We start from the raw sequence: 57,671 nt of genomic DNA on the forward strand, positions 1-57,671 counted from the left end.
GGGCGAACAGCACCGGGTTGTCGCCGTTGGGTTGCAGCAGGCAGTAGCGGTCCGCTTCCTTGCGGCGGCGCATATTCAGGGCGGGCAGGACCACTGCCCGCGGGCTTTGCCACGGATTTTGGCATTGCCAACCGCGCCCGCGTGGCCTGTATCCCCTGGCTGTGCCCCGGAGTGTTGCTCAATAATCACTATGTCACCGGAGTTGCGCTGGCCGGTAATTTTATGAACCTGACCTGGAGCGCGGACCTGTGGAAGCACAAATAAAACGGCTGCTGGAGCGCGCCTATCCGGAACTGAAAAGCGGCCTGCATCTGCCGCTGCTGGCCCGCATAGTGGCTATCAGTGACCCCACCAAGCAAGCGGAGCTGGCAGAAGAGTTTCGGCCGCGCTACGGCGTGGATGTGCAACTGCTGAACAGCGAAGGCAAGGCGGACCAGCAGATCCCCGTTTTTCGCAGCTTGCCGCTGCCGCTGCACTTTGCCGGCAATGAGCGCGGGGCTTTTGGTTTTCCGCAACCGGGCACCCTGGTGGAGCTGGCCTTTGCCTATGGCCGCCCGGACCAGCCGTTTATCCGCACGGTGCTGTGCCGGGGCCTGGGTGTGCCGGCACTGGATCGCGAGGATTTAGTCTGGCAGCAGAGCGACACCGTGCGGCAAAAGGTGGATGCCCAGGCAACCTGGCACCGGGAAACCCACGGCAAGATCCGCGAGTGTGCGCTGCAGAAAACAACCGAAGCGGCCGCACTGCATACAGACTGCGAGAATGAACACCGCCAGGTACGCCAGCATTCCATGAAAGCGGTGGCAGGGATAAAGTTGATTGAAGCCCTGGGTGCGTTGCGGTTACTGTCTGGTGGCAGTGCCAATCTGTCTGCGCTGGATAATCTCAACCTCACCACTGCCAGTGATATCAATGTCACTGTGGGGCGGGATTTGAAAGAGCGCGTGGGCAATATTACCGAGCGCATCGCCAAACTCAAACAGGTGATCAAGGTGGAGGCGGGTGGCACCCTCTGGCTGGGTAACACTGCCGACAATGTGCTGCAGCTGCTGAGCGACCTGATGGGCGTGGTCAAAACCTTGGCCGATGACCTGGCTACCCATACCCACCTGGGTGTCACGCCCGGAAGTGGCAAGACCCAGGCCCCTGAAAGTGCCGGCACTTATAACTCTGCCAGTGCGGATACCGAGACAATAAAAAACAAGCTTGATGGGATGAAGGCATAAACAATGAAAAAGGTCTTGGTGGATTTCGTATTAGAAGTTGGCACTCTCCTATAGTAAAAAAATATTTACTATTAATCTTAATTAATTTATATTCAAGTGGCTTACACATGAACAATAAATCATTAACGGACTATTTATGTTTAAAAAGCTATCTTTGCCAGTCGCGTTGGCTGCTATATTTGCGAGCTCAAGCTCCGTTGCACATCATTGCCCACCTACTTATATATATGTACCTATCGCTTGGGAAACTGTTTACTCTTATAAAAATGAATGTAGTTATTCCATCAATACATATTTCATATCTGAGGGTGGAGAGCATATCCAGGTTACGGGTGCTGCAAATCAAGATACCTCTTGGAGCACTGATATAAATAATATTGGGTGCCCTTCAAGTGTGATTGGTCAAATAATCTACGTTAACCTATCTTCTCCAGAGAAATTCATTGAGCCTGAATTCGGTTCTATACCTTTAGAATCAGCGGATTTGCAGACTAGAGAAGAAAATGGGAAGCCGACAGAGTGGGAACGGGTTAAAGTCACTCCAAAAGAGCACCCTAGATTCTGTCCGGATCCGATATAGAATGTAGTGGTCAACTATTTCCGGACAGTAAGTTAAGTTTTTCTTCCGCCTTTGCGGGTGGTATACCATCGTTGTGCTGATGGGGACGTTCCCAATTGTAGTAGGTCATCAGATAGTGACTGATGTCCCGGCTTGCCTCTGCGATGGAGGCGTAGCCAAGAAACGGTACCCATTCGCTTTTCAGGCTGCGGAACAGTCTTTCCATCGGAGCATTGTCCCAGCAATTTCCACGACGACTCATACTCTGTCTCATCCGGCAGCGCCATAGCCGCTGCCTGAAAAGACGGCTCCCATACTGGCTACCTTGATCCGAGTGGAACATGACACCATTTGGCTTATCTCGCTGCTCCCAGGCCATTTCCAGAGCTTTCACCGTGAGAGCCGCATCCGGCTGCTCTGAAATCGCCCAACCGACGGTACGGCGGGCGTACAGATCTATCACCGTAGCCAGGTAGCACCAGCGAGAGCCAGCCCAGATGTAGGTGATATCGCCACACCAGACTTGATTTGGCATTTCCACATTGAACTCTCGATCAAGCTCATTCGGTATATCTGGCCGTTCAACCGTTGCCTTTTTGTAATTGTGAGAGCCCGGCTGCTTGCAGATCAGACCAGCTTCGCGCATCAGCCTGCGCACTTTGAAGCGCCCGATTGTGATGCCCTGATTGTTGAATATCCCCACAATTGTTCGGCTACCAGCGGCACTGCGGCTACGCTTGAAGACTTCATTGACCCTGGCACAAAGCTGAACCCTCGATACATCAATGCTATTTTTTCTGCTCTTGTACTCGTAGTAGCATGATCGAGGTACATCAAACGCTTTGCAGACCACTTCGACGGACTCTTGCTCACTTAATCGGTCTATCAGCGCGTACGATTCATCTCGTCGGACATCAAGAGAGCGGTAGCCTTTTTTAGTATCTCTTTCTCCCGTTCCAGGCGATTGATCCGGGCCTCAAGCGCTTGGATCTTTTGTTGATCGGAGGTAAATGCTTTGCTCGCAGGTGTCTTCCCGCTACGTTCAGCTTCAAGCTGTTTCACCCATCGGCGGATGGCGGTGGTACCCACATCCAATGAACGGGCGGCCTCAGGTACTGAATAAGCTTGATCTACGACCAGGCGGGCAGCATCCAGTTTGAACTCCAGGGAGAAGGAACGACGTTGTCTACTCATTGAACACCTCTAACTCAGGTGGCGACTTTACCACCTAAAATGGTGTCCGGGTTTAGTAGACCACTACAGAATCAGAAAAATCAATTAAGCGGGCTGCAGGTTGATGTGAGGTAGCGATTAAACTTTAGTTACCTAATATGCGCCCATAGACCTGGTTGAAATAGTTTACTTCTGCTTCAACCAGGTCTATAGCGCTAGTAGGCGAGATTTGTTCAGCTTGCGCCTCGCCAATTTCAAAATATCAAGCATTAGGATTTATTCTGTTTAGCACTAGCGAAACTTCCGTATCGTCGCACAACCCTCACGCGTCACAAATCTTCAAAAACCGTCTTTTACAGGCCACTAGCCCAGGTAAATTACATACAACAGTGAGATGCACGTGGTTATCGGGTTGTTTAAAGCAGGGTTAACCAACTAAAGCTTATGAAAGAAAAATAATAGATTTTACTTGTCGGTGGAAGATTCCAAGAAGGTACTGTGGTTCATTTAACCTTATGGGGATTTAGTATGGAGGTGCCAACTATGGTATCTCCATATAGCCTTTGCCGGTTGGCTCTACTAATGGGGGTTTTCAGTGTTAGTAGTGGGTTAGATTAGTACTGAACAGCAGACCGTCGAGCTTCTCAGACTCAACCACATCCTTAAAAGCACCTGTGCAATAGATGCTGATATAGGATTCCTTGGTCCTGAATACCGGCACATCTTTGAGCTTTTCTTCATCGAATGCGATGCCTGAGAGTAAGTCATTATCCCTCGTGACAGAGCTGGGCACGATGGCGTCGAGGTCTTCAGCAATTGTTAACGGGTTGAATAGGTAGAACTTGACTCCTTGATACGTGCAAGGCAGGAGTTCACCAAATGGACCCAGCAGGCCTTTCAGCGCTTGATATGCCGACTCGTGGAGTACCAGATAGTTTTGCCATGTAGAAAGTGTGGGAATCACCGGGGAGGAATCACAAGCCTTGAGACTCAACTCCAACGGCACCCAGTCACCAGCATAAGCCTGAGGGTTTGTATTGAAGACAAACTGAATACTCCCGCGCTTTCCGATAACTTCTCCAGGCTCAAAGTAGGGGGTCATATAGTCGCTGTCATTCTCGAATACTTGGTAGATTTTCATATTGTTTCTAGGGGTTAAAGCTTATCGGCTGGCAACATAACATAGTTCGGGAAAGTGGAGAATTTGAGGTCATATTCTATGCCTCTAAGTAGTTTTTCAACCTCCTGCTCTGTAAGGTTGCTGAAATCTAGAGTATCGAATTTAGCTTTTAGCCATTTGTAATAGCCATTCCTGTGAATACGTGAATGAGGGACGGCATCAGGCATTTTGGGGTGTGGGGTATCTGCTGTTCTTCTGGGAAGCCAGGTTCCATTTCTTATGTCATCTATCCTGATTTTTACAAAGGCCAAAATACCTCGTTGCTGTACAGCCTTTGGGTGCCCGCCAGAGACTATGGCATGGGCGTCACAGTTTCCGCCAGGGTGGGGCTTCCTGTTTTTATCCATAAACTTCCCGAGCCGGGCTGAGTCATGTTCCTCACTTACCAAGTCCATCTGTGACATGGTGACAGACTCTTGGCGGTATTTGTCGAGGGTTTCTTCAACCTGCTCAACGACCTGTAGAGCCATATAGTCCGCCTTGGTGATGTCCTGCTTTGAGGCAAACATATCAATGGCCACCTCGCGGCGGTCTTTTAGATAGTAAGGTTTTGGCTGTTCGTAATGTCCCATTGCTGTCCCTGCTCTGCTATCACTGAAAGAAAAGAATACAGGAGCCAGAAAAGGGAATAAATATACACACTATGACAGATTGCTCACTCTTCTCGAATTAATATCAAATAAATTCTATTAATATCGGCCACACAACATCTATCTAAACTGTCGTGCCAAACCACAAAGGTGGGATTTCAATTTTCTTCATCGCCTGACAAGGTCAGTCACGCTGCCCGTTTCTGCCTTAGAAATCGAAAAATTGAACTATTTCAATGGGCTAAAACGTTAGCACATACAAGTCTGCACATTTTTTGAACGGAGAAAAGGACTGTCGATCACTCCTCCCCACGCCTGCCGGTTTTGCGCTTTTCCTTAGCCAGTGAAATTGGAAAACACCGCAAACCCCCGCCAGCCGTGGGCTGTAGCGATTTTCGGGATTTCACAAATTGAAGAAAAATGAAGAGAATTGAAGAGATTTTTCACAGGCCAAATTGGCCGAAAGCTAGTAACCATGGGGTTTTCCGAGAGATGGAGAGGTTTTGTATCAGATTTGTTTGAAGAAGTAAGGCAGGCGAATAGCCAACTAAACTGGCTGGCTGGGCCGAAGCTTTGTTAAGTCCTTGGGCATTATTGATTTTGAGAATTATCAGAGCAGATTAAGGGGGCATTTGTGGACCAAAAAATATGTGTGTGGACACTATGTGGACATTACCGGGATTTATGGCACTGAATCCTACAAAAAGGGAATGGAATAGAGAGCAATAAAAAACCCGCGAAAGCGAGAGCTGGCGCGGGTTTGAGAGCTGGTACCAGAGGCCGGACTCGAACCGGCACGCTTTTAAGGGCGGGGGATTTTGAATCCCCTGTGTCTACCAATTTCACCACTCTGGCACAGGCGCCTTGCAGCTGTCGGCTGCCAGGGCGGGCGTGATTATAGCAACGGGCAAGGTGGGGTCAATCAGTAAATTCAATCACTTAGGCGCTTTTCTGTCGCGCCAGTTAACAGGGCCTAAAATTTCCTATAACCTTCGCGACCACTTCACAGATGCTTTTTTCCAGGATTCCATGCAGCGTCAGGATTTCGATTTTCACCTGCCCGATACGCTGATTGCCCGCGTGCCGACCCAGGCGCGTCGTGGAAGTCGCCTTCTTTGCCTTGATGGCCCTGAGGGGACGATTGCACATCGCCGGTTTCCGGATATCCTCCAGCAGGTCAACGCCGGTGACCTTGTGGTCTTCAACGATACCCGGGTGATCCCGGCGCGCCTGTTTGCACGCAAGGAAACCGGCGGCAAGCTGGAGATCCTGGTTGAGCGGGTGCTCAATCGGGGGCAAGCCCAGGCCCATGTGCGCGCCAGCAAGTCCCCCAGGCCGGGCACCGGTATCCTGCTGGATGACGGTACCCGCATTGAGGTAACGGGGCGCTGCGGAGCCCTGTTTGAGCTGGCGTTTCCCGCAGAAGAGGGGGTGTTAGGGGTTCTGGAGCGCCTCGGGCATATGCCGCTGCCGCCCTATATTGACCGGGAGGACGATGCCCGTGATCGCGAGCGTTACCAGACCGTGTACAGCCGCCATGCCGGCGCGGTTGCCGCACCCACAGCGGGGTTGCACTTTGATGAAGCCCTGATCGGTGCCCTGCGTGACAAGGGGGTGGAGATTGCCTTTGTTACCCTGCATGTCGGGGCGGGTACCTTCCAGCCGGTGCGTGTGGACAATATCCGCGAACACCAGATGCACAGCGAGGTGCTGCATGTGCCGGAGCGTGTGGTGGAGGCCGTGGCCCGCTGCCGCGCGCGCGATGGCAGTGTGATCGCCGTGGGCACCACCAGTGTGCGGGCCCTGGAAAGTGCAGCGCGCTGTGGTGAACTGACCGCGATGGTGGGGGAGACCGATATCTTTATCTATCCCGGTTACGAGTTTCGTGTGGTGGATAAACTGGTCACGAATTTCCACCTGCCGGAATCCACCCTGCTGATGCTGGTGTGCGCCTTTGCCGGTTACCAGCACACCATGGCGGCCTACCGCGCAGCGGTAGCTGAGGGCTACCGTTTCTTTAGCTACGGCGATGCCATGTTGATCTCTCGCAATCCCAATGCCCGTGGCGAAACCGTGGCGCCCGTAACAGGAGATACCCCGTGAGCCGGGAATGTTTCATGCAGTTTGAGCGGGACACCGCCGATGGCAAGGCCCGGCGCGGCCGCCTGCGTTTTCCCCGCGGGGTGGTGGAGACACCGGCGTTTATGCCGGTGGGGACCTACGGTACGGTAAAAGGCATGCTGCCACGGGATATCCAGGCCATCGGTGCGCAGATTATTTTGGGCAATACCTTTCACCTGATGCTGCGTCCGGGTACCGAAGTGGTGAAGAGCCAGGGGGGCCTGCATGAGTTTATCCAGTGGCCGGGCCCCATCCTTACGGATTCCGGCGGTTTCCAGGTCTTCAGTCTGGGCGCGCTGCGAAAAATTTCCGAGGCGGGGGTGTCCTTCCGCTCCCCCGTTGATGGGAGCCCGGTGTTTCTCACCCCCGAGGAGTCCATGCGGGTCCAGCGGGACCTGGGCTCTGATATCGTGATGATCTTCGACGAGTGTACGCCGTATCCCGCCAGCCCCGAGCAGGCGCGCACGTCCATGGAGCTGTCCCTGCGCTGGGCGGAACGCTCCAGGCAGGCCCACGGTGAAAACCCTGCGGCCCTGTTCGGCATTGTGCAGGGGGGGATGTACCCGGAGCTGCGCGACGCTTCCCTGCGGGGGCTGACCGGGATTGGTTTTGATGGCTATGCCATCGGCGGTTTGTCCGTGGGCGAGCCGAAAGCGGAGATGATCAAGGTGCTGGATCACCTGGTGCACAACATGCCGGCAGACAGGCCCCGCTACCTGATGGGTGTGGGCAAGCCGGAGGATATTGTCGAGGCGGTACGCCGCGGTGTCGACATGTTCGATTGTGTGATGCCTACCCGCAACGGGCGCAATGGCCACCTGTTTACCGCAGACGGCGTGGTGAAAATCCGCAATGCCAAACACCGCTATGACAGCGCGCCGGTGGAAGAGGAGTGCGACTGCTACACCTGTGCGCACTTCTCCCGCGCCTATTTACACCACCTGGACCGCTGTGGTGAGATGCTGGGGGCGCAGCTCAACACCATACACAACCTGCGTCATTACCAGCGCCTGATGCAAAAGCTGCGCGAGGCTATCGCCGTCAATACCCTGGGGGCTTTTGTCGCGGAGTTTTACCGCCGCCTGGATCGCGAGGTGCCGCCCCTGCGCGCTTGAGGCGCGGCACTGTTTTGCTGTCTGCGGTACTGCGCGCCGCGCAGCTGTGTCCCTGCGATTTGTCCGGTCACCCGATCCCCGTATAATCGGCCACCACTTGTTCCGGGGGCCGTGTCTCTTGCAATCCGGTCACAGCGCCCGCATATCCAGGCAGATTGCCATGATTTACCGGCCCTAGAGGTCACAGTAAAACAATGAGAACAGTATGAATCGCTACCCGATCTGGAAGTACTTTCTGATTCTCGCGGTTGTGGCCTTTGGCCTGGTCTATGCCGCGCCCAATCTCTACAAGCCGGACCCGGCAGTACAGATCTCCGGGCAGTCCAGCGCCATGACCATTGGTCCAGAGGTGCTGGAACAGGTGGAAAAGGCCCTGGATACGGCGGGCATCGAATATTTCGGTGCTGAAGTGGGCGATAGGGCGGTTCTGGTTCGCCTGGATTCCATGGAGGCACAGCTGCCGGCCAAGCGGGCGATTCAGGAGGCGCTGGGCCATAACGATTACGTGGTGGCCTTGAACCTGGCCTCAACCACCCCCGAGTGGTTGAGTGGAATCGGGGCCAGCCCGATGAAGCTGGGGCTGGACCTGGCCGGTGGTGTGCACTTCCTGATGGAGGTGGACACCAATACCATTGTCAAAACCAATATGGAAAGTTATGTCCAGGAGGTGAAGACCAAACTGCGCGCGGCCAAGGCCCGTTACCGCAGCGTTGATCTGATTGACGATCGCGAGATTGTGGCGCGCTTTCGCAGCGAGGAGTTGCGCAGCCTGGCACTTTCCACGCTGCGCAAGGATTTCCCGCAACTCCAGCTGCGCGAATCCGGCAGCGGTGAGAACCTGGAAATACGCGCTGTGTTGTCTGAGCAGGAAATCAAGCAGTTGGAAGACTACGCGGTTACCCAGAACCTCACCACCCTGCGCAACCGGGTTAACGAACTGGGGGTAGCCGAGCCCATCGTCCAGCGCCAGGGGCGCAACCGCATTGTGGTGGAGTTGCCCGGTGTGCAGGATACCGCAGAGGCCAAGCGCATTATCGGTAAGACGGCCAACCTGGAATACCGAATGGAGGCCCGCCCCGACGAACTGGTGACCAATAAAGAGTACTTTGAGTACCGCAGCGAGCAGCAGCGCCAAATGTATGGGGGCGCCTGGCTTGAGCGCAAGATTATTATCAAAGGTGACAGTGTCACCAATGCCCGCGTGGGTTACGACGAGAGCGGCTTCCCCCAGGTGAATATCACCCTCGATTCCCGCGGCGGCGAGCTGATGCACCGCGCCACCTGGAAGAATGTGGGCCGCCGTATGGGCACCCTGTTTATCGAGACCCGCTTTACCCCACAGACCCGGACTGATGCCCAGGACAACGAAGTCATAGAGCAGATCAAGACCGAAGACAAGAAAATTATTAGCCTGGCCACGGTACAGAGCGCGCTGGGCAAGCAGTTTCGCATCACCGGTCTGGACAGCCCGGCGGAAGCCCAGGAGCTGGCCCTGCTGCTGCGCGCCGGTGCCCTGGCTGCGCCCATGTATTTTGTGGAAGAGCGTGTCATAGGGCCGTCACTGGGGGCCGACAATATCAAGGTTGGCGTACAGTCGGTACAGATCGGTCTGCTGGCGGTGATTATCTGCATGCTGATTTCCTACCGGGTGTTTGGCCTGGCGGCCACTATCGCCCTGTCGGTCAACATGATCCTGCTGGTGGCGGTGATGTCGCTTCTCGGTGCCACCCTGACACTGCCGGGAATCGCCGGTATCGTACTCACCGTGGGTATGGCGGTAGATGCCAACGTGCTGATCTTCTCGCGGATACGGGAGGAGCTCAGAAATGGCATGCCGCCGCAATCGGCGATTACCGCCGGTTTTGACAACGCCTACAGCACCATTGTCGATGCCAATATCACCACGCTGATTGTGGCGTTGATCCTCTACGCAATTGGCTCAGGCCCGGTACAGGGCTTCGCGGTCACCCTGTCTATCGGCATTCTCACCTCTATGTTCAGTGCCATTATGGGGACGCGGGCCATTATCAACTTGTTCTACGGCGGTCGCCGTGTACGGAAACTCTGGATTTAAGGGGCTGGCCATGAGTGAGACCAAAGTGGAAAACGGCAAGATCACCGAGTACATGGGCAAGCGCGTGTACGACTTCATGCGCTGGCGCAGGGTGGCTGCGGCGATCTCCATCGCTCTGCTGCTGGCATCCATTGGCGTGCTGGCGGCCAAGGGCCTGAGGTTTGGCCTGGACTTTACGGGGGGCACCCAGGTTGAGGTGGGCTATGAGGTCACCCCCTTGATCAACGATGTGCGCGCACAGCTGGATGATGCCGGCTTTGAGGGCGCAACAGTGGTCAACTACGGCTCCGAAAACGAGCTGCTGATCAAGCTGCCGCCGGAGGTGACCGAAGAGGAGACCCAGATCAGCGCCACCGAGCAGGAGACGGTAACGCCGATCGGCGACAAGGTGGTGGCGGTGCTGCAGGCCGCCAGCGACGGCAGTGTGACCCTGCGTCGCGTGGAGGTTGTCGGACCGCAGGTGGGTGCGGAACTGCGCGACGACGGTGGCCTGGGTATGCTGGTGGCACTGGCTTTGGTCATGATGTACGTGGCCCTGCGCTTTCAGTACAAGTTCTCTATCGGTGCGGTTGCGGCACTCGGTCACGATGTCATTGTTGTGCTGGGTTTCTTTGCGTTGTTGGGGCTGGACTTCGATTTAACCGTTCTGGCGGCGGTGCTGGCAGTGATCGGTTATTCCCTCAACGATACCATCGTGGTGTCTGACCGCATTCGAGAGAACTTCCGCAAGGTGCGCAAGGCGGAGCCCGAGGAGATTATCAATATCTCCATCAGCCAGACCCTGGGCCGTACCTTCATGACCTCCTTCACCACCCTGCTGGTGCTCTGGGCGCTGCAGTTCTTTGGCGGGGAGCTGATTCACAATTTTTCCCTGGCCCTGATTGTCGGGGTGATCGTGGGTACCTACTCCTCGGTGTATGTGGCTGCAAACGTGCTGATGGGACTGAAAATTTCCAAGGAAGACCTGATGCCACCGGTGAAAGAAGGGGCGGAGCTGGAAGAAATGCCCTGATTGGAGACGGATGCAAAAATGCCCGAAAACGCGCCTCCGGGCACGCCTCGCCTGGGGCGGCCGGAGCCGTTTTTTTGTGTCTGGCCCTGGATGGGTGGTCGCGGTTAATTGCGGGGCTTTTTACCCAGCGTGATATGTTTTGGTCCAGCAGTATTGGTCTGGCCGCTCACCCCCTTGGGCACCTGCTGAATCTCACCGCCTTTTTCCAGGAAGGCCTGCACCTGAGCTTCAATACTCTCGCTGGTCTCAAGGGAGGTGGATTGTTTGCGCCTTGAAGAGGGTGATGCTTTTTTGGCCACGATACCTGTCCGGTTGGATGATCAAGCTGAATATCATACAGAAGTTTGCACAAAAAATCACCCAACTGCCTAAGGTGTACGCATAGGGCGGCTATCACGGGTGGCAGCAGCGGCATTCGACCTTGAGAGGGGGAGGGGCGGCGGCGGGGCTGTCACGCCGGCAGCTGGTTTATTCCGCCTCCGGCTCAATCGGTTCCACAGCAGCCACAGGCCAGCCGCCCAGTGCCCGCCATTTGTTCACAATCGTGCAGAATAGGGCGGCGGTTTTCTCTGCATCGTACTCGGCGGAATGTGCGCAGGTGTTGTCGAATGCAATACCGGCGACCTGGCAGGCCTTGGCCAGTACGGTCTGGCCATAGGCAAGCCCGGCGAGACTGGCGGTGTCGAAGCAGGAGAAGGGGTGGAAGGGGTTGCGCTTGATTGCACAGCGCTCCACTGCCGCATTGACGAAACCGAGGTCAAAGTGGGCATTGTGGGCAACCATGATGGCGCGGGTACAGCTGTGCTTTTTAACCGCGCTGCGGACTTTGCGGAACAATTCCGGCAGGGCGATTTCCTCCGGGCAGGCTGCCCGCTCCGGGGATTCGAGGTCAATACCGATAAAATCCAGGGCGGACTGCTCCACATTGGCACCCGCAAAGGGCTCCAGGTGGAAACTGTGGGATTCCAGTGGGAAGAGCCTGCCGTCCTCGTGCATATCCAGGAGGACCGCGGAAATCTCCAGCAGGGCATCGGTGCGGGCATTGAAGCCACCGGTCTCCAGATCTATCACCACCGGCAGGAAACCGCGAAAACGCTGCGCGAGGGGGCTTTTGGGTCCTGTCGATTGTTCCGCTGGGGTCACTGTGAATCCTTGTCAATCTTAATGGGGCCGGGCTGTTGCCACGGGAATTCTCTGCGGGCGAAGGCCACCTGAAGCATTGGCTGGGATCAACATTATACGAGCTGCCATTGCAGGGTTTCACCGGCGGCGAGTGGGATCAGGGGCTCGCCACCCATATCCAGGCTATTCGGCAGGGTCCAGGGGCGCTTTGCCAGAGTAATGGTACCCCTGTTGCGTGGCAGCCCGTAAAAGTCGGGGCCGAATTCACTGGCAAAGCCCTCGAGTTTGTCCAGTTTGCGCGCCCGTTCAAAGGCTTCCGCATACAGCTCGATGGCGGCGTAGGCGGTGTAGCAGCCCGCGCAGCCGCAGCTGGCTTCCTTTTGCCCGCGCGCGTGGGGAGCCGAGTCAGTGCCGAGGAAAAACTTCGGGTTGCCACTGGTGGCCGCTTCGATCAGGGCGGACTGGTGGGTGCTGCGTTTTAAAATCGGCAGGCAGTAGAAGTGCGGGCGGATGCCCCCTGCCAGCAGATGGTTGCGGTTGTACAGCAGGTGGTGTGCGGTGATGGTCGCCGCAACCCCCGCTCGGGCACCCTGCACAAACTCGGCAGCCTCGGCAGTGGTAATGTGCTCAAGCACTATCTTCAGGGTGGGAAAATCCTCTACAAGTCGCGACAGGGTGTTTTGGATAAACGCCCGCTCGCGGTCAAAAATATCGATTCCGCTGGTGGTGACTTCCCCGTGCAGCAGCAGCTTCATGCCGCAGGACTGCATCTCTTCCAGTGCGGGATAGATATTGACGATATCCGTTACGCCGGAGTCGGAGTTGGTGGTGGCGCCGGCCGGGTACAGTTTGGCGGCGATGATACCGGCAGACCGGGCCTGGCGGATCACTTCGGCATCTGTTTTGTCGGTCAGATAAAGCACCATCAGGGGCTCAAAAGCGCAATCGCTGGGAATCTGGGTGCAGATACGCCCGCGGTAGGCCAGAGCGCTCTTGGCATTGGTCACCGGCGGCACCAGGTTCGGCATCACAATAGCACGACTGAATTGCCGGGCGGCATCGCCCACGGTGCGTTTGAGGGCGGTGCCGTCGCGCAGGTGAATATGCCAGTCGTCGGGGGCGCGAAGGGTGATTTGCTCCGCCATGGTACTCCGTGTTGCGTTTCGCTGTAGTGTATTGTTGTGCGGCGCGCATGCTACCCGATGCGATACAAAATTGCGATGCGCAAAATGATCAAAAATTAACCAATTGTGTCGACTGGCGCCATAGCGCTAGTCGATTGCGGGCTGAGGCGCTACAATCGCGCCCCGAGAATCAGTATGGGTATTATTGTGCCCATCTACACCGATCCTGGGCATACCTCCAAAAATAATCCCCCCAGACTGACATCCATTCGCACAGGAGCGGTGGGTGTCGGCGAGCTTTTGCCATGATGGCAGCTTTCGGCCAGCAGAGGATAACAATGAGCAATATCGACAAGGTGGTACTGGCGTATTCCGGCGGGCTGGATACGTCGGTGATTGTGCGCTGGTTGCAGGAAACCTATGGCTGTGAGGTGGTGACTTTCACTGCCGATATCGGTCAGGGCGAGGAAGTGTCCCCCGCGCGTGCCAAGGCTGAGGCATTGGGGGTCAGGGAGATTTATATTGATGACCTGCGCGAGGAATATGTGCGGGACTTTGTTTTCCCGATGTTCCGCGCCAATGCCATTTACGAGGGCGAATATCTGCTGGGCACTGCCATTGCGCGCCCGCTGATTGCCAAGCGCCTGATTGAAATCGCCAACGAGACCGGCGCGGACGCCATCGCCCACGGCGCCACCGGCAAGGGTAACGATCAGGTGCGCTTTGAATTGGGCGCCTATGGGCTCAGACCGGGTATCCAGGTCATCGCCCCCTGGCGCGAATGGGATTTGAATTCCCGGGAAAAACTGATGATGTACTGTGAACAGCACAACATTCCCGTGGACTTCTCTTCCAGTAAGAAACAATCCCCTTACTCCATGGATGCCAACCTGCTGCATATTTCCTATGAGGGCGGCATGCTGGAAGACCCCTGGGCGGAGGCAGAGGAGGACATGTGGCGCTGGAGCGTGAGCCCGGAAGCGGCGCCGGAGCAGGCCACCTATACCACCATCACTTTCGAGCGGGGTGATCCGGTAGCGCTTGACGGTGACACCATGAGCCCCGCGTTACTGTTGGAAACCCTCAACAGGCTCGGCGGCGCCAACGGCATCGGTCGTCTGGACATTGTGGAGAACCGCTACGTCGGCATGAAGTCCCGCGGCTGTTACGAAACCCCCGGCGGTACTATCTTGCTGAAGGCCCACCGGGCGATTGAATCTATTACCCTGGATCGCGAAGTGGCGCATATGAAAGATTCCCTGATGCCGCGCTATGCCGAACTGATCTACAACGGCTACTGGTGGTCACCGGAGCGCCGTATGCTGCAGGCGGCGATCGATGAATCCCAGCAGGTGGTGAACGGGGAGGTGCGTCTCAAGCTGTACAAAGGCAGTGTGAGTGTGGCGGGGCGCCGCTCTGCGGACAGTCTCTTCGACGGGCGCATCGCCACCTTTGAGGACGATGCCGGGGCCTACGATCAGCGAGACGCCGAGGGCTTTATCCAGTTGAATGCCCTGCGCCTGCGTATTGCTGCCGACAAGGGAAGAAAATTGATTTAGATCAGCTGTGGCTGGTGGCGGCTGCGCTTAAATCGTCCTCCAGTCAATCGTGGCGGCATTCGCCAGGGATCACTGGCACAGATCTCCCGTGGGTCCGGCCCAGGTAGTGGAACCGAATTTTAAAAGCAACGGAAGTACAAACATGACGACAACGGTGGCAAAGACCGGCCCGGTGCCGGACTATGACTACAACATCGTGCGCCAGTTCACCATTATGTCCGTGGTCTGGGGCATTGTTGGAATGGGCGTGGGCGTTCTGATCGCAGCCCAACTGGCCTGGCCCCAGCTCAATGATTTATGGCAGCCGTTTTCCCACTTCGGGCGTTTGCGACCTCTGCATACCAACGCGGTGATTTTTGCCTTTGGCGGCAGTGTCCTGTTTGCTACCTCCTATTACGTGGTGCAGCGCACCTGCCAGGTGCGCCTGTGGGGCGGCTGGCTGATCCCCTTCACTTTCTGGGGCTGGCAGGTCGTGATTGTGGCAGCGGCGATCACCCTGCCTATGGGCTTTACCACCACCAAGGAGTACGCAGAGCTGGAATGGCCCATTGATATCCTGGTCACCCTGGTCTGGGTTGCCTATGCGCTGGTGTTCTTCGGAACCATCATGAGGCGCAGGACCTCCCATATCTACGTGGCGAACTGGTTTTTCGGTGCCTACATCGTCACGGTCGCCGTGCTCTATGTGGTGAATAACCTGGAGATTCCGGTTGCGCCCTTCAAGTCCTACTCTATCTACTCGGGTACCAAGGACGCAATGATCCAGTGGTGGTATGGCCACAATGCGGTTGGCTTCTTCCTGACGGCAGCCTTCCTCGGTCTCATGTACTACTTCGTGCCCAAGCAGGCGGGCCGGCCCATTTACTCCTACCAGCTGTCTATCGTGCACTTCTGGGCCCTGATCTCCCTGTATGTATGGGCGGGTGGTCACCACTTGCACTACTCAGCGCTGCCCGATTGGGCCCAGAGTCTGGGCATGGTGATGTCCCTGATCCTGCTGGCACCCTCCTGGGGCGGTATGATCAACGGCATCATGACCCTCTCCGGTGCCTGGCACAAACTGCGCACCGATCCGACCCTGCGCTTTCTGGTGGTCTCTCTGTCCTTCTACGGCATGTCCACCTTTGAGGGCCCGATGATGTCGATCAAGACCGTCAACGCCCTGTCCCACAACACGGACTGGACCATTGGCCATGTGCATTCCGGCGCCCTGGGTTGGGTAGCCATGATCTCCATTGGCGCTCTGTATCACCTGGTGCCAGTGCTGTGGAAGCGCAGGGAAATGTTCAGTGTGAAACTGATCAACGCGCACTTCTGGCTGGCCACGGTGGGCACGGTGCTCTACATCGCGGCGATGTGGGTCAATGGTATTACCCAGGGCCTGATGTGGCGCGCCTTCAATGTCGATGGCACCTTGACCTACAGCTTCGTTGAGAGTGTGGTTGCCAGCCATCCCGGTTATGTCGTGCGCCTGCTGGGCGGTGCCATGTTCCTGCTGGGTATGCTGCTGATGGCCTACAACGTCTACCGCACGATCACGGAGAAGGTGAACGATGCCCACTCCGATAACACCGTTCACGCAGTGCCGGCGGCATAGGAGATCAGCTCGTGAAGAATCATGACATTGTGGAGAAAAACATCGGCTGGATGATCCTGTTCATCATTATCGCCATCAGTTTTGGTGGCCTGGTGGAGATTATTCCGCAGTTTTACACCAAGGCTAACTACACGCCCTTGCCGGGTATGAAGCCACTCAGTGCGGTGGAGCTGGAAGGCCGTGATATCTACATCCGCGAGGGCTGCCACGTGTGCCACACCCAGATGGTGCGCCCGCTGCGCGCCGAGGTGGAGCGCTATGGTCACTACTCCATGGCCCAGGAATCCGTGTACGAGCACCCCTTCCTGTGGGGCTCCAAGCGCACGGGGCCGGATCTGGCCCGGGTGGGCGGCCGCTACTCCGACGAATGGCAGCGCGCGCACCTGTACAACCCGCGCAGTGTGGTGCCTGAGTCCATTATGCCGGCCTATCCCTGGCTGTTCGACAATGTGGTTACCGGCGAGTATGCCGCGCGCAAGATGGAGGCCCTGCGCCTGGTTGGTGTGCCCTATACCGATGAGGATATCGCCAATGCGTCCAAGCCCTTCGCCGGTGGCAAGGTGAAAGAGATCGATGCCCTGGTGGCCTACCTGCAACAGTTGGGCACCCTGGTAACCCAGAAACGTTAATTGCGGGGGACGGAAACTCATGACCATAGAAACTTTGCGCGAGATCGGGCTGGTGCTGGGATCGTTGGCCTTTCTGGCAATCTGCTGGTGGGCCTTCTCACCGAAACGCAAAAAGCGCTTTGAGGAAGACGCCAAGTTGCCATTTGCCGATGAGGCGCAACAGGACGACAAAAGTGCCTCGGCTGCTCAGAAGGATGAACCCAAATCCGGACAGGGTTCCGAGACCGAACGAAAACAGGGGCAGAACAAGCAATGAGTACATTCTGGAGTTTGTGGGTAATTGTACTCACCCTCACCAACCTGGCACTGATTGTCTGGGTATTGTTCGCCAACCGAAAAGTGGCGGTTGACGACCAGGCGCTACCGGAAAACAAGACCACGGGCCATGTATACGACGGCATTGAGGAGTACGATAACCCCCTGCCCAAGTGGTGGTTCATGCTGTTTATCGTCACGCTGGTGTTTTCCGCCGCCTACCTGCTGATCTACCCGGGTATGGGCAACTTCAAGGGTTTGGCTGACTGGACCTCCGTAGGTGCCCTGGAGGCCTCCGAGGCCAAGGCCCAGGTGCAGTTTGACGAGACGTTTGGCAAGTATCGGGATATGCCCATTGAGGAGATTGCCCAGAGCCGTGAGGCCCTCAAGATGGGTTCCCGTATCTTCGCCAACAACTGTGCCGTGTGCCACGGTGCCGATGGCGGTGGTAACTTTGGCTTTCCTGACCTGACCGACAACGCCTGGCTCTATGGAGGCACCCCGGAAAAAATCCTGGAAACCCTGTACAACGGCCGCCAGGGTGTGATGCCGCCGCAGGGACCGGTGATTGGTGAGGAAGGGGTGAAGAACACCACCGAATATGTACTTTCCCTAAATGGTCTCGAGCATGATGCCGCCATGGCCGCCGAGGGCCAGAAGGTATTCAATACTGTCTGTATGGCCTGCCACGGGCTGGATGCGAAGGGCAACCAGACTCTGGGTGCTCCGAATCTCACCGATGATATCTGGCTTTACGGCAGCAGCCGTGAGCAGATCCAGCACACCATTCGCGGTGGTCGCAGCAACATGATGCCCGCGCAGAGAGACAAACTGCGCGATGACAAAATCCGCCTGGTGGCGGCCTATGTCTACAGCCTGTCTCGTCAGGATGAAGAGCAGCAGTAACTATAAGACCGGGGTCCCGGATATGGGGCCCTGTTTTGTAGCACTCCGGGCGCTACAGGGACGGGGACACAACCTCATAGAATGGCGCCTGACTGTGCCCGTGTGAGAGTGAGGTTTTTGTGAGTGACTTGATTCCCACCCGTGAAGAGCAGGAAGGTGATGGCGAAGTCCGCTACCGCATGCTCTATGAATCGGATGACAAAATCTATATTCGCCATATCCGTGGTGTTTATACCCGGATTCGCAAGTACACAGGCCTGCCGCTGTTGCTGGCCTTTTTCTTTCTCCCCTGGATAAATATTGACGGCCGCCAGTCGGTCTTTTTTGATCTCCCCACCCGCCAGTTTCATATTTTCTGGACCACATTTGGTCCCCAGGACGGCTTTCTGCTCGCTTGGCTGCTGATCATCGCCGCTTTCGCCCTGTTTGCCGTGACAACCTGGATGGGGCGGGTCTGGTGCGGCTTCACCTGCCCGCAGACGGTCTGGACCATGATGTTCATGTGGGCCGAACGGATCTGTGAGGGCGACCGCAACAAGCGCATAAGGCTGGACAAGGCGCCCTGGCACCTGGAGAAAATTCTGCGCAAGGGCGCGACTCACGGGATCTGGCTGCTGATTGCCCTGGCTACGGCCCTGGCGTTTGTCGGCTACTTTTACGGCATTCGCGACCTGGTTGTGGATCTCGCCACGTTTAACGCCCACCCCCAGGGTGTCTTCTGGGTCGCTTTCTTCACCTTCGCCACCTATATGAATGCGGGCTTCCTGCGCGAACAGGTGTGCAAGTACATGTGCCCCTATGCGCGCTTCCAGTCGGTCATGTACGACCAGGATACCCTGGCGGTTTACTACGATGCCAAGCGCGGTGAAACCCGCGGACCGCGCAAGAAAACTATGGATTACAGGGCCGAGGGCATGGGGGACTGCATCGACTGCTACTGGTGTGTGCAGGTATGCCCGGTAGACATCGATATTCGCGATGGCATGCAGTATGAGTGCATTAACTGTGGTCTATGTGTTGACGCCTGTAATAGCGTAATGGACAAAATGGGTTACGATCGCGGCCTGATCCGCTTCACCTCCGAGGATGAGCTGGAGAGGGGAAAAACCCGCTTTTTGCGCCCTCGTCTGTTTGGCTACGCGGTCATCCTGTTGGCAATGGTCGGGCTGTTCGCGCAGCAGGTGGCCACCCGCAGCCCCATTGAAGCGGAGGTTATCCGCGATCGCGGTGCGCGTATGTACCGCATATCCCAGGGATTGGTACAGAATGTGTACACCGTTAAGATCAACAACATGGATCAGGCTGCGCATGAGTTCACTATCCGTGTGGAGGGTGCACCCGGGTATGACTACTCAGTGCGCAAACCGCGCAGGGTCGTTCTGGAGGCCGGAGAGATCTTTCCGGTACCGATCCGGGTGAGTGTACCCAGGGCGCAGCTGAAAGACGGAAAACACGATATCGAAATCGTGGTGCAGGCCGTCGATGCCCCGGAGCTGATCGACAGGCATCGAACGGTATTTATTGGTCCCAAGCAGTAGGCGGGACTACAATCCCGCCGGCGTCTCCGGCCCGTTCCGGGGCGCCCGACACAGCTGCACAAAACGGTAATTTCTGGTAACGCGATGAAAGAACCAACGGCAAAACCCTGGTATCGAGAGTTCTGGGCCTGGATGGTGCTGGCCCCGCTGATTGCGGTGCTGGTTGTTTCCTCCATCACGGTTTCCATCGCTGTGCGCCACGCCGACGATACGGTCAGCGACACCTACCACAAAGAAAACCGCATGTACCACTTTTCCGGAGCGCAGGACCAGCGCGCCCTGGCACTGGGGCTTGCGGCCATGGTGCAGTTTCAGCGGGGGGCGCAGGCGGTTATTGTGGAACTGAACGGCAACACAGACTATCCGGGGCAGTTGTTGCTCACTCTCAGCCACCCGGCGGAGGAAGACCTGGACCAGCATATTGTCCTGTCCCAGCTCTCTGTCGGCCGCTATACCGGCACGGTCCCCACCGAACTGAACAGCCGCTGGTACCTGCGCCTGATGCCTGAGCTCGACCCACAGAAGCACCGGGATGCCCAGTGGCGCCTGAAGGGAGAGATCAACTTTGACCTGGGCGAGGCAGCGCCCCTGAACCCGGCGCGTCAATGACGACGTCCCCGCCCTGTTATCACTGCGGACTCCCGGTGCCCGCCGGCAGTCACTACTCAATCGTTATCGAAGGGCAGGCCCGCGATCTGTGTTGCCCAGGCTGCGAGGCGGTGGCGAGCGCGATTGTTGCCGGTGGCCTGGACGGATTCTATCGCTATCGGGAGCGGGTCAACGAGCGCCCGGAACAGGCCCAGTCACTGGCACGATGGGCTGCCTATGATCTTCCCGAGGTGCAGCAGCAGTTTGTGCACGACTGGGACGGTGCGCACCAAATGGCGGCGCTGCTGGTCGGGGGTATAACCTGTGCCGCCTGCGTATGGCTGATCGAAAAGCACCTGGCACACCTGGCCGGGGTTGAGAAGGTTTCGGTCAATGCCAGTACCTCCCGTGCGCAGATCGTATTTGACCCCGCGCAGGTCAAGCCCAGCCAGCTATTTGTTGCACTTGAGCGTATCGGCTATCGCCCGGCTCCCGCCACCGCTGCCAACCGTGACAATGTGATCCAGACCGAACACCGCGCAGCCCTGCGCCGCCTGGGGGTCGCGGGGCTCGGCACCATGCAGGTCATGATGTTCGCCATCGCCCTCTATTTTGGTGCGGGTACGGGTGATGTGGGTGATTTCGAGCGCTTTTTCCGCTGGGTATCCCTGCTGGTGGCGACGCCAGTGGTTTTCTATGCCGCGCAGCCGTTTTTCAGTGCAGCTCTGCGGAGTTTGCGCGCACGCCACTTGGGGATGGATGTGCCCGTTTCCCTGGCCATTGGCCTGGCCTATGGGGCCAGTTTCTATGCCACGGTCTCCGGCACCGGCGAAGTGTATTTTGAGTCCATTTCCATGTTCACCTTCTTTTTACTGCTCGGCCGCACCGTGGAGATGCGGGCGCGCCACAGGGCCGGGCTCGCCAGCGGCGGCCTGGCCCAGTTGCTGCCGATCACGGTCGCCAGGTATGAAGGAGATGAGGTCGTGGCGGTATCTATCGCCGCGCTGGCCGAGGGGGATCGGATTCTGTTGTGCCCCGGCGATACGGTGCCCGCGGATGGCGAAGTCCTGGAAGGGGAGAGCGGCGTGGATGAATCCCTGCTCAGCGGTGAGTCGGCTCTGCAGCGGAAGTCTGCGGGTAGCCCGGTGTATGCCGGCAGTGTGAACGGTGACTCCAGCCTGATTGTGCGGGTAACGGCAGCGGGTAAGTTCACAAGATTGTCGGCCATTGAGCGACTGGTGGAGCGCGCCCAGCTGGAAAAACCCGGCCAGGTGGCCCTGGCCGACCGGGTTGCCGGTGCCTTTGTCGGGATCGTGTTGCTCGCGGCTCTGGGAGCATTTGTCCTCTGGTGGCAATTGGATGCCAGCCGCGCCTTCTGGGTAGCCCTGTCGGTGCTGGTGGTGACCTGTCCCTGCGCGCTGTCGCTGGCGACGCCGGCGGCACTGGCTTCCGCCACCCTGCGCCTGCAGCAATTGGGGCTGCTGGTAGCCGGCGGCAACCTGCTGGAAACCCTGCCCCGTATCAACCGGGTGGTATTCGATAAAACCGGCACCCTGACCCGTGGTGAGCCACGCATCCAGCGGATCGAACTACTGCGTACCGGGTGGGATGAACAGCGGGTGCAGGAAGTGGCTGCGGCACTGGAATCCCAGACTCGACATCCCCTGGCGCGCGCCTTTCGCGCCTGGCGCGGCAACCGGCTTGCCAGCCAGGTCAGGGTGCATACGGGCCGGGGGCTGGAGGGGCTGGTTGAAGGGGTGGCTTACCGCCTGGGCCGCGGGGACTTTGCAGCGGAGGTAGACGCTGCCCCGCCAGCGTCAGTAGGACAGTGGATACTGCTCGCCGACGATAGCGGACCCGTTGCCTGGATTGCCCTGGGGGATGCGCTGCGCGCCTCTGCCCGGGAGGCGGTGCAACAGCTGCACAGTCTCGGATTGTCCGTGGAGTTGCTCAGTGGCGATCAATCCGGCGAAGTACAGCGACTGGCGGCGCAGGCGGGCATCGACAATTTCCGCGCCGGGGCATCGCCGGAAGACAAACTTGCCCATCTGCAGCATCTGCAGCATCGGGGCGAGCGGGTGCTGATGGTGGGGGATGGCCTGAACGATGTGCCGGTACTGTCTGGTGCCGATGCCTCTGTGGCGATGATGTCCGCAGCCGATCTGGCGCAGTCCCGTGCCGATGCGATTTTGCTGCAGGGCAACCTGCAGGTCTTGCCGCAATCTATTGCCCTGGCCTATCAATGCCGCCGGATTGTGCGGCAGAACCTGGTCTGGGCACTGGGTTACAACGCCGTGGCGTTGCCCCTGGCGGTGTGTGGTCTGGTGCCGCCCTGGGCCGCTGCCATAGGGATGTCGGCCAGTTCACTGGTAGTGGTGCTGAACGCTTTGCGTCTGACCCGTTCCGGGGCGACGATCGAAAACACGCTCAGCCCGCTACGCGGGCTTGGGCCGGGTCTCACAGACTGAAAGAGAGGAGTACATTGTGGACAGTCTCTACTTCCTGATCCCCATTGCGGTGCTGTTTGTTGCCCTGGCAGTCAAGCTTTTTTTCTGGGCGGTGAACAATGGCCAGTACGATGATCTGGACACCGAGGGGCGGAGAATTTTGTTTGAGGACGACGTGCAGGACCAATCCGCAGCAGACGGTGACGAGGAGCGGTAACCAGTGCAGGAGTGGGGATTCCTGGCGGCTGCGCTCGCCATTGGCTTTTTCGGCAGTAGCCATTGTATCGGTATGTGCGGGGGCATTTCGGGTGCCCTCGGCATGGCAGTGCCGGGTAGGGATACCGCCTGGGTGCAGCTGGGCTCTTATCAACTGGGCCGCCTCGGCAGTTACACCCTGATGGGGGCACTGGCCGGCGCTCTGGGTGCAGCCGTGATTCCGGCGCTCACGCCACTGCGACTTGTGGCGGGCATTATGCTGATCGCAATGGCACTGTATGTTGCCGGTATCTGGCGCGGTCTGGTGTGGCTGGAGAAAGGGGGCAGCTATGTATGGCGTTATCTGCAGCCACTCTCAGCAAAGCTGTTGCCAGTGCATTCCGCCGGGCAGGCCGTTGCACTGGGTTCTCTGTGGGGCTGGCTACCTTGCGGTCTGGTGTATAGCGCACTGACTTTCGCCCTGGCCCAGGGCAGTGCCGGGCGCTCGGCCATGGCGATGTTCGCTTTTGGCCTGGGCACCCTGCCGGCCATGCTGGCTACCGGGGCCGCCGCGGTACAGGTGCGCAACATTGTGCAGAAGCCGGGTGTTCGCTTGGGGTTCGCCGCGGCCATCCTGCTGTTCGGTCTCTGGACAATCTGGGGTGCTCTGGGTCATGGGGGGCACGGCAGTCACAGTGGTCACGGCACGGTGGATGCAACGGAATCCCCGCAGTCGGAAGAACCGGAGCACCACCACCACTGAGAGTGGTATAAACGCCGCTTGGGTACCGTGCCCGCTGCCGGTAAACAGTAGTATTCAGAGATCGATGCGCAGGGACAGATCAATCGCACGCAGGTGCTTGGTCAGGCTGCCTGATGAGATATAGTCCACTTCGAGTGCCCCCAGCTGTTCTATGCGGTCCCGGTCCACGCTTCCGGAAATTTCTATTTTGGCCCGACCCTTTGCCAGTGACAGGGCGGTGCGGGTTTCTGAATCGTTAAACTCGTCGAGCATAATGACATCAGCTCCACTTTTCAGCGCCTGCTGCAGTTCTTCGATGCTCTCCACCTCAATCTCTACCAGGGCCTCGGGATTGAGAGCTCTGGCCCGGGCTACTGCAGTATCGATACCCCCGGCGGCGGCGATGTGGTTCTCCTTGATCAGGAAGGCATCGTAGAGCCCGATGCGATGGTTGTAGCAGCCTCCACACAGTACTGCATATTTTTGTGCACTGCGCAGGCCGGGAATGGTTTTGCGGGTGTCGAGAATTTTCACTTCGGTCCCGGCGGCCTGCGCGGCAAACTCTGCGGCGGTGGTGGCGGTGCCGGAAAGGGTCTGCAGGAAATTCAGTGCGGTCCGCTCCCCGGTGAGCATTGCCCGCGCATTGCCTTCCAGCTCGAGCACGACGGTGTTGGCGGTTATCCGATCGCCGTCGGCAAAGTACCAGTGTAGTTTCAGCTCGGCATCGAGTTGTTGAAACACTTCCTCCACCCAGGCGCGCCCGCTCAGGATGCAGTCCTCCCGGGTAGTGACGCGGGCGCGCGCGCTGCGGTCGGCGGGGACCAGCTGCGCGGTGATATCGCCGCTGCCAATATCCTCCTCCAGCGCTGTGCGCACAGCCCGTTGCAGATCGGGGATGATCTTTGGAATGGCACTGTCTCGTGGATGCATCGGGGAACCTCGTGTTAAACGCGGTGGCAGTTTACCAAAAGAGACGAAAATTTGATTGTCCAGGGCAGCGTGCCCACACTCCGTGCGGCCACCTGCACAGTTGGCAACTGGGCCGATAAATTGCTGTGACAGGTTTCTCAAATATGTCGCGAAACTGTGTAACAGTGCGTCGTAACACGAGTAGAATCGACTGGGCAAGGAATGCGGATTGCCTGATTGCCCATTGAGTCACCGGGCATAGCCTTTGGGTTTATGGCGTCGAAGCCTCGGATATCTCAAGAGCCTTTGTTGCTTTTTCCCGCAGGATAGTGAGCGTATTTTACTGGGCGGCCCCTGCACAGCCGGATACCAGCAAAAACGAGTCCGGATGTTTGCCCGGGGCTCACAGGACCGACAGGATTTCGATGTCAGCAAATACACAATAGACCGGACGGCATGAGAAGGGCCTCTTGGCAATGAGTGAATCCAGCAAGGTTGTTTCCCTTTCCGAGAAAAGCGCGGGACGACAAGGGGTGACTGCGGACAAGCCCGCTGTCCTGCCTTCGGCGGTTGTGTTGCTAAAGGAAAAGGCCAGTACCCAACTGCGCGAGCGGGTCAAGGCACTGTTTGGCAAGGTGGATGACTCTCTGTTTGCCATGGCCGAACGCGCCCATGGCCAGGAAGAGCAAGACGGCCTGTTCCAGGCTCTGCGCCTGCTGCGGGTGGAGCGCCGCAACATAGTCGATCGCTTTGTCGGCAATGTGGAGCAGGCCTTCCAAATCCGCCGGGAACCACAGCAGGAAACCGGTTTTGCCCCGGACAGCCTGTCGCTGGTGCACAATGATGACCTGGAGCAACTGGTTGCCGCGGATACCATGGTGGCCAATGCTAAACGTGATTTTGCCGAACCCCTCGCCGAGCTTTGTATACGTCTGAATACACTCTATTCGGTCAAGGTCTACGATAAGAATAATCCCCTGGGCCCCGATGTGATCTGCGATGCCTTTGTGGCATCCGCACAGACGCTGGATCTCCATATTCGTGCCCGCCTCACGCTGCTGAAAAAATTTGAGCAGGAAGTGATGCTGCAGCTGCGGGATTTTTACGAATTCTGTAATCAATTGTTGGTGGAGCAGGGAGTACTGCCCTCGCTGCGCGAGCAACAGCGCACCAGTCGGCAGCGCCCGGCCTACCCGGGGTCTTCTTTTCCTGGAAATGCTGCGGCCCCTCTCTCCGGAGGTGCGAATGCCCCTGTAAATACCTCCTCCCCAGGCGCCGCGGCCACTGCGCATTTCGCTCCTGGGCTGGTGCCGGCCGCGGCGGGATTGGCCCCCATGGCAGCCGGCGATCTGCTCTCCCATTTGGGCGCCCTGCAAAGCGGAGCCGATTACCGGGGCTCGGGTGTCGCGCAGTTACTGGATGTGAGTGCGCTGCTGCAGGAGCGACTGCTGGATGTGAACCAGAGTGCCTCCCTGGCGAAAGTGGACAGCGATGTCATCAAGCTGGTGGAAATGCTGTTTTCCTTTATTCTGGAAGACCGCAGCCTCGCCACCCCGATCAAGTCCCAGCTCGGGCGTCTGCAACTGCCGTTGCTCAAGGTGGCGATTGCGGATAAGTCTTTTTTCAGCAAGGGTGGCCATCCCGCGCGCAAGCTGCTCAACGCACTGGCGGACGCCGCGACGGGTTGGCAGTCCGGGGACAATTATGAGTCCGACCCGCTCTACTGTGAGATATCCCAGATTGTTGAGCGCGTCCTGAATGAGTTTGATCGGGATATCACGATTTTTTCCGTATTGCTGGCTTCCCTGGATGAGTTTATTGCGCGGGAGCGCAAGCGCGCGGAAATGCTCGAGCGCCGGGTCGTGGACGAGGCAGATGGCCGAGCCAAGACCCAGGCCGCACGGGCTCGTGTGGCTGCGGTGATGGATGCTTTGGTGGCCGAGCGGGATCTGCCCCCTGTTGTACAGGACTGGTTGTACAAGGTCTGGAGCAACGTGTTGTTTCTCACCTGTGTGAAAGAGGGTACCGGAAGCGAAACCTGGCGTCGGGATATGCGCACCGCGCGGGATCTGGTATGGAGTGTACGGGCGCCGATGCCGGACGCACGCAAGCAGCTGCTCACCTTGTTGCCGGTATTGCAGGAGCGTCTGCGCGAGGGCGTTGAGGCGCTCTCTTACGATACTTTCGAGGCGCGCAGCTTGTTTGCGGGATTAAAGGAAATCTATCGCGAGCGTTTTGCCCTTGCTCAAAAGCTGACCGAAAAGCGCGAGCGCCAGCTCAGGGAGCAGGTGGCGCGGGGTGTGAGAGCCGCAACGGCCGCAGAGCATTCGGAGGTTGCGGAGACCACAGTCGACCGGACTGCCGCCGCCACCCCAGAGCCCCTTCCATCACAGACCAACAGCCCCCAGCCGAAGGATGACCCTGGGTTATCGAAACTCACGCATACAGTGGATGAGCAAATAGCCGGACCAGAGGAAATTGCCATACCGCAAATGGAGGAGCTGGAGCAGGCCGTCGCACAGGCGCAGGTTGCCTCCCCCATATCCAAACAGGAGGAGCTGGCATTGCTGGATGAATCCGATCCTCACTGGCAAATGACATTCCGTCTGGCCCAGGGTAGCTGGTTTGAGCTGAAGCGTTCGGAAGAAGAACAGTTCCGCTGCCGCCTGGCCGCGGTGATCCGCGATATCGAACAGTTTATTTTTGTAAACCGCAATGGCGCCAAGGTGGCGGAGTTCGGACGCCTGGAGCTGGCGTATGCACTGCGCTCCGCGCAACTGCTGCCCCTGGATGACGGCATGCTGTTTGAACGCGCTCTGCAGTCAGTGATTGGCAATGTGCGCAAGAAGCGCAGCGAGCAGAGCTAGGGGTGAGCTCAGTTGCCCCCGTGGGAACCGGATTGCTGACGGGGGAGTGCTGTGAATCGAACCAAGCCGCCTGCAAGGGATTGGCATATCGATCAACGCTTCCATAAAATGGTATCTGCTGAACCCCTGAGACACATGACGGGGTTGGTTCTCTGGAGTGGAGATCGCAGATTGAAATACCAAGTGGATGCCGGTTGGTTGTCCGGGGCGCGCCGGGTTCCCAGTCCCCACTGCAACAGGCGGCCCGAAAACTGCCCTGTGGATCTCCTGGTGGTCCACAGCATCAGCTTGCCACCGGGACAATACGGCGGGCCCTATATCGATGCTTTCTTCCTGGGGCAGTTGGATATTGACGCCCATCCCTATTTTGCTGAGATCGTCGCTTTACAGGTCTCGGCCCATATCCTGATCGACCGCGATGGTATCGTCACACAGTATGTGCCCCTGGACCGGCGCGCCTGGCATGCGGGCAAGTCTGAATTCGAAGGCCGCAGCAATTGTAACGATTTTTCTATTGGCATTGAGTTGGAGGGGCTGGATACCGATATTTATACCGATGCCCAGTACCGTGCACTGGCAGAGGTCAGTGCGGCTGTGATGCGGGCTTATCCCGCTATAGATTTCGATAGAATTGCCAGGCACTCCGATATAGCTCCAGGGCGCAAGTTAGATCCCGGCCCCGGATTTGACTGGGAGCGCTACCTGCGCGAACTTCACCAGACTGAACAGTAACGGCTTCTTTCACCCGCTACTGGTGTATCGGCAATCAGCACCGTTACAATCCCGCTGTTATTGGGGCTGGCGCCTGCCCTGGTTGGGTATAGACAGGGGGCGCAGCACTTTCCTTGGTTCCCTGCCTTCCTCTCTGGAGGCTAAAGCGATATCGCTATGACTCTTTTAATTGTTTTATTCACGTTGGCACTGGTACAAATCTGGGGGTCCGGCGCTTCCATACACCGCGATGATTGGTTTGCCAAGTGGTGTGAACGCCTGGACAATCTGGCAGCTTTGCGGGGCCATGCCGGATTATTGCTTGTTGCCACCCTACTGCCACCAGTACTTGCGGTGGCAGTGCTCATGCTCGTGGCACAGTCCATTGCGGGTGGTCTTGGGCTGCTGGTAGCAGGCGTGCCACTGCTGCTCTACTGCCTGGGTCGGGGTGACTTTCATACTGTTTTGGCCAACTACCTCTGTGAGTGGTACCGAGGTGATCTGACTGCAGCTGCCGAGGCCGCCTCACCGCTGCTGAAAGAGCTGCACGAGCAGCCGGCGGATGGCAGGCAACTGCATGAGCAGGTATTCCGCGGTGCGGCCTATTGCGCTTTCGAGCGCCTGTTTGCGGTTTTATTCTGGTTTATTGTGTTGGGTATTCCGGGGGCGCTGCTGTTTCGCCTGAGTGCTCTGTACGCACAGCGCAGTGGCAATACGGATCGGGATGCTACTGCAAGGCGCTGGCTGTGGCTGCTTGAGTGGTTGCCGGTCAGGGTCATGGGAATCAGTTTCGCAATTGTCGGCAATTTTGCCGGGTGTTACCGTGCCTGGCGCCAGTGCCTGATGTGTCACGAGCGGGATACAGCTCAGGTGCTGGAAGCCTATCTCGAAGGTGCCCTGGGTGGGATTGATGCCAGTGAATGTGGAGCCGCTGGAGATTTGTCACAGGCCCAGCGCCAGTGTGGTGCGCAGATTGAGGGCCTGCAGGCCCTGCTGTCCAGAGCCCTTTTGCTGTGGCTGACCGCCTTGGCGCTGGTAGTGCTATTTGCCTGATACCATGGAGCCGATACAGCATTTTTATTGCCTGGGAGTTTTTCGTTGGCCGTATCACTTCAAGCTACCTTCCCACAGGATGATACCTGACAGCGCGCATCTGCTGAGAGTTTCCGGCAAGGGTTCTGCGGTCAACCCTGCCGGTATACACTCACTGATGGAAATGGCCATCGTAGTCTTATTCCGGTGCGGTTCCGGTAATATCAGCGTAAATCGCGATAGGATATTTACGCTGGCCGGGCGTCGGCTGTTTCAGGCGCGAGTAGCAGTGGAAGGAGTTCCTGCTAGGATGGGTATGGCTTCAATATCTTCAGCCACTTTCAGGCGGTGATGAAACACGGAAATATCCTAAATGCAGACTTACCTAGGCTCCCGGTACTTCTGGAAAGTTAAAATGGCTGCGGATGTTGAGGAGGTAGGTTCCAGCGCGCCTCTTTAACATCAAGCCTCTGCCCACAGATATGTCAGTCTTTCAAGGGTGTTGATCAAAGCCCTTGAATGACTTTCTGGATTGCCGGCTTGTACAACCTGTGCTGCTGGTTTGCGGGGCAATGGCTTGGTACATACGGCACTCAACTAGAAAGATAACAAGTACTATGCCCCCAGACCGAAACGACTTACCTACCAGCGCCGACGTTTTTTCTGGCGCACAAAATATAGCCGGAACAATCCACCGAACCCCACTGATACGCTCCCAGCAACTGGATCGGCTGAGTGGTGCCAATGTGTGGTTTAAATGTGAGCATATGCAGAAAGTGGGGGCCTTCAAGGCACGCGGTGCAGCCAATGCCCTGTCCCGGCTGCCGGAAGGGACGGTGGCGGTGGCCACTCACTCCTCCGGCAATCACGGCGCTGCCCTGGCCTGGGCCGCGGCGGCGCGCGGGTTACCCTGTACGGTGGTGATGCCCGAGACCGCACCCAGGGCGAAGCGCGCGGCGGTCGAGGGGTATGGTGCGGTAATCGTTCCCTGTGGTCCCAGTCTGGCGGAACGGGAATCGACCTTGCAGGCGGTGGTGCGGCAAACTGGGGCTCATGTAGTACCGCCATATGATGACAGTCGCATTATCGCCGGACAGGGCACCGTTGCCCTGGAAATTGTGCAGCAATGCCGTGAACAGGGCTTTACTCCGGACGTGATTCTGGCGCCTGTCGGTGGTGGTGGCTTGCTTGCGGGTATCGGCCTGGCAATGGCGGCATTGGCTCCGGATATGCTGGTTATTGGTGCCGAACCCGCCGGTGCGGATGATGCCCAGCGTTCACTGCGTGGCGGTGTGCACATTACCGGCCAGAAGCCGCAGACCATAGCCGATGGCCTGCGTACAACGCTTGGGCGCAGGAACTATACGGTAATTCGCCGCACTGTACGGGATATTGTGACAGTATCAGAAAATGGTATTGTGCGGGCAATGCGACTGTTATGGACCCGCACCAAACAACTGGTGGAGCCCTCTGCCGCAGTGGGTTTCGCTGCAGTACTGGAACACGGGGCTCGCTTTCGCAATAAACATATCGCAATTGTCTTGACGGGCGGCAACCTGGATCTGGACAGGGTCTCCGGGCTGCTGGCCACTGTGGGAGAGTAACAATGGGAGTTTTGGCTATGCACTTTGGATTTTGCTATTTACATTGCCGCAACCTCGCCAAGGGCCTTGTGGTGTCTGCACTTTTACTGACGGCTGTGATATCCCATGCCGGCCAGTTGGCGCTTTCATCCAGTTCCCTCAACCCCAGGCAAAAAATGCCGCTGGCACATGTCTATGGCGGTTGTGGAGGGGAAAATCTGTCTCCCCAGCTCAGTTGGAAAGGGGCTCCCGAAGGCACTAAAAGTTACGCGGTCATGGTATACGATCCTGATGCACCCACTGGCAGTGGATGGTGGCACTGGGTAGTGTTCAATATTCCCGCGGATACCACCAGCCTGCCAGAGGGTGCCGGCGACCTGAAAAACGGCTTGATCCCGGAGGCGATCCAGGTCAGTAATGACTATGGGAACCTGGGATATGGTGGTGCCTGCCCGCCCAAAGGGCACGGCGATCACCGCTACCGTTTCCGGGTATTTGCCTTAAAGGTGGAGTCATTGCCACTGGATGAAAATGCTTCTCCGGCCAAGGTGGGCTTTCATGTGAACGCGAATAAACTGGCCGAGGCTGAGCTTGAGGTACTGTGGGGGCACTAAGCGGCCCGGTGTCGAGTACGGTTCCTGAAGTTTAACAAGTGAAGAAGCGATAAATTATGACGCACGCAACGGTCAGGGAAGCGGTATTCAATCGGCGTATGCTGATCTGTATCGGCACAGGCTTTGCCTCGGGAATGCCATTTTACGTACTGATACAATTGGTACCGGCCTGGCTGCGCTCCGAGGGGGTGGACCTGGCAACGATCGGCATTTTTGCCCTGCTGGGGTTGCCCTACACCTGGAAATTTCTCTGGTCGCCGCTGATGGAGCGATACGCCTTTCCTATCCTGGGACGGCGGCGCGGCTGGATGCTGGTGATGCAGCTTCTGCTGATTATTTGTATTGGTGCAATGGGGATGTTCAATCCCCAATTCAATATCTGGACCATTGCGGTACTGTGCCTTGGTGTTGCATTTTTCAGTGCCAGCCAGGATATCGTCTTGGATGCCTTTCGCCGGGAAATCCTGCCGGATCGGGAACTGGGGCTGGGCAACTCCTTTTATGCGAATGCCTACCGGATTTCCGGACTGGTTCCCGGCTCCCTGAGCCTGATCCTGTCGGATCACCTGGCCTGGAACCAGGTGTTTTGGATCACCGCCGCATTTATGCTGATTGCTGTTTTTATGACACTGGCGGTTGATGAGCCAAAACATCCGGCCGCGCGACCGGGCACACTTCGCGACGCCATAGTGCTGCCATTTGTGGAATTTTTCAATCGCAATGGCGTCAAGCAAGCACTCCTGGTGCTGGCGTTTATGTTCCTGTACAAGCTCGGCGACAACATGGCTACGGCACTAGCCACCCCCTACTACCTGGATATGGGGTACTCCAAGACAGATATCGGTATTGTGGCTAAAAATGCCGGTCTCTGGCCAGCCGCCATCGGCGGTTTTTTTGGTGGCTTGCTGATTGTGCGGATCGGTATCAACAAATGCCTGTGGATTTTTGGCGTTGTTCAGTTTCTATCGATTTTTGGCTTTATGATCTTGTCAGAGGTCAATGGGGAACTGGTGGGAACACCGGGCTTCAACCCCAGCCTCTGGCTTTTAGCGGTCGTAATTGCCTTTGAGTATTTGGGGGTTGGGCTCGGTACAGCGGTGCTCATTGCCTTTATCGCTCGCACGACCAGTAAATTGCACACGGCCACACAATTTGCTTTGTTCAGTGCCTTGACCTTACTGCCGAGAACGCTTGTGAATGCGACAACAGGCTTTTTGGTGGAGTTTATGGGGTGGACCAATTTCTTTTTGCTGTGTGCTGCCCTGGCGGTTCCGGGAATGTTGCTGCTGTTCGCCGTTGCCCCCTGGCGAGGTAATGGCGAGGCGGCATAGAGACCCCACGGATGCTGATGGGCTTATAAGTGCCCCCTTGGGCGTAGTGCGCCAGACCTGTGGCAATGTATTTAGGGGAGCCAGCGGTACCTGGTCATATCCACCCGGCCCTTCAGGAAGGTGACGCCCTCATCTTCCAGGCGCCTGCGCTGGCGGGAGGCGCCGGGCTCCGGCAATGAGATGCGCCCCTGGGCATTGATGACCCTGTGCCAGGGCAGCCGCGTGTCCTTGGGCAGCTTGCGCAACACCCCGCCAGCCAGCCGGGCCGCCCGCGGGTAGCCGGCCATCTCGGCCAGATCACCATATGTGACCACTCGACCACTGGGAATAGCGTTCAGAACGCGACATATTCTGGAGAGCACGCTGTTTTCAACTGATGGGGTGTTGGAGGGGGTAAATGTTGGCACAAAAACCTCAAGTTTTGGCTTTTTATCGTATAGTAGATGCGGATTTGCCGTAAAGGCAACAGCAAAGTTTCCGGCACGATACCGGGATAAGCTGCTGCACCGGCGCCTGTTGCAAGGCCGCAGGTTGTGATGACGTGTCACATTATTCCGACTGTGGCATTATTGCGCTACTAAAACAGATGTTTCCTGCTGGTTTTCCCAGAGACTTCAAGGTTTCCCTGTGGTTTTATCGATACGCTTTTTCAGGTTCTGCATACACACAATCCTCTGCCTGGCGCCATTACAGGTCCTGGCAGGTGTACTCACGCTCGAAAATGGCGATCGTATCCAGGGCACATTGATACTGGTGGATAAAAACCAGGTGGTTTGGAAATCCGAGACCTTTGGTGAGATCAAGGTGGATAAAACCCAGGTTGTTTCAATGGATATTGATACCGACCTGAAGATTGCCGGGCGCGAGGGGCCCTGTACACTGGCGGGGCACAGTCAGGAGCGCTGGGAGCTTTACTGCACTGCGGGGGAAGGCTGGTTTATTGATTTCCTGGGCGTGGAACGCGCAGAGCCCTATACCTACTTTGTCAACAACCCGGTGGTTTTCCACGGCGGTGTCAGTGCTGGCGGGGTGTTTGAACGGGGCAACCGCGAGCGCGAAGATTTGGATGCAAATATCAATCTGGACGTGCGCGCCGGAGACTTTCACCATTTGATCGGCGCCCATTACCGGAGTCAGGGCAGCGAGGAGGATGATGCCCTGGAAAAATACCAGCTGACCTATGGGCTGCGTTGGATTTTTGCAGAAAAATGGTTTGCTGCGGCAAACAGTGCACTGGAGCGTGAGGAGGCCAGAAATCTGGACCTGGGTACAAAGATGGGCCTCGGTCTCGGTTATCTGTTTTACGATACAGACAAGACGGCATTCTCGCTTGAGGGCGGTGTCAGCAGCCTGAAGGAAGAGTTTATTGATGAAGCATTGAGCGAAGACCAGGATGACCGTTATGTGGCGGGGCGCCTGGCTTTGAATTACCGTTATAAATTTGCTATGGGGCCGGAAGTTTATTTTGACCAGGAGACGTTCCAATCACTGGATCACGGCGATGACTACCAGGCGAATGCCAAAGTGGGAATGCGCACTCCCCTGGTCGAAGGGGTTTTGATGGAAATTGGCTATCACTGGCAGTACGATAATACCCCATCTTTGCAGAGCCAAAAAGAAGACACCCGGGTGACTGTGGGTGTTGGATACCAATGGTAATGCCCTGCAGCATCAGGATGCACTGTGAATAGGTCCCTGTATCCTTGTAAATGGGTATCCATGCCGCATACGATGCTGGAAGAGGGGTATTCTTCCCTTCTGCCTTAATTAGAAACAACCAAACAAATCGTCTGTACAAAGCAGCGTTTAGAGAAACCGCCGCCGGTTTCAGGCTGACGCCTGACCCTGAAAGACAAGTGTTGCTGTACAGGTCAACGGTATTTCAAGGGTGCTCATCGGGCAAAGGTTACAAGACTGATTGGATCGCGGGAAATCCAGAAATTGAAAATAAGGAGTTCAACATGCAAATTGCCGGCAGCATAGTGGCGATTACTGGTGCAGGCCAGGGGTTGGGGCGTGCAATGGCCTTGTACCTGGCGGAGCGCGGCGCCCGTCTGGCGCTGATTGATGTTAATGCAGCGGGATTGGAACAAAGTGTTTCCTCCTGTAAAAAGTTCACTGCAGAAGTGCGCAGTTATGACCTGAATGTCGCCAATGAAGAAGCGGTGGATACCGGCTTCAGCCAAATTGCCCAGGACTTTGGCGGCCTGCAGGTATTGATTAATAACGCCGGGATTATGCGTGATGGCATGTTGATCAAATGCAAGGAGGGTAAAGTCACCGATCGCATGTCCCTCTCCCAATGGCAGTCGGTGATTGATGTCAATCTGACTGGCGTTTTTCTCTGTGGCCGCGCTGCTGCAGGTATTATGGCCGAGAGCGGCAAAGGCGGCGTGATGATTAATATTTCCAGTTTGTCCCGGGCCGGCAATATGGGGCAGACAAATTACTCCGCAAGTAAGGCAGGAGTTGCGGCCATGACAGTGACCTGGGCTCGCGAACTGGCCCGCTACGGTGTGCGTGTCGCGGCCATCGCCCCGGGCTTTATTGGCACAGAGATGGTTGCGCAGATGCGCCCCGAGATTCTGCAGGGCCTGGTCAAACAAGTGCCTTTACGCCGCCTGGGGGAGCAGGAGGAAATTGCCTCCACTGTGGCTTTTATCCTTGAAAATGACTTTGTTACCGGCCGTGTTCTGGATATTGATGGCGGCGCCCGGATCTGATCGCCGGAGTTTGTGATTATTTCACTTTGCAGCGTTCAAGCTACCTGACTGATGTGGCGCAGGGCAGTGTCGATGTTGATCAGGGTTCTTGGCGAAGACTGATTTTTATTAAAGCCAGTTTATGGTCGCGATCAGGATGATCTCGGTCTGCCCAAGTTTTGAGAGCTTCAAGTCGCCTTGAGTGACATTTCTGAAGAAGATTCTAATGGTCTGATCACTGCGCAGGAGTTTGCGCTTGAAACCAATCCTTTAATCCAGATACTGACGGGGATAGTGCCTCTTATGCCAGAGATGAACGGCTTACACGGCCCAAAAAATCGAAAGCCAGCGGGCAGAGTTGTCAGGGTATGGGCCCAGAGTTGCGATAAACTGGACCTTGCATTGGTCTTTCAGCAGGCAAGTCTGTTGTGTATTGATACCTGAATCGTTAAGGTTTTATAAGCGAGCGGCTTTTGCTGCAGCAGATTCTTTATTTCAATAAGTTGGATTTTCGAATATCCGGTTTTTGCGCAGCGCGGTATATCAGCGCAATCTTGCCAATTTCCTGTACCAGTTCGCAGGAGGACTGTTCACAGAGTGCGTCCACCAGCTGGTGGCGTTCCTCGCGGTTGGCGATCATTAGTTTGACCTTGATCAGCTCGTGATCCTCAAGCGCCCGATCCAGCTCCTCTCTGACGCCCTCGCTGAGCCCGTTGCCAGCTATGGTCACCACCGGCTTGAGGTTGTGGCCCAGGCTGCGCAGTGCTTTTTTGCGGTGGGCGGTTAAAGGCATACAATACTCCATTTACCACTTGTTGGATATCGATGTGGAAGCGGCCGCAGATCGCAATCCTCGCCAGCAGCTGCATGGCGAGTCAGATCGCGGCCTGGGGCCGCTTTACCATTTAGTTATGATGTGTAGGTATTGTACCCGATGGGCCGATCCAAGAGCAGCCACCGCTGGTTGCGTGAGCATTTTAATGACCATTACGTCAAGCAGTCCCTGAAGGAGGGCTACCGTTCCCGTGCCAGCTATAAATTGCTGGAGCTGCAAAACAGGGACCGCCTGTTCAAGCCGGGTATGACGGTGATTGATCTGGGGGCGGCGCCAGGGGGGTGGTCCCAGGTGGCCGCGACACTGGTGGGGCACAAAGGTCGGGTTTTGGCGTCAGACATACTGTCGATGGATCCACTGGCCGGTGTGGACTTCATTCAGGGTGACTTTACCGAGACGTCGGTGCTCAGCAAGCTCTTGCAGCACCTTGGCGAGGAGATGGCGGACCTTGTGATTTCTGATATGGCCCCCAATATGAGTGGAATACGTGATGTGGATCAGCCCGCCTCCATGTACCTGGTGGAGCTGGCCGTGGATTTGGCACGTCAGGTATTGAAACCGGGTGGTGCTTTTGTCGCCAAGGTTTTTCAGGGTGAGGGGTTCGATGCGCTGATCCGCGACCTGCGAGCCAGTTACAACAGCGTTGTGACCCGTAAGCCCGGCGCCTCCAGACCCCGTTCCCGCGAGGTATATGTGGTGGCGCGGGGATTCAAGGGCGGCTAGGGGGCGCATTTCGGGTCTGCGTGCCTGGTATGGTATAAGCAACCCTGTATTGGCGGTTCGGGCTGTTGCCCTCCGCGCCTATACTGGTTTGAACCGGTAGCGATGTTACCGGTGTTGCCGAAATAGACGGTTATTGAGTGCGAAAGCGAGAGGGCTATCCCTTTGAATGATATGGCGAAAAACCTGGTACTGTGGTTGGTCATCGCAGCGGTCCTGCTGATGGTGTTTCAGAACTTCAAACCACAATCCCGGGATGAGGCTCTCAGCTATTCCGACTTTGTTCAGGATGTGCAGTCGGGCCAGATAAAAAGTGTGGTTGTAGATGGCCTGGTGATCACTGGCGAGAAGGCCGATGGCAGCCGCTTCAAGACCATACAGCCGCAAATCATAGATGACGAATTGACCAATGAGCTGGTGCGCAGCAATGTACAGTTCATCGGACGCGAACCGGAATCCCCGAGTATCTGGCAACAGCTGTTGGTCGCCAGCTTCCCGATTTTGATCATTATTGCGGTATTTATGTTCTTTATGCGCCAGATGCAGGGGGGCGCCGGTGGCCGCTCCGGCCCGATGGCTTTTGGTAAGAGCAAGGCGCGCCTGCTGGGTGAGGATCAGATCAAGACAACTTTCGCCGATGTGGCAGGCGTGGATGAGGCCAAGGAGGAAGTGCAGGAGCTGGTGGAGTTTCTGCGCGACCCCACCAAATTCCAGCGCCTGGGCGGCAATATCCCCCGTGGGGTGCTGATGTGTGGCCCTCCCGGTACGGGCAAAACCCTGCTGGCCAAGGCCATTGCCGGTGAGGCCAAGGTCCCGTTCTTCTCCATTTCCGGCTCCGACTTTGTGGAGATGTTTGTGGGCGTGGGCGCCTCCCGTGTAAGGGATATGTTTGAACAGGCCAAGAAGCAGGCACCCTGTATTATCTTTATTGATGAAATTGATGCCGTTGGCCGACACCGGGGTGCCGGTGTCGGAGGTGGCCATGACGAGCGAGAGCAGACCCTGAATCAGCTGCTGGTTGAGATGGACGGCTTTGAGGGCAATGAAGGGGTGATCGTGATTGCCGCCACCAACCGTCCGGATGTGCTCGACCACGCCCTGTTGCGTCCCGGCCGGTTCGACCGCCAGGTGTTTGTGGGTCTGCCGGATATCCGTGGCCGTGAGCAGATCCTCAAGGTGCATATGCGCAAGGTGCCGCTGGATGACAAGGTGAATGCGCAGACAATCGCACGGGGTACGCCCGGTTTTTCCGGTGCAGACCTGGCCAATCTGGTCAATGAGGCAGCACTGTTTGCCGCCCGCGCCAACAAACGCACCGTCACCATGGATGAATTCGAACGGGCCCGTGACAAGATCATGATGGGCGCAGAGCGCAAATCCATGGTCATGAATGAGAAGGAAAAGGTTAATACCGCCTATCATGAGGCGGGCCACGCGATTATCGGTCGCCTGGTGCCCGAGCATGACCCAGTGCACAAAGTCACCATCATTCCCCGTGGCCGCGCTTTGGGCATCACCCAATTTTTGCCGGAGGAGGACAAATACAGCCTCTCCAAGCGCGCCATTGAGTCGCAGCTGTGCTCCCTGTTTGGCGGTCGCATCGCCGAAGAAATGACCTTAGGGATTGATGGGGTCACTACCGGTGCTTCCAACGATATTGAGCGGGCCACCGACCTGGCGCGCAATATGGTCACCAAGTGGGGTCTCTCTGAGAAGCTGGGGCCCCTGCACTATGGTGAAGACGAGAGCGGCCAGCCCGGACACAGCAACCCGGTATCCGGCAAGACCTCCTATGAAATTGAGGCGGAAGTGCGCCGCATTATAGATAGCTGCTATGAGCGGGCCAGTAAACTGCTGGAAGAGAACCGGGATATCCTTGAGGCGATGAAGGATGCGCTGATGGAATATGAAACCCTGGATGCCGAGCAGGTAGACGACCTGATGGCACGCCGCAAGGTGCGTCCGCCGAAAGATTGGCAGGACAATAACTTTGGTTCCGGCGGCAGCAATTCCAGCGGTGAAAAAGAAGCTAAAGAATCGCCTCCTGTGACCGACAAAAGCAACCCCGTGGGTGGCCCCCTGAACGGCCACTGAGTTTCAGGCGAAAAACCCACACGATACCGACGGAATGCCCGGCAGGAATTGAGGCGCTAGCCCGTTCTGCCCCGGTATTCCGTTTTTTTATCACTGCCTATGAATATTACCTGTGGAAAATACACCCTGGATTTGTCTGCACCCGTGGTCATGGGTGTACTGAACGCAACCCCGGACTCGTTTTCCGATGGTGGCAGCTACTACACTGCTGGGCATCTGGATCTGTCCCTGGCGCTGCGCCGTGCCGGGCAAATGCTGGGTGAGGGGGCTGCAATCATTGATGTGGGGGGGGAATCCACTCGCCCAGGGGCCACCCCGGTATCGGAACAGCAGGAGCTGGACAGGGTGGTGCCGGTGGTGGAGGCTATCTGTGCGAATTTTGGCGTTGTTGTTTCTGTCGATACCAGTACACCTGCGGTGATGCGGGCAGCTGCCGCTGTGGGCGCCGGATTGATTAACGATGTGCGGGCCTTAGAGCGTCCCGGTGCTTTGGAGGCGGCAGCTGAAACAGGTTTGCCCATTTGCCTCATGCATATGCAGGGGCAGCCGGGCACCATGCAAAGCGCCCCTGCCTACGCCAATGTGGTAGAGGAGGTGGCTGCCTATTTAAAGAGTCGGGTAAGTGCCTGTGAAGCCCAGGGCATCAACCGGCAGCGTCTGATTCTGGACCCGGGTTTCGGTTTTGGTAAGTCCGATGCGCACAACTTGGCGCTGTTGCGCAGCCTGTCACTGCTGGCTCCACCGGATATGCCCATACTGGCCGGGCTGTCACGCAAGTCGATGATTGGCCGCCTGTTGCAGCGGGAGGTGGATCAGCGCCTGCCCGGCAGTCTTGCACTGGCCATGCTCGCCGCCCAGCGAGGGGCAAGAATTTTGCGGGTGCACGATGTGGCCGAGACAGTTGATGCGCTGCGCCTGCGGCAAATGGTGGATTGCGAGGTCTAGGCGGCTTTGCCATCACAGTGACTCCGAGCCGCCGCGGTGCAAATGTGACTTTCACCAGCCGCGCAAAAAGCGGCCAAACACATAATCGGGAAGAGGTATGGAGAGAAAGTATTTTGGCACCGACGGTATTCGTGGACGTGTCGGTGAGGGCGCCATTACCCCGGATTTCATGTTGCGGCTGGGCTATGCCGCCGGCATGGTGTTAGGTAAATTGCCGGGAGAGAAACGTCCGGGGCGCCCCAATATCCTGATTGGCAAGGATACCCGGGTGTCGGGCTATATGTTCGAGGCGGCGCTGGAAGCTGGCCTGATTAATGCCGGGGTGGATGTCGGGCTGCTCGGCCCGATGCCGACACCGGCCATTGCCTACCTCACGCGCACTTTCCATGCGCGCGCAGGTATTGTGATCAGCGCTTCGCACAATCCCTACCAGGATAACGGTATCAAATTTTTCAGTGCCACGGGCAGCAAGCTTCCCGACCAGATTGAGCGGGAGATTGAAGCGGTGCTGGATGTACCGATGCAAACTGCAAAGAATCTCGGCAAGGCACAGCGCATCGATGATGCAGCCGCCCGGTATATTGAATTCTGTAAGGCTGCCACGCCCTGGGGGTTCTCCCTGGAGGGGCTCAAAATAGTTCTGGACTGTGCCAATGGGGCCACTTACCACATCGCCCCCAAGGTATTTCGTGAACTGGGTGCAGAGGTCAGTGCCATTGGCATAGATCCCAATGGGCGGAATATCAATTTGGAGTGCGGTTCCACCAAGCCCGGGCAGCTGCGGAAAGCAGTATTGGAACAGGGTGCTGATCTCGGGGTGGCTTTCGATGGGGATGGCGACCGGGTCTTACTTGTTGATCGCAATGGTGAACTGATTGATGGCGACCAGCTGCTCTTTATTATCGCCTTGCACCAACAGGAGTGTCTTGGCGGATGCAAGGGGGTCGTCGGGACCCTGATGAGCAACTATGGTTTCGAGCTGGCCCTGGGCGAGCGCAGCATTCCATTTGAGCGTGCCAAGGTTGGCGATCGCTATGTTCTAGAGAAAATGCTGGCCAATGGCTGGCTGCTTGGCGGGGAGTCTTCCGGGCATATTATCTGTGCCGACGCCTCAACTACCGGGGATGGTATTGTTGCTGCACTGCGGGTATTGCGGGCCTTGTCCGACTTCGGCGAGCCTTTGCACCAGTTGAAGGCGCGTATGAAAATGCTTCCCCAGCACATGGTGAATGTGCGACTCAGGCATCGGGATGGCGTGCTGGAGCATTCAGATGTGCAATCCGCGGTTAGTGATGCTGAACTGCAACTGGCCCAAAGTGGCCGGGTATTGCTGCGCCCCTCCGGTACCGAACCCCTGATCCGGGTGATGGTTGAAGGGCGTGACCGTGTTCAGGTGGAGCAGCTGGCAAAGCATATTGCCTCTGTGGTAGAGCGGGTTGGGAACAGCTGATACCGTCTGGGGATAACAGGGGAATCCGCTACTGCCGATGGGTAACCAGGCCGGATATTTTGGCTTGTATGTTGGCGGCATAGCCGCTAAGATTTGCGCCCCTTGAAGGAGCCCACATGCGAATATCGCTGGTAGCAGCCAACTGGAAGATGAACGGCAATCGTACCTTTGCCGAGCGTTTCTTCACCGATCTCGAGTTGGAGAGCGTTTCCGCGGATGTTGTGGTATGCCCGCCCTTTCCCTACCTCTCTCTGGCTGCCCGGGCCGCCGAGGAAAAAGGCAGTTTTGCAGTGGGTGGGCAAAACCTCAGCCATGAGCCCGATGGGGCTTTTACCGGTGAGGTTTCCGCACATATGCTGCTGGATTGCAATGTACGCTATGTCATTGTCGGGCATTCCGAGCGGCGCAGCTTTTACCATGAAACCAGTGAGCTGGTGGCAAAAAAATTTGTAGTCGCACAAGCGGTCAATTTGATCCCCATTCTCTGTGTGGGTGAAACCCTACAAGAGCGGGATCAAGGGCATACTCTGGAAGTGGTCGCCTCGCAGTTACAGGCAGTGAAAGCGGTGATTGAAGAGGATGCCTGGAAACGCTCGGTTGTGGCCTACGAGCCGGTGTGGGCCATAGGCACAGGCAAAACCGCTTCTCCTGAAGAGGCGCAGAGTGTCCATAAGTTTATCCGTACCCAGTTGGGCGATGTTGGCTCCAAAGTACAGATTTTGTATGGCGGTAGTGTAAAATCCGCCAACGCCAGTGCACTGTTTGCGCAGGCTGATATTGATGGCGCCCTGGTAGGTGGCGCTTCACTCGATGCGAGAGAGTTCGCGGGGATATGCCGTGCTGCTGTATAGTTACAGTCAGGAAGGCTGAATAACGGGTTGGCAAACCCAGATAGAGAGTTTCCAGAAAATGGAAAAATTGGTATTAATTGTACATGTTCTGACCGCGCTGAGTATTATCGGCCTGATTTTGTTGCAACAGGGTAAAGGCGCTGAAGCGGGTGCTTCTTTTGGTGCCGGTGCCTCACAGACTGTTTTTGGCAGTCAGGGAAGCGGGAATTTCTTTTCGCATCTGACAGCGATTCTTGCCACAGTGTTCTTCGTGACCAGCTTCGGCCTGGCTATTTTGGCCCGCCAGGGTGCGGATGTCGACATGGATGCGGACCTGCCGCAGATACCTGCTGCCGTTGAGCAGATTGGCCCGGCTACGGAGCTGCCTGAGATCGAAAGTGATATCCCGCAGCTTGAAGCAGACCTGGAGGCCGGTGATGTCCCCCAGGTACCCGAGCAAAGTAACGGTTCACAACAAGCGCCGGTTGATCCAAAACCGGAAACAGAGGAACAGCAGTAAGAGTTTTGCCCAGGTGGTGGAATTGGTAGACACGCTATCTTGAGGGGGTAGTGAGCTATGCTCGTGCGGGTTCAAGTCCCGCCCTGGGCACCACATCAAAGTTCAAAGAAGTCCGAAATCGTCCGCAAAGCCCCGTAAATCGGGGCTTTTTGCTATCTGCATAGTCCAAAGCCTTCCGCTCCCGTTCGTTGTCATCCGGTGCTATCTGGTGCTACATTTGGTGCTACCTGGTTCATTTTGGAATTTGGTAGCACCAATGCCCCTTACTGACACACAAATCAAACAGGCGAAGCCGGGCAACAAAGACCAGTGGCTCACCGATGGCCACGGCTTGCGTTTGCTGATCAAATCCAGCGGCGCCAGGTACTGGCGGCTTAAGTACCGATTTCAAGGCAAGCAGAAGACACTAGCTGTAGGTGTGTATCCCTTAGTTAGTCTCAAGCAAGCCCGCCAAAAGGTGGCCGAGGCAAAGCAGCTGCTGGCAGAAGGTACCGACCCTGGGGAGCAGCGGAAACATGAAAAGCGGAAGGCTTTAATTGCGGCCGGTCGCTGCTTCTCCACTCTGGCGAAAGAGTGGTGGCACCACCAGAAGGGTACCTGGACCGAGGATCACGCCGGACGCGTCTGGACACGTCTCAAAGATAATGTATTCCCCCTTATAGGCGAACAGCCACTAGCCGAAATCACTCCGCAGGAAGTGATCGCCATTGTGCACAGCGTAGAGAGCCGAGATGCTTTAGATGTGGCTCGGCGAGTATTGCAGGATGTGCGCAGGGTATTCCGTTACGCAGTACAGACAGGGCGGATAGCTAATAACCCAGCGTCTGAATTAAGTGATGTACTCAAGGGGCGCAAGATCAGCCATCGGAACTCTCTGACGCGTGAAGAGCTGCCCGCCTTCCTTCAAGAGTTGGATATTTATCAGGAGCGAGGCCGCACATTAACCAAGTTGGCAATTCAGCTGCTGATCCTCACCTTTGTTCGCCCTGGCGAATTGCGCGGCGCGCGTTGGGAAGAAGTTGAGTTTGAATCTGCACTCTGGCGTATCCCTGGGGAGCGCATGAAGATGGGCACAGACCACATTGTACCTTTGTCTAGTCAGGCATTGGCAGTACTTGAGGAACTGAAGCCTATAAGCGGGCAGTATTCTTTGCTTTTCCCCTCCGAGCGAGAAAGAGCCCGTCCAATGTCCGACAACACCATGCGCCGTGCCATCTTTAAAATGGGCTGGGATGGTACCCAGGAGGGCAAGACCAAAGCAAACCCTCACGGCTTCCGCGCCACAGCTTCCTCCATCCTCAATGAAACCGGCTTTAACCCTGATGCTATTGAGAGACAGCTATCCCACATGGAAAGGAATGGGGTACGAGCGGCATATACCCACCATGCCCGCTATATGGATGAACGCAAAGAAATGATGCAGTGGTGGGCCAATTACCTTGATCAGATGCGTAGCGGCGGAAAGGTTATTCCGATTTTTTCCCAGCCACGTTAACACAGTGGGGCACTCCCACCAGCAAAGGTTGCCCAGGCCTAGCCCGACGGGGCGAAAGGAGCGGCCACCCACCGCTCTTGGCTTGGGTTCTATTTTGGGTTCCGTAGGGGTACGGATATGTCATCTTCTTTCCAGAAAGCCGGGGAATGGTTTCGAATTGAAAACTATAAGAAACTGAATGAATGCCCAGACTTTACACTATTTAAGTTTCTGACAGATAGAGCAGATATGTGCTCTTGGTTATCCTATTTAACTGGGGGTAGATTTTTAACGTGCAGGGCAATTGCCCCGGATTTGGCACTAGAAATAGAACCTCAACTTATAGCTTTTCGGGAAAGTGCGCTCGAGTATAAGAAAATAAAATTCTTTGATATAAGCGATTATCTTTCCTGTGGGCACCTCACAGACGAAACCATGGATTCCTTGGGGTGGACTCCTGCTTGGCTAAAGTCACAAGATTATAGCTGCTCTGCGATAAGGCCGATAAGTGTAGGAGATGTGGTGCGTATGTTTGATAGCTTAGAGGATGGCGCTCCTGAAGGTTTCTCCGATGAGGAGTTCGCTGATGATGTGGCGGAGTTTAAAGCTCAATGTCGCCATAGTGAAAACCCTTTATCTGAACTGGATGCTATCTCTTTCGATCAATATTTACGTGAAGCTTTTGAATACCATGCCGGCCTTGTGTCATTGAATATTGATTTGGCAGCAAGAGACGAGCAGATACTCGCGGAACTGAAAACGTTACTTCCCAAACTTAGAAAATTACTATCGCGCGATTCTGAGCGCTCCCAAAGCCCAAGTTTGGAAGAGCAGTTGTTCTTAGGCCCATCATCACAAAAGCGTGATACTCGCCGGATTGATATGGACAAAGTGAGAGACTACCGAGTACCAGCGTTGATAGATTTGTATATCTGGTCGATCGTTGAGGGGGAAAGTTTGTCGAATGCCGATTACCTGAGACTTGCATTCCCTGGTGATACAAAGTCAGACGACCAGATGAATGAAGAGAGAATCAAAAAGGTATGCCTGCCCTACGCTTTCCGCTGCGTAAATCCCGGCTTACTTGCCGCCCTTGACCGATCACTGGAAAGGGAACGAAAGTCTCACCGGAAAAATAGTATTTCTTAAATTTCCGAAGTTTTGAGCAGCTTAAAGTTCCGGCAAGGTCTCTTCGAAATTGATTCAATCTCTACACCGCCACAGACATTCACTGTGGTGCTTTAAAGGAGATTGAAGATGACCCTCTCAAATGCCCACCCCAACAGGCAGGATTACGCGCCGCACCCCCTTAATGACCCTATTCTTCGCTTGCCCGAAGTCGAGCGGCAAACAGGGCTCAAGAAAACGCATATTTATGCCCTGGTGAGAAAGAGCAAGTTCCCCACCCCGATTAAGCTGGGCGAGCGCGCCAGCGGCTGGCTTTCTTCTGAAATCCGCCAATGGATACAGGACCGTATTGCCGTTTCCCGCAGCCGTTTTCCACCCCCTCCCAAATAAAGGTGTTACAGGTGTACAGGTGTTACAACTTCGCTGCAGGCCCCGTGGTTACTGGCTTTCCGCTGTAACACCTTTTTGTAACACCAAAAATGCAGCAGGAAAAGGTGTTACACCGACGAGGCTCAAATGTCGAGAAAGAATGTTTAGGGAGGAAGAGGATAGGAGCTTTGGCGATAAGGGAACGCTCATTTCCGCATACAGATGGGCAAAAACGAACGAGTTGAGCGACTACTAGGAGCTCTTGGTGAAAGGTATAGAAATGCAAAAGGCGCCTATAGGGAAAGCCTATCTACCCGGCTGACAGAGATCGTGGAAAAGGAGAGAAGGTATGAATAGTGCTAACCAATTACCGGTTATTGCCGGTGTCGAAATCACCACTGACGCTGAAGGGCGTTTCAATTTGAATGCTCTGCATAGAGCCAGTCAAGCAGGTGTTCATAAGAGCCCCACCCAATGGTTGAGGCGGGGTGAAACGAATGCTTTAATCGCTGAGCTTGAATCCCAAGATGTAAATTTACATCTTGCCCCAATCAATAAAATCCACGGTGGAAGTGCGCCGGGAACCTTCGCCCATGAACTACTGGCCGTGGAATATGCTGGCTGGATTAGCCCCGCTTTCCGCCTCCAAGTAAATCAAACCTTCATTGACTACCGCACAGGCAAGCTTGAACCAGCCCCTGGCACGACAGGTGATCGCTGGATATTCGATCTAGCCGTGGACACCCTGCGCCCCGATGAGGCATCCAAGCTATCCATGCTCAAAAAGTTCGGTGAAAAGCGGGGCCAGAATATGCAGTTCCTGCCGGACTACTCCGAGAGTAAAGGTGTTCACCACTCTCTGTCGGAACTGCTCAGGCGCCACCACTCAAATCTGTCAGCCCGTAAGGCGAATCAGCTTTTGGTTCATCTGGGCTACCTGGAAGTGCGGTCCCGTAAATCCAAAGCCAGGGGTACCAGGCAGTTCAAGTGCGTAACCGAGAAGGGCGCACGTTACGGCTGCAATCTGGTAAGCCCCTGCAATCCCAACGAAACACAAGCCCATTGGTATGACGGCCAATTCAAGCAGTTGTTGGATGAACTGAAATCCGCAGCTGGATAACGGAAAATAGATATGAACATGCAAAAGGCGCCTAGCAGTTTTCTATGGTTGACAGTAATCGGAGAACGGACCTATGCTTGTCCAGCTTCCGCAAAATCGGAAGCCGGGATTCGCAACCCGTATATTCGAAGGCGCCAGGAAGACGCCTTTAGCTGTATGCGTCTTTTTTTGTGCGCGAAACCTCCTTGTTATGGTGGGGTATTCGGGGGGCCTTTGGGCTCGCCGTTTCCTTCGAGCGGTATTGCGAACCCGTCTACCCCGCCGCCTTATCGAGATTCGCAACTCCTGGGTGGCGGACAACCCGCTATCGAAGGAGGCCATCATGCCTAACCGCGCCCCAGTTGTGCCCGCTGCTCGGGCAGATCAATTTGTTACCCAATCCCTTGACCTTGCCGGTATCAGCCTGGAATCCGTAGAAAAACTGCGCACGCTGTTCCGCACCATTGCCCACATCCCCGACAACAATCCCACTACGCAGGAGCTGGCCGCCCTTGGTGCCGAGCTCGCAGACGGGTGGGCCAATGTCATTGATTGCGAGCGTGAGGATCTGGAGCGACTCGCCGCTTCCACACCAATGAATTGAGGTAATGAATTAATTTACTAGCCATTGATGAGCCGCAAAGTAAAGCTAAGCCAAAATTCTGGCTTAGGTCAAAACGTGGTCAGCTCAGTCAAAGGCGGCACCGTACCCCGCACCTCTGTCGGAAGCTTTATGGGGCGGGGTCTTCAGGATAATTTAGGGATTTGTTATGGCGCGTTTTGATATCAAACGGGTTGCCGATTTAGCCCTGAACCAAATTGATGCTGTATTGGCCCATTGGGCGCCGGAAGGTAACTACAAAGGGGTGGAATATATTGCCCTCAATCCGGCCCGGTCAGATGACAACAAGGGCTCTTTTTCCGTGAACCGGAATACCGGTGCATGGGCGGATTTTGCAACTGACGCCAAAGGCGGCGATCTAGTGTCGCTGGTGGCATATCTTGAGGGCATGAATAATGGCGACGCGGCACAGCGCTTGGCAGCGTTTTTAAGGCTCTCTGACAGCGAGGCGGTAACATTGAACCGCAAGCCAGCGAGTAAACCGCGCGGCCCCGCCAAAAGCGGGTGGGAGGTGGTTATGCCGGTACCACTTGGTGCAGTGAAGGCCTGCCCCACACGTCATCCCCGTAATGGCCTGCCCTCGGCGGAATGGGAATACCGGAATCACGCCGGGCTGTTACTGATGAAAGTGCTGCGATTCGATCTACAAGAGACCGGCAAACGGGCCAAGGAATACCGACCACTCACTTACTGCCGGGGTACCTGCGGAAAACATGCGTGGCGGTGGAAACAACCTGAAAAAAGCCGCCCGCTGTATGGGCTAAATCGTCTCGGCACTCGTGTTGATACACCGGTATTGCTCACCGAAGGTGAAAAAGCAGCAGACGCCGCTGTAGCACTGTTACCGGATTACGTGAGTATGAGTTGGCCAGGCGGCAGCAAAGCTCTCGGTAAAACAGATTTCGGGCCGCTGCGTGGACGTCAGGTGGTGCTGTGGCCAGACAATGATGAGGCAGGTATCCAGTGTATGCAGAAGCTGGCTGCCATACTGCACGGCTTTGGCTGTGCGGTGTTTCTGTTACGGCTGCAGGCATTGGGTGATCACTGGCCAGTAAAAGGGGATGCGGCAGATGCAGAGGCTCATGGATTGACGGCAGAGCAGTTGGCAGCGCTGCTGGCTGCAGGTGAACTGCTGCAAGCATACACACCAGAAATCATCGTGGGTGGCAAGGACAATGGTCAGCAAGGCGTGCCTTGGGGGGTGTCAGGCGAGCAAAAGCGGTTTGTGGTCAATGACCGGGGTGTGTTCTTTTCGGTACAGGACGATGACGGAGAAGCTTCGCTGATGCGGATCTGTGCTCGCCTCGATGTGATAGCGCTCACGCGGGACCCCCAGGGCCGCAACTGGGGCACACTGGTACGCTTTGTGGACCCGGACGGGGTTGTGAAGGAGTGGAATATTCCCAGCGAGTACCTGGCCACGGAGGGCGGCGCAGAAGTGTTAAAGCAGCTTTACAGCATGGGGTTGCGCGCAGAAGCCGGGCAACAACCACGGCGGCGGCTGATTCAGTACCTGCAAACGGCAAAGACTCCAGACCGCTATATCCTGGTCAATAAACTTGGCTGGCACGGCCAGGCCTATCTCCTGCCGAATGAGACACTGGGAACCCCCACCGAGCCGCTGTACTTCTATTCAACAAGTCCCGACCTCAACAAAATCAAAATTTGCGGTGCGTTGGAACAGTGGCGGGAGCAAGTAGCAGCCTACTGTACAAACAATTCGCGGTTACTTTTTGCAGTGTCGGCGGCCTTCGCCGGTCCGCTGTTGCATATGATCGGTATGGAGACCACAGGTTTCCACTTCTTCGGTGACAGCTCACAGGGCAAAACCACACTGCTCAAGGTGGCGGCTTCTGTTTACGGCGGGCCTGATTTCCTGCGTACCTGGCGCAGCACAGATAACGCGCTGGAAAGTATTGCGGCGGCGCACTCGGATGGCCTGTTGGTCCTCGATGAGATCAGCCAGTGCGACCCCCGTATCGTGGGCGATATCGCCTATATGCTCGGCAATGGTACCGGCAAGGCACGAGCCAATGACCGGGGCGGTGTGCGCGGCAATGCCTTTGAGTGGCGTTTGGTATTCCTCTCCACAGGGGAGCGAACTTTGGACCAGCAGATGGCAGAGGCCGGGAAAAAGGCGAAAGCGGGACAGGAGGTGCGGCTCCTAGCAGTACCCTCAGATGCAGGCAGTGGCCTTGGCATTTTTAATACCCTGCACGACTTTGCCGGGGGTGCCCCACTTTCCCGCTATCTGGTAGATCAGGCCTCCCTCTATCACGGCGCACCCCTTCGTGCGTATATTGAAGCGCTGTGTGCAAGTAATCACGACAAACTGGCCAAGCGGATTCGGCTTGAGCTGGTGAATTTCGCTGCAGACCTTTCCGACAAATCCAGTGGACAGGTGCGGCGAACAGCGGAAAAGTTCGCCCTGGTGGGGTTTGCCGGAGAGATGGCTTCCAAGGCCGGGATTACCGGCTGGCCCCAGGGTATGGCAATGCATGCAGCGCATGTCTGTTTTAAGGCATGGATAGCAGCCCGTGGTGGCGTCGGCAACCTTGAAGATCAGCAATCCCTACATGCGTTACGACTGTTCTTCGATTTGTACGGGGAATCGCACTTCACGCGCTGGGACCGTGAAGACGCAACAGCAGATGATCATACTGTCCGCACGCTGAAGCGCTGCGGCTACCGCAAGACACTGCAGGACAGTAATGCCCTCGAAGGCCCATCCTGTTCTGAAACCATCTATTATGTGTATCCAGCGGCGTTCAAGGCAGAGATTTGCAAGGGGCTCAATGAGCGCAGGGCAAAGCAGTTACTGGCGGACTGCGGCGCGCTGGAGCGCGATGGAAACGGTAAATTCTCGATACCAACGCGTTTACCGAACAGTGGACGTAATCCTGAGCGGGTGCTAATCATTCGACCTCACTTGATTCCTGTTGAGGAAGATGGAGATAGGGGCCTATTCAAGAAGAAGGCTGCGTAGCCCATGCTGTTTACAAGTGTTATAAACGGTGTGCAGCCGTTTACGTTCTCCAAATAAGCAGCAGGCCTTGTGGTAAACAGTTAGCTTGCAAAGAGAGAGCGCTGGGGATGAACTTGGTTGAATGCTTGGGAAGCCTGTGACGAATATCATCCATGGTGGCACCCTTATGCTGTATATACAGCTATGGGTGCAATAATCACAGGTGTCAAGCCCCGAATTATAGAGCCATGGCTGACATCCGCAGAAAGTTTCTCCTAACTTATTAATTTAATTGCGGGTAAAATGTGTTCAAGAGCGGGATGTTGAACCAGACGACTTGAGCCGATGGCTCACTATCTCTGGCTGCCATTTAGACAAATAGTTTATAATCTGCTGTAAATAAAGGCTTTTTTACGGAGCTTGAAGGGGCTACTTCAGAAATAGTGGCCAAATAGATAGTGAGCTATCGACTCTTTAATAAACTGTTAGGCACACATGAGCATCGTAGCAAAAACAATATCAACCACAGTATTCGTTGTAGCATTATGTTTCGCAATATCGAGTACCGACAATGAGTCATGGCTCACGGTGTGGTTTCTATTGCTCTTCTTTGTGGGCATACCCCTTAGCTTGCTGGTACTAAAAGATTTGCTAGTTGTAGTGGCACCGAAGTGGCTTGGTCCATCACAGTTCTTACTGCATGTTTGTGCAGTATTTGGCGTGGCAATAGGTTATGGTCTTGGTGTCATGGCTGTAAGCACCGAACACGAGAAATCGCACTTGCACCAATTGCTAGTGGTTATCTTCCCGCTCATGGTTTACGCAACTCCGCTGCTTATGATATTTCATGGTGTGCCAATCTCGCGAGTGAAAGAGTTTTATTTTAAATCCAGCAGGGACCGCGAGTAGCATGCCTAACAAGGTGCAGCAACCGGCCGCCAAGACTGTCATTCGTTTTGCATGGAGCCACAAAACAAGCACCAGTCTTGGCGGCGGCTGTGCACGGCGTTACGTGATTGTATCGATCTTTAGTTCGTAAAATGGAGATATTTATGAAAAAGGTATTATTGGCAGTACTGAGCATTTTTGTCATTACTGGATGTTCAAATCTGGGTGTTGTTAGAGAGTCAAACGGAAATAAGATTGAGGTAATTGAAGATCCCGAATCATTCGATACAATTTCATATATAGATTTTTACGATTACCAAGCCTTAGTTGAAAAGGAAAAACAGCAAGCGAAGCTAGAGTTAAGGAAAGTTAATTTTTCAAAATTGCCAAAATACGGCTACTTGGTAGTAAATGTAACAACGCCCACGATCGGCTCCGCAAATACCAAGTTTTGGACAACAATTGTTCAAGATAATGAAGGCAATGTGTTGTTACGTAAAAAAGGGCCTAATTATGTTGCCAACCACAAGACTATAGGTGGTTACACATCATGGAGAAACCTCTATATTGTAAATCTCCCAGAAATAGAAAAGCCATTTAATGTGTACGTTGTTGATGAGGTTAATTCTCAGAGGTGGGGATTTAAGGTGTATTAGTTCAGACCAAATCTGACACATCTCCTTGAAAAGAGGGGGGTTTACCGGTTTTGATGAAGGTGACGAAACCTGAAACCAAAACCAAGGATAAACCCCATGATTCATACTAACGATCGCATCATTAAACACAAGACCGGTCTGCTCAATCTGGCGGAAGAACTCGGCAATATCTCCAAAACCTGCAAGATGCTCGGCGTATCGCGAGACATCTTCTATCGTTACAAAGAAGCCGTATCCAGCAGCGGCGTGAACGCCCTGCTGGAGAAGAACCGGCGAGTGCCAAATCACAAGAACCGCGTTGACCCGGCTATCGAAATCGTCGCCTTATAGGCGCAATTGTGGAGCTCCACCAAGGATTCAGAAAGGCTTACGGGGCGCGCCGTGTACACCAGCAGCTAAAGCGTAGCGGCTTATCCTGTAGCGTTAGGCGTGTATTCCGACTTATGAAGACGGTTGGGATAAAAGCTTCTAGCAGATGGCTTTATACCTAGAATCCTGGCAAACATGAGTTTTACTGGTAATCACCCCGAAAACCCACCGGAACCAAAAGTAGAATTTTCCCGTAAAATATGCGCAGGAGATTCTGCATGAAAAAATCGAAGTACAGCGACAGCCAGATTCTGGCGATACTCAAGCAGGCCGAAAACGGCGTGCCAGTGCCTGAACTATGCCGAGAACACGGTATGAGCTCAGCGAGCTTCTATAAGTGGCGATCCAAGTACGGCGGCATGGATGCCTCAATGATGGCCCGCCTGAAGGAACTGGAGGATGAAAATCGGCGCCTCAAGAAGATGTATGCCGAAGAGCGGTTGAAGGCTGAAATCGTTCAGGAAGCTCTGCAAAAAAGTGGTAAAGCCATCTCGGCGAAAGGAGATGGCGCGGCAAGCCGTAGCCACACGGTACATCAGTATTCGAATTGCCTGTGCTGCTTTCGGTGTCAGTGAAAGTTGCTATCGTTATCAGCCTGTTCTCAGAGATAAAAACGAGGAGATTGCCAATTGGCTTATCCGGTTAACAAATGAGCAGAGTGACTGGGGCTTTGGCCAGTGCTTTCATTACCTACGCAACGTGGAGGGCGCTCGGTGGAACCACAAGCGCGTTTACCGGATCTACTGTGAGCTGGCGTTAAATATGCGAATAAAGCCAAAACGTCGCCTCAAGCGCCAGGCACCAGAACCTCTGAAAGCACCAACAAAAGCGAACCAAGTATGGTCAATGGACTTTATGCATGACCAGCTAAGCGATGGCCGGAACTTCAGGCTGTTCAATGTCATTGATGATTACAGGCGTGAAGGACTGGCAATCGAGGCCGGTTTTTCACTGCCAACGATACGTGTGACTCGCGCTCTCAACCAGCTACTTGAATGGCGGGGCAAGCCCAGCACTATCCGCTGTGATAATGGCCCTGAGTTCATCAGTCATGAGTTTGTAGCATGGGCGAAAAAGCGGCGAATACGGATCGAGTACATCCAGCCAGGCAAACCACAACAAAATGCTTATATCGAGCGAGCCAACAGAACCATTCGGTATAGTTGGCTCAGCAAGCACCTCTTCGACAGCCTTGAAGAGGTTCAGGATTATGCAACTGAATGGTTATGGTTTTACAATCACCGCCGGCCACACAAAGCAAATGGCGGTAAACCACCGTTGATGGTGGCTTAACCTCTACTTTTGGTTGCGGGTAAAAATGGGGGGATTACCTACTCTGCCATAGGGGGACCAGCTTGGTGGCGAGGACCCAGCTATTTCTAGTGGTACTCAGTGGGCTGGTGATTTTACCTATATAAAGACTAGGGCTGGATGGCTATATCACGCGGTGGTGATCGATCTATATACAAGATCAGTCATCGGCTGGTCATTCAGCCGGAAACGGAATAGTGAGCTGACGAAAAGCGCACTTAAGATGGTTCTAGCGCGTCAGCGGCCACAGGCAGGATGTATATTCCATTCTGATCAGGGGATTGAGTACGCGGCACATGAGTACCGAGAGCTTGTTGAGTCAGCAGGTATGACACGAAGCATGAGTAGAAAGGGGAATCCGCTGGACAATGCTATTGTAGAATCCTTCTTCCATAGTATGAAGGCAGAGCTCGTTCATCAGCGTTTATTTGAAAATGAAATCGACGCGGTGGCCCATATCATCGAGTATATCGAGTTCTATAACCGAGAGCGACTTCACTCCAGTCTCGGCTACCAATCGCGTTCAGAGTATGAAAAAATAGCGGCATAAAGTGTCCACGAAAGTGGTAGCAGATCAAGCCGTAAATGCGGGCGTTAGTGCGTCAAGCTAAGCTTGATGCTTCTTACGGGGTGAAAGTCCCCGTCGGGCAAGGTCTAACCAACCACCCGTATCGAGTGTAGCGCGTTGTGCGGAGCTTTAAATTAGGAATATTTGAGAGGCAGGAAGCACGAGCGAACAATCAACGTGAAGCGTACACAGAGAATTCTATAGGCCATAGGGGTTATCGTGATCCTGAAGTGCTGGTATCGCTCCGATAATAAAGTGAGCTCCGATTGACAAGATGTGTAACGCCATTGAAGTCCAGGCAAAACAACCAATTTGGTGAGGTTGTGGCGGATCGGCGGGGTTATCAAGCCGTGGCATGTAGAAAGAGAAGTATTGAGAACTTGAGAGATCTGAGCAGGTTCCTGAAGGAGCAGGTAGGGACGTTAAGCCTAATGGCGAAACCAACGAAGACCTCTCGGAAGTCGGATCAGCTCATAGTAGTCCGAGAGTGGGAAAGCCGCTTACATGGCGAAGGGGCTGACAGTAATATCGGTGTGCAACAGAAACATAGTCCGGACAAAGTAGGGCTGGAGACACTATGACAACCGCCTTGCACGCCATCGCATTTAAAGCACAGAGCCACCCCAGGCACAGGTTTCAGAATTTATACGGATTGCTAAATTCCAAGCTGCTGCATCAAAGCTGGGTCCAGCTCAATAAACAGGCCCGCCCCGGTATCGACGGAGTCACTACCGAAGCTTACCGGCAAAGTCTGTCGCAAAATATCCATCGCCTACATCAACGGCTACGTGGCAAACACTACCGCACCCAGGCGATCAAACGGATATTGATTCCTAAAGGCAACGGAAAGCAGCGCCCCCTGGGGCTGCCCACGGTGGAAGACAAACTGGTGCAGCAGAGCGTAGCGCAGATACTGCAAAGTATCTGGGAGCAGGATTTACAGCCCTTTAGTTACGGCTACCGCTCAGGGAAAAGCGCCCACCAAGCCGTTCACAGTCTTGGCTTAAATCTACAGTTCAAAGGCTACGGCTATGTCGTTGAAGCCGATATCAAAGGTTTCTTCGATCAGCTAGATCATCGCTGGCTACTGCGTATGCTGGCTCTTCGTATCGACGACAAAGCCCTGCTGACACTGATTAAACAGTGGCTCAAGATACAGGTGCAAACTCCAGATGGTAAGTTTAACAAACCGGAAGCAGGCACCCCGCAAGGGGGCGTGATCAGTCAGGTGCTGGCGAACATCTACCTGCACTACGCATTGGATTTGGGGTTCGAAAAGATGGTCAAACCGCGCATGCACGGTAGAGCTATGCTAATTCGCTATGCGGATGATTTTGTAGTAACTTTCCAATTGAAAACGGATGCAGAGCGTTTCTATCGGGTGCTACCGCAAAGGTTGAACAAGTTTGGCCTGCAGTTAGCTCCCGAGAAAACTCACCTGAAGCGGTTTAGCCGCTTCCATCCTAGACGAAAGCGACAGTTCCAGTTTTTGGGTTTTGAGTTCTACTGGAGCCTGGACGTCAACCAACGTCCCAGGCTCAGACGCCGCACCGCAGCGAAGAAACAGAAGGACACAATGGAAACGCTCTATCACTGGATCAAAGCCAAGCGCAGTGAGCGTTTGAGAGAATGGCTGCCCGTCCTGAAGCGCAAGCTACAGGGCTTCCAGAACTACTTCGGTCTGCCAGACAATAGTCGAAGCTTGTGTCGTTTGTACAGCTATGTTCTACACAGCATACACAAATGGCCCAATCGACGGAGTCAGCGTAAGAGTTATAACTAGAATAGTCTAAAGGAAATGCTGGGATATTATGGGCTAGAGCCACCGCGGGTATACAAACGTTGTATACTCGTGGACTGGTATTAGGGATCGTGCTTTACAGGAGTGAATATATTACTGAAGAGCCGAATGCGGTAGTTCCGCACGTCCGGATCTGCGTGGGGGCAGTTAGGGTAACCGGCTGTCCTACCACTACTGCCTCGAAAGGACGTACATGATCGCTGAGATTGAAAAAGAATTGGCCGAAGGGTTTGAACGCGATTTATTTGCAGCGTCTCAGAAAAACCTCTGCGACAAGTCTAACCCTTTGCGCTTGAATAATTATTCATATGCAATGCGTGAGCTTACAAGGCATATACTGCACCGATTGGCACCTGATGAAAATGTACTTAATTGTGAGTGGTATAAGAATGAAACTAATAAAGAGAATGGAATAACCAGAAAGCAAAGAGCGTATTATGCGGTTCAGGGTGGGTTAAGTGATTCATATGTGCAAAATACTCTTAGCTTAGAAGTCGAAAACATCCACAAGGATCTGATTAAAGCTATAAATAAACTGAGTAAGTTTACACATATTGAACTCAAAGTGTTTGGCTTGCCTGACGCCGATGTGGATGCATTGGTCAATGAGGCAACAGAGGCGGTCAGTGGATTTCTTGTAACCATCAGTGATTGCAGAAGGCAAATTATTGATAGTTTATGGGAGCAAATCGACTCGGCTGTAATTGATGAAGCACTCTGTGAAACTATTCAGGCTATAGATGAATTGGCGACCCACCATTTCATTGATGAGGTTTATACGGATAAGGTAGAAATATGTGAAATAAATCATGAAGTAATTATGTTCCGCGTGAATGGGTCAATTGGTTGTGAGCTGCAGTGGGGATCAAACTCTGACCTAAGACGCGGTGATGGCGCAGTACTGCCACAATCATACCCGTTTACGTGTGAATTGATTAGTCCTGTATGTGATCCGGAAGCAATCGAGAGTGTTGAAGAGTCATTCGGCGTAGATACCAGTTCTTGGACTGATGTGAGGTATGGGCAAGATGAACATCCATAACAAAATATACAGCCGAGAAGATTTATTACAACGCAAGAAAAAGCATAACAAGGGAGGCACGATCACAAATGCTATGCATTTACTGGACCTCCGCCGCGGTGCGGCTCCGGCCCGTGCTGCCAGCGTTATGTGTCACAAGGAGTTCAGTAGTTGGAATCAGATAAAGTTAAAATAGTATTTGAGAAAGCAATTGAAGCAATGATTACGGCAACGCCTATGATTGGCCCAGTTGCCGGGATTTTACTTGAGTCTGCGCGAGACGCAGAAACTGCATCTGAGAGCGGTGAAATCGCACAGCTTCAAGAAGAGGCTCGCCGTCAAGAGATCTCACTTCAGATGGCAAGAATGCAAGCTCAAGTCGCACAAGAACTCGCTATAGCTCATCGCATTGAAAATGCTGAAGAGGTAGAGATCGAAGAATATTATGTGGGTGAAGCTGGAGCTGGGCTTTCTGGTAGTACAGATGGTCTATCCGCTAATTTCT

At 55.3% G+C, this 57,671-nt stretch carries 52 protein-coding genes, 2 tRNA genes and 1 pseudogene (1 of these 55 running past the window's edge); 45 read left to right on the forward strand and 10 right to left on the reverse strand.

The features are described from left to right. The first annotated feature begins 248 nt into the window (after positions 1-248). Both M8T91_RS03305 and M8T91_RS03310 read left to right on the forward strand, forming a co-directional pair. A complete protein-coding gene (locus tag M8T91_RS03305; RefSeq protein WP_301416804.1) occupies positions 249-1,226 on the forward strand; it encodes a hypothetical protein in 978 nt (325 codons plus the stop codon). A gap of 136 nt (positions 1,227-1,362) precedes the next feature. Beyond that, positions 1,363-1,806, forward strand: a complete 444-nt coding sequence (locus M8T91_RS03310; protein ID WP_301416806.1) for a hypothetical protein — start codon at positions 1,363-1,365, stop codon at positions 1,804-1,806. A gap of 10 nt (positions 1,807-1,816) precedes the next feature. Here the strand turns inward: M8T91_RS03310 and M8T91_RS03315 are convergent. From M8T91_RS03315 to M8T91_RS03330, 4 genes are all read right to left on the reverse strand, one after another. Continuing rightward, positions 1,817-2,979 (reverse strand): IS3 family transposase gene (locus tag M8T91_RS03315; RefSeq protein WP_301413877.1). Its coding sequence is split into 2 segments (ribosomal slippage): positions 1,817-2,724 and positions 2,724-2,979, totalling 1,164 coding nucleotides; the frame shifts between segments, so codons are not numbered across the junction. Positions 2,980-3,556: 577 nt separating this feature from the next. Next, positions 3,557-4,099, reverse strand: coding sequence for a hypothetical protein (locus M8T91_RS03320; RefSeq protein ID WP_301416808.1), 543 nt, complete (start codon positions 4,097-4,099; stop codon positions 3,557-3,559). A 14-nt stretch (positions 4,100-4,113) separates the two neighbouring features. Next, entirely contained in the window at positions 4,114-4,710 is a 597-nt protein-coding gene (locus M8T91_RS03325; protein WP_301416810.1) for an AHH domain-containing protein, read from the reverse strand. 786 nt (positions 4,711-5,496) lie between these two features. Beyond that, positions 5,497-5,583: transfer RNA gene (locus M8T91_RS03330), tRNA-Leu, on the reverse strand. 174 nt (positions 5,584-5,757) lie between these two features. On the opposite strand from M8T91_RS03330, the gene queA reads away from it, so the two are divergent. From queA to secF, 4 genes are all read left to right on the forward strand, one after another. Further along, entirely contained in the window at positions 5,758-6,831 is a 1,074-nt protein-coding gene (queA, locus tag M8T91_RS03335) for a tRNA preQ1(34) S-adenosylmethionine ribosyltransferase-isomerase QueA (protein WP_301418992.1), read from the forward strand. A gap of 14 nt (positions 6,832-6,845) precedes the next feature. Further along, positions 6,846-7,964 carry a tRNA guanosine(34) transglycosylase Tgt gene (gene tgt, locus M8T91_RS03340; RefSeq protein WP_301418995.1) on the forward strand — a complete coding sequence of 373 codons (1,119 nt, stop codon included), beginning with the start codon at positions 6,846-6,848 and terminating at the stop codon, positions 7,962-7,964. Positions 7,965-8,169: 205 nt separating this feature from the next. Continuing rightward, positions 8,170-10,038 carry a protein translocase subunit SecD gene (secD, locus tag M8T91_RS03345; protein WP_301416812.1) on the forward strand — a complete coding sequence of 623 codons (1,869 nt, stop codon included), beginning with the start codon at positions 8,170-8,172 and terminating at the stop codon, positions 10,036-10,038. Between the two features lie 10 nt (positions 10,039-10,048). Beyond that, on the forward strand, positions 10,049-11,050 hold the full coding sequence (secF, locus tag M8T91_RS03350) for a protein translocase subunit SecF (protein ID WP_301416814.1): 1,002 nt from the start codon (positions 10,049-10,051) through the stop codon (positions 11,048-11,050). Positions 11,051-11,154: 104 nt separating this feature from the next. On the opposite strand, the gene M8T91_RS03355 is transcribed toward secF, so the two are convergent. The 3 genes from M8T91_RS03355 to pyrC form a co-directional block, all read right to left on the reverse strand. Then, entirely contained in the window at positions 11,155-11,349 is a 195-nt protein-coding gene (locus tag M8T91_RS03355; protein ID WP_301416816.1) for a PFL_1563 family small protein, read from the reverse strand. 169 nt (positions 11,350-11,518) lie between these two features. Beyond that, complete coding sequence (rnt, locus tag M8T91_RS03360; protein ID WP_301416818.1) at positions 11,519-12,193, reverse strand: ribonuclease T; 675 nt, start codon at positions 12,191-12,193, stop codon at positions 11,519-11,521. 92 nt (positions 12,194-12,285) lie between these two features. Continuing rightward, positions 12,286-13,317 (reverse strand): dihydroorotase, encoded by a 1,032-nt coding sequence (pyrC, locus tag M8T91_RS03365; RefSeq protein ID WP_301416819.1) that lies wholly within the window; start codon positions 13,315-13,317, stop codon positions 12,286-12,288. Between the two features lie 317 nt (positions 13,318-13,634). On the opposite strand from pyrC, the gene M8T91_RS03370 reads away from it, so the two are divergent. The 10 genes from M8T91_RS03370 to M8T91_RS03415 all read left to right on the forward strand — a co-directional run bounded on the left by M8T91_RS03370 (position 13,635) and on the right by M8T91_RS03415 (position 23,773). Beyond that, positions 13,635-14,855 (forward strand): argininosuccinate synthase, encoded by a 1,221-nt coding sequence (locus M8T91_RS03370; protein ID WP_301416821.1) that lies wholly within the window; start codon positions 13,635-13,637, stop codon positions 14,853-14,855. Positions 14,856-14,997: 142 nt separating this feature from the next. Next, positions 14,998-16,452 carry a cytochrome-c oxidase, cbb3-type subunit I gene (ccoN, locus tag M8T91_RS03375; RefSeq protein WP_301416823.1) on the forward strand — a complete coding sequence of 485 codons (1,455 nt, stop codon included), beginning with the start codon at positions 14,998-15,000 and terminating at the stop codon, positions 16,450-16,452. An 11-nt stretch (positions 16,453-16,463) separates the two neighbouring features. Continuing rightward, a complete protein-coding gene (gene ccoO / locus M8T91_RS03380) occupies positions 16,464-17,081 on the forward strand; it encodes a cytochrome-c oxidase, cbb3-type subunit II (protein ID WP_301416826.1) in 618 nt (205 codons plus the stop codon). A 19-nt stretch (positions 17,082-17,100) separates the two neighbouring features. Then, the gene (locus M8T91_RS03385; protein ID WP_301416828.1) at positions 17,101-17,337 is read left to right on the forward strand and encodes a cbb3-type cytochrome oxidase subunit 3; all 237 of its coding nucleotides are present in this window, start codon (positions 17,101-17,103) and stop codon (positions 17,335-17,337) included. Next, a complete protein-coding gene (ccoP, locus tag M8T91_RS03390; protein WP_301416830.1) occupies positions 17,334-18,242 on the forward strand; it encodes a cytochrome-c oxidase, cbb3-type subunit III in 909 nt (302 codons plus the stop codon). Before M8T91_RS03385 ends, ccoP begins: the two co-directional genes overlap by 4 nt. Before the next feature lie 119 nt (positions 18,243-18,361). Beyond that, positions 18,362-19,780 (forward strand): cytochrome c oxidase accessory protein CcoG, encoded by a 1,419-nt coding sequence (ccoG, locus tag M8T91_RS03395; RefSeq protein WP_301416832.1) that lies wholly within the window; start codon positions 18,362-18,364, stop codon positions 19,778-19,780. Positions 19,781-19,864: 84 nt separating this feature from the next. Continuing rightward, entirely contained in the window at positions 19,865-20,389 is a 525-nt protein-coding gene (locus M8T91_RS03400) for a FixH family protein (RefSeq protein ID WP_301416834.1), read from the forward strand. Next, positions 20,386-22,836, forward strand: a complete 2,451-nt coding sequence (locus tag M8T91_RS03405; protein WP_301416836.1) for a heavy metal translocating P-type ATPase — start codon at positions 20,386-20,388, stop codon at positions 22,834-22,836. Before M8T91_RS03400 ends, M8T91_RS03405 begins: the two co-directional genes overlap by 4 nt. 16 nt (positions 22,837-22,852) lie before the next feature. Continuing rightward, positions 22,853-23,032, forward strand: coding sequence for a cbb3-type cytochrome oxidase assembly protein CcoS (gene ccoS / locus M8T91_RS03410; protein WP_301416838.1), 180 nt, complete (start codon positions 22,853-22,855; stop codon positions 23,030-23,032). 3 nt (positions 23,033-23,035) lie between these two features. Then, the gene (locus M8T91_RS03415) at positions 23,036-23,773 is read left to right on the forward strand and encodes a sulfite exporter TauE/SafE family protein (protein ID WP_301416840.1); all 738 of its coding nucleotides are present in this window, start codon (positions 23,036-23,038) and stop codon (positions 23,771-23,773) included. 54 nt (positions 23,774-23,827) lie between these two features. On the opposite strand, the gene nadC is transcribed toward M8T91_RS03415, so the two are convergent. Beyond that, positions 23,828-24,682 carry a carboxylating nicotinate-nucleotide diphosphorylase gene (gene nadC, locus M8T91_RS03420; protein ID WP_301416842.1) on the reverse strand — a complete coding sequence of 285 codons (855 nt, stop codon included), beginning with the start codon at positions 24,680-24,682 and terminating at the stop codon, positions 23,828-23,830. Positions 24,683-25,137: 455 nt separating this feature from the next. Here nadC and M8T91_RS03425 point away from each other — a divergent pair, with 455 nt between their 5' ends. The 6 genes from M8T91_RS03425 to M8T91_RS03450 all read left to right on the forward strand — a co-directional run bounded on the left by M8T91_RS03425 (position 25,138) and on the right by M8T91_RS03450 (position 32,799). Beyond that, the gene (locus M8T91_RS03425) at positions 25,138-27,528 is read left to right on the forward strand and encodes a DUF1631 domain-containing protein (protein WP_301416844.1); all 2,391 of its coding nucleotides are present in this window, start codon (positions 25,138-25,140) and stop codon (positions 27,526-27,528) included. Positions 27,529-27,579: 51 nt separating this feature from the next. After that, a complete protein-coding gene (ampD, locus tag M8T91_RS03430; protein ID WP_496113298.1) occupies positions 27,580-28,260 on the forward strand; it encodes a 1,6-anhydro-N-acetylmuramyl-L-alanine amidase AmpD in 681 nt (226 codons plus the stop codon). A 156-nt stretch (positions 28,261-28,416) separates the two neighbouring features. After that, positions 28,417-29,292: a regulatory signaling modulator protein AmpE gene (ampE, locus tag M8T91_RS03435; RefSeq protein WP_301416846.1), complete on the forward strand. Its 876-nt coding sequence runs from the start codon at positions 28,417-28,419 to the stop codon at positions 29,290-29,292. 596 nt (positions 29,293-29,888) lie between these two features. Next, positions 29,889-30,875 (forward strand): threonine ammonia-lyase, encoded by a 987-nt coding sequence (locus tag M8T91_RS03440; protein WP_301416848.1) that lies wholly within the window; start codon positions 29,889-29,891, stop codon positions 30,873-30,875. Between the two features lie 2 nt (positions 30,876-30,877). Next, positions 30,878-31,468, forward strand: coding sequence for a YbhB/YbcL family Raf kinase inhibitor-like protein (locus M8T91_RS03445; protein ID WP_367317737.1), 591 nt, complete (start codon positions 30,878-30,880; stop codon positions 31,466-31,468). A 56-nt stretch (positions 31,469-31,524) separates the two neighbouring features. Beyond that, positions 31,525-32,799 (forward strand): AmpG family muropeptide MFS transporter, encoded by a 1,275-nt coding sequence (locus M8T91_RS03450; protein ID WP_301416850.1) that lies wholly within the window; start codon positions 31,525-31,527, stop codon positions 32,797-32,799. Between the two features lie 71 nt (positions 32,800-32,870). On the opposite strand, the gene M8T91_RS03455 is transcribed toward M8T91_RS03450, so the two are convergent. After that, entirely contained in the window at positions 32,871-33,206 is a 336-nt protein-coding gene (locus M8T91_RS03455) for an MGMT family protein (protein WP_301416852.1), read from the reverse strand. Between the two features lie 220 nt (positions 33,207-33,426). Here M8T91_RS03455 and M8T91_RS03460 point away from each other — a divergent pair, with 220 nt between their 5' ends. Continuing rightward, positions 33,427-34,458 carry a DUF481 domain-containing protein gene (locus M8T91_RS03460; RefSeq protein ID WP_301416854.1) on the forward strand — a complete coding sequence of 344 codons (1,032 nt, stop codon included), beginning with the start codon at positions 33,427-33,429 and terminating at the stop codon, positions 34,456-34,458. Positions 34,459-34,760: 302 nt separating this feature from the next. Then, positions 34,761-35,522 carry an SDR family oxidoreductase gene (locus M8T91_RS03465; RefSeq protein ID WP_301416856.1) on the forward strand — a complete coding sequence of 254 codons (762 nt, stop codon included), beginning with the start codon at positions 34,761-34,763 and terminating at the stop codon, positions 35,520-35,522. A 469-nt stretch (positions 35,523-35,991) separates the two neighbouring features. Here M8T91_RS03465 and yhbY read toward each other — a convergent pair whose 3' ends face one another. Then, positions 35,992-36,294 carry a ribosome assembly RNA-binding protein YhbY gene (yhbY, locus tag M8T91_RS03470; RefSeq protein WP_301416858.1) on the reverse strand — a complete coding sequence of 101 codons (303 nt, stop codon included), beginning with the start codon at positions 36,292-36,294 and terminating at the stop codon, positions 35,992-35,994. Positions 36,295-36,435: 141 nt separating this feature from the next. Between yhbY and rlmE the strand changes: the two genes are divergently transcribed. The 21 genes and pseudogenes from rlmE to M8T91_RS03570 all read left to right on the forward strand — a co-directional run. Beyond that, positions 36,436-37,059, forward strand: a complete 624-nt coding sequence (rlmE, locus tag M8T91_RS03475) for a 23S rRNA (uridine(2552)-2'-O)-methyltransferase RlmE (protein ID WP_301416861.1) — start codon at positions 36,436-36,438, stop codon at positions 37,057-37,059. A gap of 171 nt (positions 37,060-37,230) precedes the next feature. After that, positions 37,231-39,150 (forward strand): ATP-dependent zinc metalloprotease FtsH, encoded by a 1,920-nt coding sequence (ftsH, locus tag M8T91_RS03480; RefSeq protein ID WP_301416862.1) that lies wholly within the window; start codon positions 37,231-37,233, stop codon positions 39,148-39,150. Between the two features lie 99 nt (positions 39,151-39,249). Continuing rightward, entirely contained in the window at positions 39,250-40,095 is an 846-nt protein-coding gene (gene folP, locus M8T91_RS03485; protein WP_301416864.1) for a dihydropteroate synthase, read from the forward strand. Positions 40,096-40,192: 97 nt separating this feature from the next. Beyond that, entirely contained in the window at positions 40,193-41,545 is a 1,353-nt protein-coding gene (glmM, locus tag M8T91_RS03490; RefSeq protein WP_301416866.1) for a phosphoglucosamine mutase, read from the forward strand. A gap of 116 nt (positions 41,546-41,661) precedes the next feature. Then, positions 41,662-42,396: a triose-phosphate isomerase gene (gene tpiA / locus M8T91_RS03495; RefSeq protein WP_301416868.1), complete on the forward strand. Its 735-nt coding sequence runs from the start codon at positions 41,662-41,664 to the stop codon at positions 42,394-42,396. 58 nt (positions 42,397-42,454) lie between these two features. After that, positions 42,455-42,895, forward strand: a complete 441-nt coding sequence (gene secG, locus M8T91_RS03500) for a preprotein translocase subunit SecG (RefSeq protein ID WP_301416870.1) — start codon at positions 42,455-42,457, stop codon at positions 42,893-42,895. Between the two features lie 7 nt (positions 42,896-42,902). Next, positions 42,903-42,988 (forward strand) — tRNA-Leu (locus M8T91_RS03505). 163 nt (positions 42,989-43,151) lie between these two features. Continuing rightward, positions 43,152-44,390 carry a tyrosine-type recombinase/integrase gene (locus M8T91_RS03510; protein WP_301416872.1) on the forward strand — a complete coding sequence of 413 codons (1,239 nt, stop codon included), beginning with the start codon at positions 43,152-43,154 and terminating at the stop codon, positions 44,388-44,390. Positions 44,391-44,507: 117 nt separating this feature from the next. Then, on the forward strand, positions 44,508-45,518 hold the full coding sequence (locus tag M8T91_RS03515) for a DUF6387 family protein (protein WP_301416874.1): 1,011 nt from the start codon (positions 44,508-44,510) through the stop codon (positions 45,516-45,518). A 108-nt stretch (positions 45,519-45,626) separates the two neighbouring features. Next, a complete protein-coding gene (locus tag M8T91_RS03520) occupies positions 45,627-45,887 on the forward strand; it encodes a helix-turn-helix transcriptional regulator (protein WP_301416876.1) in 261 nt (86 codons plus the stop codon). Between the two features lie 328 nt (positions 45,888-46,215). Beyond that, a complete protein-coding gene (locus tag M8T91_RS03525) occupies positions 46,216-46,986 on the forward strand; it encodes a KilA-N domain-containing protein (protein ID WP_301416877.1) in 771 nt (256 codons plus the stop codon). 322 nt (positions 46,987-47,308) lie between these two features. Beyond that, positions 47,309-47,569: a hypothetical protein gene (locus M8T91_RS03530; RefSeq protein WP_301416879.1), complete on the forward strand. Its 261-nt coding sequence runs from the start codon at positions 47,309-47,311 to the stop codon at positions 47,567-47,569. Positions 47,570-47,735: 166 nt separating this feature from the next. Continuing rightward, positions 47,736-50,573, forward strand: coding sequence for a DUF927 domain-containing protein (locus M8T91_RS03535; protein ID WP_301416881.1), 2,838 nt, complete (start codon positions 47,736-47,738; stop codon positions 50,571-50,573). Between the two features lie 1,031 nt (positions 50,574-51,604). After that, positions 51,605-52,096: a hypothetical protein gene (locus M8T91_RS03540; protein WP_301416884.1), complete on the forward strand. Its 492-nt coding sequence runs from the start codon at positions 51,605-51,607 to the stop codon at positions 52,094-52,096. 96 nt (positions 52,097-52,192) lie between these two features. After that, positions 52,193-52,411, forward strand: a pseudogene (locus M8T91_RS03545) (helix-turn-helix domain-containing protein); the annotation flags it as partial. A gap of 23 nt (positions 52,412-52,434) precedes the next feature. Then, positions 52,435-52,587 carry an IS3 family transposase gene (locus M8T91_RS18830; protein ID WP_367317738.1) on the forward strand — a complete coding sequence of 51 codons (153 nt, stop codon included), beginning with the start codon at positions 52,435-52,437 and terminating at the stop codon, positions 52,585-52,587. A 96-nt stretch (positions 52,588-52,683) separates the two neighbouring features. Beyond that, positions 52,684-53,758 (forward strand): IS3 family transposase gene (locus M8T91_RS03550; RefSeq protein WP_301416886.1). Its coding sequence is split into 2 segments (ribosomal slippage): positions 52,684-52,937 and positions 52,936-53,758, totalling 1,077 coding nucleotides; the frame shifts between segments, so codons are not numbered across the junction. 121 nt (positions 53,759-53,879) lie between these two features. Next, complete coding sequence (locus M8T91_RS03555) at positions 53,880-54,326, forward strand: IS3 family transposase (protein WP_301419001.1); 447 nt, start codon at positions 53,880-53,882, stop codon at positions 54,324-54,326. 595 nt (positions 54,327-54,921) lie between these two features. Next, positions 54,922-56,127, forward strand: coding sequence for a group II intron reverse transcriptase/maturase (ltrA, locus tag M8T91_RS03560; RefSeq protein WP_301416888.1), 1,206 nt, complete (start codon positions 54,922-54,924; stop codon positions 56,125-56,127). 211 nt (positions 56,128-56,338) lie between these two features. Continuing rightward, complete coding sequence (locus M8T91_RS03565; protein WP_301416889.1) at positions 56,339-57,187, forward strand: pPIWI-associating nuclease domain-containing protein; 849 nt, start codon at positions 56,339-56,341, stop codon at positions 57,185-57,187. A 150-nt stretch (positions 57,188-57,337) separates the two neighbouring features. After that, positions 57,338-57,671 carry the 5' portion of a hypothetical protein gene (locus M8T91_RS03570; protein ID WP_301416891.1) on the forward strand. 71 nt of this gene lie beyond the right edge of the window, so 334 of the gene's 405 nt are visible here — the first part of the coding sequence; it begins with the start codon at positions 57,338-57,340; its stop codon lies off the right edge, out of view.

This window comes from Microbulbifer sp. MI-G (genome assembly GCF_030440425.1).
In the GTDB taxonomy this organism is placed as follows: Bacteria; Pseudomonadota; Gammaproteobacteria; order Pseudomonadales; family Cellvibrionaceae; genus Microbulbifer; species Microbulbifer spongiae.

What these genes read in the sequence shown, in the direction of transcription:
- ccoN (WP_301416823.1), top strand. Translation starts at nt 14,998, where the DNA reads ATGACGACAACGGTGGCAAAGACCGGCCCGGTGCCGGACTATGACTAC.
- M8T91_RS03445 (WP_367317737.1), top strand. Translation starts at nt 30,878, where the DNA reads ATGGGAGTTTTGGCTATGCACTTTGGATTTTGCTATTTACATTGCCGC.
- folP (WP_301416864.1), top strand. Translation starts at nt 39,250, where the DNA reads ATGAATATTACCTGTGGAAAATACACCCTGGATTTGTCTGCACCCGTG.
- tpiA (WP_301416868.1), top strand. Translation starts at nt 41,662, where the DNA reads ATGCGAATATCGCTGGTAGCAGCCAACTGGAAGATGAACGGCAATCGT.
- secD (WP_301416812.1), top strand. Translation starts at nt 8,170, where the DNA reads ATGAATCGCTACCCGATCTGGAAGTACTTTCTGATTCTCGCGGTTGTG.
- M8T91_RS03530 (WP_301416879.1), top strand. Translation starts at nt 47,309, where the DNA reads ATGCCTAACCGCGCCCCAGTTGTGCCCGCTGCTCGGGCAGATCAATTT.
- secG (WP_301416870.1), top strand. Translation starts at nt 42,455, where the DNA reads ATGGAAAAATTGGTATTAATTGTACATGTTCTGACCGCGCTGAGTATT.
- M8T91_RS03440 (WP_301416848.1), top strand. Translation starts at nt 29,889, where the DNA reads ATGCCCCCAGACCGAAACGACTTACCTACCAGCGCCGACGTTTTTTCT.
- M8T91_RS03385 (WP_301416828.1), top strand. Translation starts at nt 17,101, where the DNA reads ATGACCATAGAAACTTTGCGCGAGATCGGGCTGGTGCTGGGATCGTTG.
- nadC (WP_301416842.1), bottom strand. Translation starts at nt 24,682, where the DNA reads ATGCATCCACGAGACAGTGCCATTCCAAAGATCATCCCCGATCTGCAA.
- M8T91_RS03525 (WP_301416877.1), top strand. Translation starts at nt 46,216, where the DNA reads ATGAATAGTGCTAACCAATTACCGGTTATTGCCGGTGTCGAAATCACC.
- ltrA (WP_301416888.1), top strand. Translation starts at nt 54,922, where the DNA reads ATGACAACCGCCTTGCACGCCATCGCATTTAAAGCACAGAGCCACCCC.
- ampE (WP_301416846.1), top strand. Translation starts at nt 28,417, where the DNA reads ATGACTCTTTTAATTGTTTTATTCACGTTGGCACTGGTACAAATCTGG.
- M8T91_RS03370 (WP_301416821.1), top strand. Translation starts at nt 13,635, where the DNA reads ATGAGCAATATCGACAAGGTGGTACTGGCGTATTCCGGCGGGCTGGAT.
- queA (WP_301418992.1), top strand. Translation starts at nt 5,758, where the DNA reads ATGCAGCGTCAGGATTTCGATTTTCACCTGCCCGATACGCTGATTGCC.
- ftsH (WP_301416862.1), top strand. Translation starts at nt 37,231, where the DNA reads ATGGCGAAAAACCTGGTACTGTGGTTGGTCATCGCAGCGGTCCTGCTG.
- M8T91_RS03425 (WP_301416844.1), top strand. Translation starts at nt 25,138, where the DNA reads ATGAGTGAATCCAGCAAGGTTGTTTCCCTTTCCGAGAAAAGCGCGGGA.
- M8T91_RS03565 (WP_301416889.1), top strand. Translation starts at nt 56,339, where the DNA reads ATGATCGCTGAGATTGAAAAAGAATTGGCCGAAGGGTTTGAACGCGAT.
- M8T91_RS03520 (WP_301416876.1), top strand. Translation starts at nt 45,627, where the DNA reads ATGACCCTCTCAAATGCCCACCCCAACAGGCAGGATTACGCGCCGCAC.
- M8T91_RS03515 (WP_301416874.1), top strand. Translation starts at nt 44,508, where the DNA reads ATGTCATCTTCTTTCCAGAAAGCCGGGGAATGGTTTCGAATTGAAAAC.
- M8T91_RS03540 (WP_301416884.1), top strand. Translation starts at nt 51,605, where the DNA reads ATGAAAAAGGTATTATTGGCAGTACTGAGCATTTTTGTCATTACTGGA.
- rlmE (WP_301416861.1), top strand. Translation starts at nt 36,436, where the DNA reads ATGGGCCGATCCAAGAGCAGCCACCGCTGGTTGCGTGAGCATTTTAAT.
- M8T91_RS03320 (WP_301416808.1), bottom strand. Translation starts at nt 4,099, where the DNA reads ATGAAAATCTACCAAGTATTCGAGAATGACAGCGACTATATGACCCCC.
- M8T91_RS03450 (WP_301416850.1), top strand. Translation starts at nt 31,525, where the DNA reads ATGACGCACGCAACGGTCAGGGAAGCGGTATTCAATCGGCGTATGCTG.
- M8T91_RS03535 (WP_301416881.1), top strand. Translation starts at nt 47,736, where the DNA reads ATGGCGCGTTTTGATATCAAACGGGTTGCCGATTTAGCCCTGAACCAA.
- M8T91_RS03405 (WP_301416836.1), top strand. Translation starts at nt 20,386, where the DNA reads ATGACGACGTCCCCGCCCTGTTATCACTGCGGACTCCCGGTGCCCGCC.
- tgt (WP_301418995.1), top strand. Translation starts at nt 6,846, where the DNA reads ATGCAGTTTGAGCGGGACACCGCCGATGGCAAGGCCCGGCGCGGCCGC.
- M8T91_RS03465 (WP_301416856.1), top strand. Translation starts at nt 34,761, where the DNA reads ATGCAAATTGCCGGCAGCATAGTGGCGATTACTGGTGCAGGCCAGGGG.
- ccoP (WP_301416830.1), top strand. Translation starts at nt 17,334, where the DNA reads ATGAGTACATTCTGGAGTTTGTGGGTAATTGTACTCACCCTCACCAAC.
- M8T91_RS03510 (WP_301416872.1), top strand. Translation starts at nt 43,152, where the DNA reads ATGCCCCTTACTGACACACAAATCAAACAGGCGAAGCCGGGCAACAAA.
- secF (WP_301416814.1), top strand. Translation starts at nt 10,049, where the DNA reads ATGAGTGAGACCAAAGTGGAAAACGGCAAGATCACCGAGTACATGGGC.
- pyrC (WP_301416819.1), bottom strand. Translation starts at nt 13,317, where the DNA reads ATGGCGGAGCAAATCACCCTTCGCGCCCCCGACGACTGGCATATTCAC.
- glmM (WP_301416866.1), top strand. Translation starts at nt 40,193, where the DNA reads ATGGAGAGAAAGTATTTTGGCACCGACGGTATTCGTGGACGTGTCGGT.
- yhbY (WP_301416858.1), bottom strand. Translation starts at nt 36,294, where the DNA reads ATGCCTTTAACCGCCCACCGCAAAAAAGCACTGCGCAGCCTGGGCCAC.
- M8T91_RS03310 (WP_301416806.1), top strand. Translation starts at nt 1,363, where the DNA reads ATGTTTAAAAAGCTATCTTTGCCAGTCGCGTTGGCTGCTATATTTGCG.
- M8T91_RS03325 (WP_301416810.1), bottom strand. Translation starts at nt 4,710, where the DNA reads ATGGGACATTACGAACAGCCAAAACCTTACTATCTAAAAGACCGCCGC.
- M8T91_RS03400 (WP_301416834.1), top strand. Translation starts at nt 19,865, where the DNA reads ATGAAAGAACCAACGGCAAAACCCTGGTATCGAGAGTTCTGGGCCTGG.